Source organism: Actinomadura barringtoniae, assembly GCF_017573505.1.
GTDB lineage: Bacteria > Actinomycetota > Actinomycetes > Streptosporangiales > Streptosporangiaceae > Spirillospora > Spirillospora barringtoniae.
Window position 1 is genome coordinate 57,672 of record NZ_JAGEOJ010000012.1, and the last position, 57,269, is coordinate 114,940.

A 57,269-nucleotide genomic window follows, 5' to 3' on the forward strand; every position below is an offset into this window, starting at 1 on the left:
TGACGAGGGAAGGCCAGGAGTCGGCGCCCCATGACCCGGAGCGGCGGAGCCGCGACCATGAGCACGTCATGTCCTTCAGGCCGCCTTTCCGTTGCCGGTCCGGCCGGTCGCGGCGGCCATCACGCTCTCCTCGGTCGCGTCCGCGCGCGGGATCTCGGCGGTGAGCCGGCCCTCGTGCATGACCAGCACGCGGTCGGCCATGCCGATCACCTCGGGCAGGTCGGAGGAGATCATGAGGACGGCCAGGTCCTCGGCGGCCAGTTCCGACAGCAGCCGGTGGACCTCGGCCTTGGTGCCGACGTCGATGCCGCGGGTCGGCTCGTCCACGATGAGGACGGTCGGCTCGGTGGCCAGCCACTTGGCGAGCACGACCTTCTGCTGGTTGCCGCCCGACAGCACGCCGACGGTGTCGGTCAGCCGGGCGTACTTCAGCTGGAGGCGCAGCGCCCAGTCCTTGGCGCGGTCGCGTTCGACCGACTGCGAGATCAGCGGGCCGCGCCCGGTGGCGCGGCGCAGCGAGCGCAGCTGGGTGAGGCCGATGTTGCGTTCGATGGACATCTCCATCACCAGGCCCTGCTGGCGGCGGTCCTCGGGAACGAGCGCGAGCCCGGCCGCCATCGCGGCGGTGGGGCTGGCGGCGGGCAGGCGCCGTCCGGCGACCTCGACGTTCCCGGCGTCCCAGCGGTCCACGCCGAAGATCGCGCGGGCGACCTCGCTGCGGCCCGCGCCGACCAGCCCGGCCAGCGCGACGATCTCGCCGCGCCGGACCTCGAAGGAGATGTCGGTGAAGACGCCCTCGCGGGTGAGGCGGGAGACCTTGAGCGCGACCTCGCCTGGCGTGACGTCCTGCTTGGGGTAGAGCGCGTCCAGGTCGCGGCCGACCATGCGGCGGACCAGGTCGTCGGGGGTGAGCCCGTCGACGGGCTCGGTGGCGATGTGGGAGCCGTCGCGCAGGGTGGTGACCCGCTGGCAGAGCTCGAAGATCTCGTCCAGCCGGTGCGAGATGAACAGGATCGCGCAGCCCTGCTCCTGCAGCGTGCGCGTGACCGCGAAGAGGCGCGCGACCTCCTGGCCGGTCAGGGCGGCGGTCGGCTCGTCCATGATGAGCACCCGCGCGTCCCGGGAGATGGCCTTGGCGATCTCGACGACCTGCTGGTCGGCGATCGACAGGCCGCGTGCGGGCTGGCGCGGGTCGAGGGCGACGCCGAGCCGTTCGAACAGCTTGGCGGTCTCGGCGTGCACGGCCTTGCGGTCGATGCGGCCCAGCCCGGTGCGCGGCTGGCGGCCCATGAAGATGTTCTCGGCGACCGACAGGTCGGGGAAGAGCGTCGGCTCCTGGTAGATGACCGCGACGCCCGCGGCCTGGGCGTCGGCGGGCCCGTGGAAGTCGACCGGCTCGCCGTCCACGCGGACCTGACCGAGGTCGGGGCGGTGGACGCCTGCGAACGTTTTTACGACGGTGGACTTGCCGGCGCCGTTCTCTCCCGCCAGCGCGTGCACCTCGCCCGCGTGGAGCTCCAGCGTGACGTCCCGCAGGGCCTGCACGGCACCGAACGACTTGCTCACATTGACCAGTGCCAATGTCGGCGGCGCCGACGGGGCGGAGGCACTCATGGCGACCCTCCTCGCGGGGGGTGTCGAGGACACTTGGATGAAAAACGTTTTAACTCTGACGTTGCGATGGACGCTAGATGTGGGCCACGCCACTCGTCAAGACCCCCCTGATCGCAGGGTTTCTGTCTCTGGAGATCATCAAGTTGGGGTTGACACGTTTTAACCGGATGACTCAGAGTGAGCCGCGGAACCAGCGCATCGACCAGCGCATCGACCGGGGGCACAGAGTGAGCACAGACGACACCGGCCACCGCGGCGCGGTGGGCATCAAGCAGGTGGCGCGGCACGCCGGCGTCTCCCCCGGCACCGTCTCCAACGTGCTGAACCGCCCCGAGCGGGTGGCCGCCGCGACCCGGGAACGGGTGGAGGCCGCCATCCGCGAGCTCGGCTTCGTCCGCAACGGCTCGGCGTCCACGCTGCGCGCCGGGCACAGCAGCACGATCGGCCTGATGGTCCTGGACCTGGCCAACCCGTTCTTCACCGACCTGGCCCGCGGCGTCGAGGACGTCGCCAGCGAGCGCGGCTACGCGGTGATCCTGTCGTCCTCGGGCGAGTCCGACGAGCGCGAGCGCCGCAACATCCGCGTCTTCGCCGAGCAGCGCGTGCGCGGCGTCCTGGTCACGCCGGTCGGCGACGACGGCGAGAAGGCCGACCTGCTGCGCGAACGCAACGTCCCGGTCGTGCTGCTCGACCACCCGACGCCGCGCGCGAACCAGTGCTCGGTCGCCGTGGACGACGTGGCGGGCGGCGAGCTCGCCGTCGGCCACCTGCTCGCCTCCGGGGCCCGCACGCTGGCGTTCGTCACCGGGCCCGCCGCGCTGCGGCAGTGCGTCGACCGGCGCAAGGGCGCGCTCCGGGCGCTGCGCGCGGCGGGGCTGAACCGCGAGGCGATGCGCGAGCTGACCGTTCCGGCGATGAACGCGCGGGCCGGTCAGGAGGCCGCACGGCGGCTGCTGGACGACGACGGGCCGCTGCCCGACGCGATCTTCTGCGCGAACGACCTGCTGGCGCTCGGCGTGCTGCGGGTGCTGCTCCAGGCGGGCCTGAAGGTGCCGTCGGACGTCGCGCTGATCGGCTACGACGACATCGAGTTCTCGGCGGCGGCCGCGGTCCCGCTGAGCTCGGTGCGCCAGCCGACCTACCAGCTCGGCCGGATCGCCACCGAGCTGCTGCTGGAGGAGTGCGACGACGCCGAGGGCCACGCGCACCAGCAGGTCATGTTCCAGCCCGAGCTGGTCGTGCGCGAATCGAGCCGGGAGCTCGACGGAGCCCTCGGATGAAGATCGGGCTCTTCGTCACGTGCGTGAACGACACGATGTTCCCGCGTACGGGGATGGCGGTCGTCGCGCTGCTGCGGCGGCTCGGGCACGAGGTGGAGTTCCCGGTGGCACAGACGTGCTGCGGGCAGATGCACCTCAACACCGGCTACCGCGCCCAGGCCGTCCCGCTCGTCGAGGGCTTCGCGTCGGCGTTCGCCGGCTACGACGCGGTGGTGACCCCGTCGGCGTCGTGCGCGGCGATGGTGCGCGACTGGCATCCCCGGCTGGTCCCGGGTTCGGCGGAGGTCGCGTCGCGGGTGTACGAGTTGTCGGAGCTCCTCGTCGACGTGCTCGGGGTCACCGATGTCGGCGCGTACTTCCCGCACCGCGTGACCTACCACCCGACCTGCCACTCGCTGCGGATGCTGCGCATCGGCGACCGGCCGCTGAGGCTCCTGCGCGAGGTGCGCGGCATCGACCTGGTCGAGCTGCCCGACGCCGAGGAGTGCTGCGGGTTCGGCGGCACGTTCGCGCTCAAGAACTCCGACGTGTCCGCCGCGATGGCCGCGGACAAGGTCGCCGACGTCCGCGGCACCGGGGCGGACACGCTGTGCGCCGCCGACAACTCCTGCCTGATGCACATCGGCGGCACGCTGAGCCGCACCGGCGCGGGCGTACGGCCCGTTCATCTCGCCGAGATCCTCGCCGCCACCGAGGAGGACACGTCATGACCATGCCGACCTACCTCGGGATGCCCGCGTTCCCGCAGGCGGCGCGGGAGGCCGTGAACGACTCGCGGCTGCGCGCCAACCTCGCCCACGCCACGACCACCATCCGCGGCCGCCGCGCCGGGGCCGTCGCCGAGCTGGACGACTGGGCGGCGCTGCGCGAGTCCGGCAAGCAGATCAAGGACCACGTTCTGGCGAACCTCGGCCACTACCTGCGGCTGCTGGAGGAACGGGTCACCGAGGCGGGCGGCACCGTTCACTGGGCGCGCGACGCCGACGAGGCCAACCGCATCGTGACGGGCCTGGTGAAGGCCACCGGCGAGACCGAGGTCGTCAAGGTCAAGTCGATGGCCACCCAGGAGATCGGCCTGAACGAGGCGCTCGCCGAGGCGGGCATCTCCGCCTACGAGACCGACCTCGCCGAGCTGATCGTGCAGCTCGGCGACGACCGGCCGTCGCACATCCTGGTCCCCGCCATCCACCGCAACCGGTCGGAGATCCGCGACATCTTCCTGGAGAAGATGCCGGACGTCCCCGAAGGCCTGACCGACTCCCCCGCCGAGCTGGCCGAGGCCGCCCGCCTCCACCTGCGGGCCCGGTTCCTGTCGGCCAAGGTCGGGATCTCCGGCGTCAACTTCGCCGTGGCCGACACCGGGACCCTCGTGGTGCTGGAGTCGGAGGGCAACGGCCGCATGTGCCTGACGCTCCCCGAGACGCTGATCTCGGTGATGGGCATCGAGAAGATCGTGCCGAGCTGGCGGGATCTCGAGGTCTTCCTCCAGCTGCTTCCCCGGTCGTCCACGGCCGAGCGGATGAACCCGTACACCTCGTCCTGGACGGGCCCGGCGGAGGGCGACGGGCCGCGCGACTTCCATCTGGTCCTGCTGGACAACGGCCGTACGGCGACGCTGGCCGACGAGGTGGGGCGGCAGGCGCTGCGCTGCATCCGCTGCTCGGCCTGCCTGAACGTGTGCCCGGTCTACCAGCGTGCGGGCGGCCACGCCTACGGGTCGCCCTACCCGGGACCGATCGGCGCGATCCTCTCACCGCAGATCCGGGGCATCGGATCGGAGGTGGACGCCTCGCTGCCGTACGCGTCGTCGCTGTGCGGCGCGTGCTTCGACGCCTGCCCGGTCGCCATCGACATCCCCGAGGTGCTGGTGCATCTGCGCGCCCGTGCCGTCGAGCAGGGGCCGCGACATCCGCTGGAGCGGACGGCGATGAAGGCGGCGGGCTGGACCCTGCGTTCGCCACGCCGGCTCGCGCTGGCGCAACGGGCGGCGTCGCTCGGCCGCCTGGTCGTCGGGCGCGGGCCGAACGGCCGGATCCGACGGCTGCCCGGGCCGCTGAAGGCCTGGACCAAGACCCGTGACGTGCCCGTTCCCCCGGCCGAGTCGTTCCGCGCCTGGTGGGCCAGGACGGACGGAGGCCGCAAGTGAGCGCCCGCGAAGAGATCCTGGCCCGGATCGAGCGAGTGGTCCCGACCCGGGACGCCGCCGAGATCTCCGCCTCCTACGACCGGATCGAACGCGCCTACCTGCGGCACCACCACGAGGACGGCATCGTCGACCTGTTCGTGGAACGCGCCGCCGACTACCGCGCGACCGTACGCCAGGTGAACGAAGCCGACCTCCCGCAAGCGATCGCCGAGGTGCTGGCGGGCTGGCCCGAGGGCCGCCTGTCCGTTCCCGACGATCTCCCGGCCGCCTGGCTCGGCCCCACCCCGCCGACCGTGGACGGAGCAGTCAGCGGCTGCGCCGTCGCGATCGCCGAGACCGGCACGATCGTGCTCGACCACGGCGCGGCCCAAGGTCGCCGGGCGCTCTCCCTCATCCCCGACCGCCACCTCGTGATCGTTTCCGCGGAGCAGATCGCGCCCGACGTCCCCGAGGCGCTGGAACGCCTGGACCCGCGCCGCCCGCTCACCTTCGTCTCCGGCCCGTCCGCCACCAGCGACATCGAGCTGTCGCGGGTCGAGGGCGTGCACGGCCCCCGCGTCCTGGAAGTCCTGGTCGTCCTCTCATGAGCATCGCCACGTTCGCCGCCGTCGACCTGGGCGCCTCCAGCGGGCGCGTCATGAGCGCGCGCGTCGGTCCCGGAACGCTCGACCTGACCGAGGTGCGGCGCTTCCCGAACCGCCCGGTCCGAGTCGCCGGAACGCTCCACTGGGACATCCTCGGCCTGTACGGCAACATCCTGGACGGCCTCCGCGCCGCCCCCCGCGACCTGGTCTCGGTGGGGATCGACTCGTGGGCCGTCGACTACGGCCTGCTGGACGAGACCGGCGCGCTGCTCGGCAACCCGGTCCACTACCGCGACTCCCGTACCGACGGCGTGATGGACCGCGTCCGGGCCGAGCTGGGCGACGAGATCCTCTACCAGACGTCCGGCCTGCAGTTCCTGCCGTTCAACACCGTCTACCAGCTGCTGGCCGCCGACCTGGACCAGGCCCGCACGCTCCTGCTCGTCCCCGACCTGCTGGCCTACTGGCTGACCGGCGAGATCGGCGCCGAGCGCACCAACGCCTCGACGACCGGCCTGCTGGACGTCCGCGAAGGCAACTGGTCCCGCACGCTCCTCGACCGCCTGGGCCTCCCCCGGGATCTCCTCCCCGACCTCCGCGAGCCCGGCGACGTCATCGGCACGCTGCGCCCCGACGTCGCGACCGAGACGGGCCTTTCGCTGCCCGTCACGGCCGTCGGCTCGCACGACACCGCCTCCGCCGTGGCCGCCGTCCCGGCCGCAGGCGACCGCTTCGGCTACATCTCGTGCGGAACGTGGTCGCTGGTCGGCGTCGAGCTGCCGCTTCCCGTTCTGACCGCCCAGAGCCGCGAGGCCAACTTCACCAACGAGCGCGGCATCGACGGAACGGTCCGCTACCTGCGCAACGTGATGGGGCTCTGGCTGCTCCAGGAGTGCTTGCGCGCCTGGGACTCCCCCGACCTGGGCGACCTGCTCGCTGCCGCCGCCGATGTTCCGCCCCTGCGTTCGGTCATCGACGCCGACGACCCCGCGTTCCTCCCGCCGGGCGACATGCCCGCCCGCATCGCCGAACACTGCAGACTTCGCGGAACCCCCATCCCCGAGACCCGCGCCGAGATCGTCCGCTGCGTCCTGGACAGCCTCGCGCTCGCCCACCGCGCCGCCCTGCGCCAGGCCGCCGAACTGTCCGGCCGCCCCGTCGAGGTGGTGCACCTGGTCGGCGGCGGCAGCCGCAACGAACTGCTCTGCCGCCTCACCGCCGACGCCTGCGGCCTCCCGGTCGTCGCCGGTCCCGTCGAGGCCACCGCCCTGGGCAACGTGCTGGTCCAGGCCCGTTCACACGGGTCCATCGGCTCGCTCGCCGACATGCGCTCCCTGATCGCCCGCACCCAGGAGCTCCGCCGCTACGAGCCGAGCGGCGACGAACGAGCCTGGTCAGAAGCGGCCGCTCGGGTCGGCCTGAGCTGACCGGCGCCGGGGTTAGTCTCGGACCGTGCATCTCCCACGCCCACGCTTGCGCGTTCTCGGCTGGATCATCCTGGCCGGTCTGACCGGCTACGCGCTCTCCTGGGCCGGAGTGAGCCTGAGCGTGCTGGCGATGACCACGTCGGCGCGGGCCTCCGAGCAGGGCCCCCGCCCCGCTCCCGTCCCCGGCATCCGCAACTTCGCCCAGGTAGACGCACACCTGTGGCGGGGCGGCGCGCCCACCGCCGAGGGCTACCGCGAACTGGCCGCACGCGGCGTTCGCACCGTCGTCGACCTACGCGCCGAGGATCTCCCTCCCGCCGTCCGCGAAATGCCGATCCGGGCAGGCCTGACCGTGGTCCACCTGCCGATCCGCGACGGCCAGGTCCCCACGTCCGCCCAGGTCAACGAATTCCTGGCGACCGTAGGAGACGCCCAGGGCCCGGTCTTCGTGCATTGCGGCGCCGGCGTAGGCCGTACAGGCTCAATGTCGGCCGCCTATCTAGTAGCGACCGGCCAGACCGACGCCGCCGAGGCCACACTGCGCAGCCTCGCCATCGGACCTCCCACCATGGAGCAGATCGCGTTCATGCGCGGCCTCAAGGGACACCAGATCCACCGCCCACCCTTGGCCGTGGTCGCGTTCAGCCGGATCGCCGACTCCCCCCGCCGCTCCTGGTCCCGCCTGGGGTTGTGACCAAAACCCGGGATTGAGCACTCCCAAAATCCCCCGCACGGAACCCTTACCTCCTCGCCAGCCGTCAGCACACCTCCCGACCTGCACCAACGCACACGTACACCCCCGAGACGCGCATATACGTGTCGCCCACGATGTCGCCGCATCGTCCTCACAGACATCGTTGTTTCTCCCAGGCCGCGTCAGGCGGGAGACCTCGATGTACGAACACGCGCCCCACGGACAGTCCGTGGTCGTCATCGACCTCCTGCCCGACTTCGAGTGCTCGGTGAACGAGCGCGCCATCCCGCTCTCCAGTACGCAGGAACTCCTCCTGATCAAACTGGCGATCGACGGCGAGCAGTCGCGCACCGAACTCGCGGCGAGCCTGTGGCCGGGCGCGGATCCGTTCCACGCGAGCAGGCAGCTGAGCAGGACCGTGTGCCGGATCCTGACCAAGACAGGGGCCTGCCTGCTCCGTTCCGACCTGGACCGGATCGCCCTGGCCGACGACGTGTCGGTCGACTATCAGGCCGCCACCACGGTCGCGCGCACCATCCTCGCCGCGGCCCGCCCGCCCGTCGACACCGATCCCTTGGTGGTGAAGCTCTTGGCGAAGGACCTGCTGCGAGGCGTCGGCCAAACCGACGTCGTGCGCGAACGCAAGCGTTGGGACCGCCTCCGCATGCTCACCCTGGAGAAGATGGCGCTCGCCCACCTGGACTCGGGCGACCTCGACAGGGCCGTCGAGATCTCCACGACGGCCGCGCGGATCACCCCCGAAGCCGAATGGCCGCACCTCGTCATCGCCGCCGCCAGCATCACCCGCGGCGACCTCGACCGCGCGCGCAGCGTCCACCGCCGCTTCGCCGACCAGTCCCACCACCCCAGCGACGCCTTCGACGACCTGATCTCGTTCGCCGGGCAGCTCAGGGCCTTCGCCCGCATGCCCTAGAGGAGGGCATGCCGCACTGACTCCCAAATCACGCTATCTCACTACCCTTGTCAGGAAAACGGTAGAACGTCCGCCCAGGCCGTGGCACGATGCCTGTCTGATCTTGCGCGCCTCAGGATGGAAGGGCATGTCTTCACCGAACGCATCGCACCGGCCCGCACGGCTGGTCGGCCGCCGCGATGTGCTGGACCTGCTGGACCGCGCGCTGAACGCCACCCGCACCGGCGGTTTCCTGCAGCTGTCGCTCATCGGTGAGCCGGGCGTCGGCAAGACCCGGCTCCTGCGCGAGCTGGCCACCCGGGCGGCCCCGGACCTGGCGGTGTTCGAGGGCCGCGCGACCGAGTTCGAGCAGGAGACCCCGTTCGGCCTGATCCTCGACGCCCTTGAGGATCACGTCGAGCGAGCCGACCTGGCCCTCACCACGGACGAGAAGTGCCTGCTCGCGCATCTGTTCCCCACGCTGTCCGAGGGAAGCGGCCTCACCGGCGATCTCTCCGGCCTCGCCCGCCACCACCTCCACCGGGCCACCCGCCGCCTCCTCGAACTGATCGCGGAAGAACGCGGCCTCGTTCTCATCCTCGACGACCTCCACTGGGCCGACACCCCGTCGCTCGACCTCCTGGACTACCTGGTCCGGCACCCGCCCCGGGCGAGGATCCTCGTCGCGATGGGTTACCGCCCGCAGCAGGCCTCGGCCCAGCTGGTCACCCTCAGCGAAGAAGAGGGCGGGCGAGCGATCCCGGTCCGGCCGTTCACCGAGGGCGAAGCCGACGAGTTCCTGACCCCGCGGATCAGCCGTTCGCGGCGCCGGGAACTGTTCCAGGAGAGCGGCGGCAACCCGTTCTATCTGGAGGCCCTCACCCAGATGGATCCGGGCGGGACCGCCGCCAAGCAGGCGGTCGATGCCGAGTTCTCCCCCGAGCTTCCGCTCGCCGTCCGCGCAGCCCTGCAGGCCGAGTTCGCCAACCTCGATCCGGCCGTCCGCACCGTCGCCCAGGGCGCCGCGGTGATCTCAGATGAATTCAACGCGACACTCACCGCCGCCGCCTCCGGGATGTCCGAGTCCATGGCGCTGTCCGGCCTGGACACGCTGGTCGCCCGCGACATCGTCCGCCCGGCCGCACCGGCCCACTTCCGCTTCCGGCATCCCCTCCTGCGGCAGGCCGCCTACGAGTCCGCCGGCGCGGGATGGCGGCTGGCGGCCCACGCCCGCCTCGCCGCCCACCTGGAGAGGCTGGGCGCACCGGCGGTCGTGCGCGCGCGGCACGTCGAGCACTCGGCCCAGTTCGGCGACGGCGCGGCGATCGCGACGTTGACCGAGGCCGCCCGCGCGGTCGCCGCCCACGCGCCGACCACCACCGCGCACTGGCTGCGGGCCGCGCTCGACCTGATGCCCGAGGACGCGGGGCATCCCGGGCTGCCCGACCGCGTCGACCTGCTCTTCGAGCTCTTCCACGTGCAGGCCGTGAGCGGGCGGGCGGACATGGCGCGCGGCACCGGCACCGAGCTGCTGCGCATCCTGCCCGCCGAGGACTACGCGCGGCGCGCCAAGGCCGTCCAGCTGTGCGGCGTCATCTACCGGCAGCTCGGCAGGCACGAGCTGGCGCGCGCGTTCGTACGCGACGAGCTGGCGAAGATCGCCGACCCCGAGTCGCCCGCCGCGGCGATCCTGCACGCACGGACCGCCGCCGACCGGTTGCTGGTCCTGGACATCGACGGCGCCCAGGCCGCGCTCGACCACATTCCCGAGCGCGCTCCGGAGTGGCCCCCGGGCCTGGAGGTCGCCGTCGAGGCCATGCGGGCGCTGCCCGCTTACGGGCACGGACGCGTCGCCGACGCGCTGCGGTATCTCGACGAGACGGGCTCGCTCATCGACGGGACCCCCGACGAGCATCTCCATCAGTTCATGGACAGCCTCGGCTGGTTCTGCTGGTCGACGGTCCTGCTCGGCCGGTACGAGCTCGCGCTGCACCACTTCGAACAGACGCGCGCGCTCGCCCTCAGGACGGGGCAGAACTACATGCTCGGCTACATCCTCGCCGGCCTCGCACGGCTCCACGTCCTCACCGGCCGCCTGCCGGAAGCCGCCAAGGCCGCGGACGAGGCGCTGGAGGAGGGGCGGCTGCTCCGCTCCGACGAGCTGCGCGTGTACGCGATCACGCAGCAGTGTCTGTGCGCCAGCGAGTTCGGCGAGCACGACCGCGCGCTGCGGCTGGGCGAGGAGGCGATGGCCGTCGATCCGCACGCGCGGGAGTGGTGGAGCGCCATGGCCCGCTACACCCATGCCGCCGCGCTGCTGGAGGCCGAGCGGATGGAGGAGGGCACGGCGGCGATGCTCGACCTGTGGAACGCGGGCCCGGCCGAGCACCTGGATCCGGGAACGCTCGTCTCGTCGGCCGAACGCATGAGTCATGCCGAGGCGACGGCCGGCCGGGCCGAGGACGCGCACCGCTGGGCCGGCCTCGCCGAATCGATGGCGAGCCCGGAGCTCGCGGGTGAGGTCGGGCTCGCCCGGCTCGCCCGCGCGCACGCGCTGCGGCTGAACGACCCGGGCGCCGCCGCGGCGCTCGCGGCGGAGGCCGCGGAACTGCTCGGCGCGGCGGGCCGCAGACCCGACTCCGGAAAGGCGGAGCTGGCCGCCGCCAAGGCCCACGGCGAGGCCGGCGAACGGACGCTCGCCAAGGCGCGGCTGCGGAACGCGCGGCAGATATTCGAGGATTGTTCGATGCGCGGGCTCAATGCCAAGGTCGTGCGCGAACAACGCCGCCTCGGCGTCTACGTCCCCACCTCGGCCGGCGGCCGGACGGGAAACGACCACGGCCTCTCCCGCCGCGAACTCGACGTCGTCGCGCTCATCATCGAGGGCGACTCCAACCAGCAGATCGCGGAGAGGCTCTTCATCAGCGTGCGCACGGTGGAGACGCACATCTCGCACATCTTCGCCAAGCTCGGCGTCTCATCACGCCTGGGAGTGGCGAGGGCGATGGCCGACCGGTCCGCGACCTGAGAACAGTTGCGCGCGGGGGATGGTGTCGGGTTCGGCACGGTTACATCCCAACGGTTGACATCGGCGTCGCCGCAACGCTTGATAGCACTGTCGGAGAATCCAATAACGGGCAGTCACCCCTGCGGGAGGTGGCGAGGGCTACAGCACATCGGCGCGACGGGTCGGTAGAGTGACCCACAATTCGTACGGATCGCCACTTGATGGACGCATTCGCACGGATCGTCATCAACGAGTCGGCTTGGTGTACCGACCGGCGCCTGGCACTTGGGGAGTGGACATGGAAGGTCGTGCGGACGAGCGCCGCGGGACCGGTCCTGGCAAGGTCCCGCTGATCGGGCGGCAAGACGTGCTCCAGGTCCTCACGGAGTCGCTCGAGGCGACCGCGACGGGCGCCTTCCAGCTCCTGGCCTTCGCCGGCGACCCGGGCGCGGGCAAGACCCGGCTGCTGACCGAGCTCGCCGCCGTCGCGAGCGCCGGCGAGATGCTCGTGCTGTCGGGACGCGCCGCCGAGTTCGAGCAGCAGATGCCGTTCGCCGCGCTGGTCGACGCCATCGACGACCACCTGGAGGGACACCGTCCCTCGCTCGCGCCCGAGGCGGTCCCGCTCCTCGCCGCGGTCTTCCCCGCGCTGACCCCCGCCGCCGCCGCGACCGGCGCCGCCGGGTTCGCGCCCCATGACGACGGCGCACCCGGCAGGGTCGCCCGCTACCAGCTTCACCGAGCGGTCCGTCATCTGCTCGAAGTACTCGCCTCCGACACGGGCCTCGTCCTGCTCCTGGACGACCTGCACTGGGCCGACGAGGCCTCCGTCGAACTGCTCGACTACCTCATGCGTCACCCTCCGCGCGCCCGCGTCCTGGTGGCCATGTCGTACCGGCCCGCCCAGGTGTCCCCCCGGCTGGCCACGCTGGTCAACTCCGCCAACGAGCACGGCAGCACCATCCCGGTGAACCCGCTCAGCGCGGCCGAGGTGGAGGAGTTCCTCGGCCCGCAGATCAGCCGGTCCCGGCGCCGGGCGCTGTACAAGGCGAGCGGCGGCAACCCGTTCTACCTCGAGGCACTCGCCCGCATGGAGCAGACCGGGACGCCCGGCGGCGAGGAGACCCCGGAGCTATGGGGCGCCGTCCCCGAGATGCGCGACCTCATGGAGCTGCCGCCCGCGGTCCGTTCGGCCCTGCAGATGGAACTCGGCTCCCTCGGGCAGACCGCTCTGCTGGTCGCACAGGCGGCGGCCGTCGCCGCGGACGAGTTCGAGCCGGGGATCGCCGCGGTCGGTGCCGAACTGCCCGAACAGGAAGCGCTTGCCGGTCTGGACGAGCTGGTCGCCCGTGACATCGTCCGGCCCGCGGCGGCCGGGCGGTTCCGCTTCCGGCATCCGCTCGTGCGGCATGTCGCGTACGGCTCGGCGGCCGCGGGCTGGCGGCTCGGCGCGCACACGAGAATCGCGCACCACCTGACGGCGCTCGGTGCTCCCGCGACCCTGCGGGCACACCATGTCGAACGGTCCGCCGGGTACGGCGACCAGGCGGCGGTCGCCACCCTGGTGGAGGCGGCCCGTGAGGTCGGTCCCCAGGCCCCCGGCACCGCGGCGCACTGGCTCGAGTCGGCTCTGCGGCTGCTACCCGAAGTCCCCGCCGCGGGCACCGCCGCCGACGGCGACGGTGCCTCTGACGACGGCGAGCAGATCTCGCGGCTCGGCCTCCTCATGGAACTGGTGCACGTGCAGACCGTGAGCGGCCGGCTGTCGGAGGGCCGCGAGACCGCCCGTGAGCTGGTCCGGCTGCTGCCCGCCGACGACCACGCGCGGCGGGCCCGCGCCGTCCAGCTGTGCGCCGTCATCGAACGCCAGCTGCACCGCCACCAGGAGGCGCGCGCCCTCGTCCTCGACGAGCTGCATCGCATGCCCGACCCGCAGGCCGCACCCGCCGTCCTGCTGCGGGTCCGCCTGGTCGCCGACCGCCTCATGCGCGTCGACATCCGCGGCGCTCAGGCCGTGCTCGACCACATCCCGGACGAGGGCGGCGACTGGCAACCGGGGCTGAAGGAGGCCGTGGCCTCGTTGCGCGTCCTCCCCGCCTACGCGGGCCTGCGCATCCCCGAGGCGATCCAGCACGCCGAGGCCGCGGACCGCGTGCTGACGGCCGCTCCGGACGGCAGCCTCGCCGAATGCCTGGACACCCTCCCCTGGCTGTGCTGGACCGAGGTGATGATGGGGCGCTACGACGACGCGCTCCGCCACCTGGACCGCATCATCGACATCGCGCGCGCCACCGGCCAGGCCTCGTTCATCACCTACATGCTGACCGCGCGGGCCCGTGCCTGCCGGGAGCTCGGCCGGCTGCCCGAGGCCGCCAGGGCGGCCGAAGAGGCCACCGAGGTGTCCCGCATGATGCGTTCCAGCGAGGGCCTGGTCTTCGGGCTGACCCAGCAGTCCCTCGCCGCCGGCCAAGCCGGTGACCTCGACCAGGCTCTGCTCTTCGGCGAGGAGGCGGTACGGGCCGACCCGGGGTCGGGAGAGTCCTGGGGAGCGAGCGCCCGGTACGCGCTCGGCGTCGCCATGGTCGCCTCCGGCCAGGTGGACGCGGGCGTCGACACCCTCATGGAGGCGTGCGGAGACCCCGCCGCCCCGATGCTGGACCCGGCCGTGCTGCTGGACTGTGCCGAGCTGATGGCCAAGATCAGCGCCGACCGCGGCCGGCAGAAGGAGGCCCACACCTGGGCCGAGATCGCCGACGGCATCGCCCACCCCATGCTTCAGTCCGCGACGGGCATCGCGCGGCTCGCCGGGGCGCACGCGGCCCGCGAGGAGGACTCCGAGCTGGCCGCCCGGCTGGCCGTCGAGGCCGCCGAGGCCCTGCGTTCGGTGGGGCGCCGGATCGACGCGGGCCGTGCCGACATGCTCGCCGGGATCACCCACCACGCCGCGGGCCGGTCGGAACAGGCGCGCGAGGCGCTCCGAGCGGCGGCCGCCACGTTCGAGGACTGCGGGGCCACCTCCCTCCACGCGCAGGCGCTCCGCGAGCAGCGCCGGGCCGGCATCCGGGTCAGCACCAGGCCGGGAACGGGATCGCGCGGCGAGACCCCCTTCGGCCTGTCGCCGCGCGAGTACGAGGTCGCCGTTCTCGTCGCCGACGGCTGCACCAACCAGCAGATCGCCGGGAAGCTGTTCCTCAGCGTCCGCACGGTCGAGACCCATCTGTCGCGGGTCTTCAGCAAGCTCGGTGTGGGCTCCCGGGTCGGGGTCGCCACGGTCATGAACCGCAACTCCGGCGACCAGGGTCCCTGACCCTCGCGAGCGACCGCGAAACGTCCGAGTCCGGACGGAACCGAACCTGAACGCCCTAACGGGACTCTCACCCCCATAAAGGCCCCCTGGCCTGCGGACCGGTCTACGTGGTCACCATGTACGGGTTTTCCACGATGCCGCGACAAGGCCCGGGAGTGACATCTTGTTGCCACATCGATCAGGAGGACAGAGACATGGTCGGCCGCATCCCGCGGTTCTCACTCGACGGAGTCACGGACGCGAAGGTGAGCACGCACCCCTTCGTCACCGATGACGACGTCCGCCTGTCGCTGACCCGCTACCACCGCGAGGACAGCGACGACGTCGTCCTGCTGATCCACGGCTTGACGTCCTCGAGCAACCTGTTCATCATGCCGGAGATCCGCAACATGGTGAGCTACCTGCACGACAACGGCTTCGGCGACGTGTGGGCGCTCGACTTCCGGATGAGCAACATCTTCCCCTACAACACCACCGGGCGTCAGTACTCCCTCGACGACATCGCCCTCTTCGACCACCCGGCGATGATCAAGGAACTGCGCCGGCACATCGGGGACCGCCGCGTCCACGTCTTCGCGCACTGCCTCGGCGCCCTGTCGTTCAGCATGAGCCTGTTCGGCGGTACGGTCAGGGACACCGACTTCGCCAGCGTCGTCGTCAACAGCGTCTCGCTGACCCCCCGGGTGCCCAAGTGGTCCAAGGTGAAGATGAACCTCGGACCGGTCTTCGCCGACTACGTGCTCGGCGTCCCCTACATCGACCCCAGGTTCGAACAGGCCCCGCGCTTCAGCGCCCGCTGGATGTTCGCCAAGGGCGTCTCGCTGTTCCATCCCGAGTGCAACGTGTCCTCGTGCCACATGCAGAGCTTCATGTGGGCCAGCGGGCGGCCGGGGTTCTTCATGCACGAGAACCTGGCGCCCGAGACCCATACCCACGACCGGCTGGCGGACCTCAACGGCGCCTCGACCTGCCACTACTACCGGCACATCCGCAAGATGGTGCGGGCCGGCAAGGCGGTGCGGTTCGACCCGCGTGACGAGCACCTGTCCGCGCTGCCGACCGACTTCTTCGCCCGCGCGGCGGAGATCCAGACGCCGATCCTGTTCACCACCGGCGACCACAACAGGATCTTCACCGACTCGAACGTCGTGTGCCACGAGCGACTGGAGAAGATCGCGCCAGGCCGGCACGAGCTGAAGATGCTTCCCGGCTACGGGCACATCGACCCGATCCTCGGAAAGGACGCGCACGTCGACGTGTACCCGGCGATCGCCGACTTCTTCAAGCGGCACAGCGCTTGAGCACAGCAGGACCAGGAACTTTGACGGAGCAGGAGCACACCATGGAGAAGGTCGACGCGGTCGTCGTCGGCTCGGGGTTCGGCGGTTCGGTCTCGGCGTACCGGCTCGCCGAGGCCGGGCAGCGCGTCGTGCTGATGGAGCGCGGCCAGCCGTACCCTCCGGGCAGCTTCCCCCGCTCCCCTGCCGAGATGAACAAGGCGTTCTGGGACCCGGCCGAGGGTCTGTACGGGATGTATGACGTCTGGGGATTCCACGGCTTCGACTCAGTGGTGTCCAGTGGGCTGGGCGGCGGCTCGCTGCTCTACGCCAACGTGATGCTGCGCAAGGACGAGCACTGGTTCGTCAAGGACGAGGAGATGCCGGGCGGCGGCTACGAGTCGTGGCCGGTGACCCGCGCGGACCTGGACCCGCACTACGACGTCGTCGAGAAGATGCTGGACGTCACGCCCTATCCGCTGGACCGGGCGCCCTTCGACGACACCCCCAAGACCCACGCGATGCAGGACGCGGCCGCGGAGCTCGGTCTCGCCTGGAGCCTCCCGCCACTCGCGGTGAGCTTCGCGCCCGAGCGCGGCGCCGAGCCCGGCGTCGGGCTGCCGATCGTGGACGCCGGGTACGGCAACGTACACGGGGTTCCGCGGCGGACGTGCCGGTTGTGCGGTGAGTGCGACATCGGCTGCAACGACGGGGCCAAGAACAGTCTCGACCACAACTACCTGTCGGCGGCCAAGCATCACGGCGCGGACATCCGGACCTCGCACGAGGTCAAGGCGATCCGGCCGCGGGACGGTGGCGGGTACGAGGTCGACTACGTCCACCACCTGGACCTGGAGAGCAAGGCGCGCAAGTCCAAGGTCCAGACGATCGCCTGCGACCGGCTGATCCTGGCCGCCGGCACGTACGGGACGACGTACCTACTGCTGAAGTCGCGGAAGAACCTGCCGGGGCTGAGCAAGGCGCTGGGCACGCGGTTCAGCGGCAACGGGGACCTGCTGACGTTCCTGCTCAAGGCCAAGGACCGCAACCGGGTGCGTCCGCTGGACGCCAGCCGGGGGCCGGTCATCACCAGCACGATCCGGCTTCCGGACGAGCTGGACGGGTTTCCTGGGGCGGGCCGTGGCGCCTACATCCAGGACGGCGGCTACCCGGGCTTCGTGGACTGGATGGTGCAGCCGCTGGAGTTCAACAAGCAGATCGAGCGGGCCGTCGAGTATCTGTGGCGGCGGTTCAAGGAGACGTTCAAGTACGCGCCGGACACCAACATCTCCAAGGAGCTGTCGGACCTGATCGGGGACGGGGCCCTGACGGTCAGCTCGCTCCCGCTGCTCGGGATGGGGCGCGACACCGCCGACGGCGTGCTGGAGCTGAAGGACGGCCGGCTGAACGCGGAGTGGACGACCAAGACCAGCGAGGAGCACTTCGAGCGGCTCCGCAAGACCATGCAGGGCATCGCCGACGTCCTTGGCGCCGACTATGCCGACAATCCGATGTGGTTCCGCAAGAGGATCATCACCGCGCATCCGCTCGGTGGCGCACCGATGGGCGACCACGTGGACGAAGGCGTCTGCGACGCCTTCGGTGAGGTGTTCGGGTTCCCGGGCCTCTACATCGCCGACGGGGCGGCGATGCCCGGTCCGGTGGGCCCGAACCCCTCGCTGACCATCGCCGCGCTCGCCGACCGGATGAGCACGCGGTTGTTGGAGGGCTCGCCTGTTACAGGGGCCGGGCCGGTTCGCGAGACCGGCCCGTTGGGCGAGCCGGAGGGCGAGACGACGTCTCTGTCCTTCACGGAGGAAATGAAGGGGTTCGTCACCTACGGGGTCACCGATCCGCGCGCCGGCGCGCTGAGTGAGAGCAAGGAGCGCATGTCGTTCCGCCTCACCATCACCGCCGACGACGTGGCGCGTTTCCTTGACGAGCCCGAGCACACCGCCCGGGCCGAAGGGTGGATCGACAACGCCGGCTGCGGGGGCAGGCGGGACGTCGAGCGGGGCTGGTTCAACCTCTTCGCGCCGGGGGGCGCGGAGGAACGGCGGCTGATGAAGTACAGGCTTCACTTCACCGACGCCGAGGGCCGGCTCCGCACCCTTGCCGGAGAGAAGAACGTCCTGCACGGTCCGCCGACGCGGATCTGGCCGGACACCTCCACCCTCTACTTCCACCTCTACGAGGGGCATGTCGAAGAGGGCGAGGAGGCTCCGGTGGCCGGGGCGGGTGTGCTCCACATCCAGCTGACCGACTTCGCGCGGCAGCTGACCACCTTCCGCACGCACGGGCCGGGGGGCCCGGGTGCGCTGATCAGGTTCGGCCGGTTCTTCGCGGGCGAGCTCTGGGAGGTCTACGGTCCCGACCTCACCTAACGGGACCCTCACGAACGCGTGGAGCGAGAGAACTGCGGGGTGCTCTCGCTCCACGCCTCATTTTCTGCGGGAGTGGTAGACGGCGCGGGCCTGGTCGAGAAGGGCCAGGTGGTCGGCGAGCTGGTCGGCGCCGGCCAGCCGGCCGTGGGTACGGATCTTGCTCTCCAGGCCGTCGAGGTAGTCCAGGCACCAGCGCAGGTCCTGGTCGCGGGCGACGGGGCGGCCGCCGAGGTTCAGGTAGACGGGGCTGGTGTGGGCGTACGAGCCGAAGTAGTGGTACGAGCGGGGGTTGCGGGGGCCGCGCGCGATGGCGAGCACGTAGGTGGCGTCGGTGACGGTCAGCTCGGTCGTGAGCTCGGGTGGCGGGCCCTCGGCGATGACTCCGTCGGCGGTGCGCAGTTGGAGGGTGACGACCTCGGGGCCGATCGAACGGGCGGTGACGGTGACGCGGTCGCCCGGGGCCAGGTCGAGGGTGTCGCCCGGGCCGCGGTCGCCGACCTCCAGTTCCAGCCACGGGCCGGTGGTGCCGAACGTGCGGCCGCGGCGGATCGCCTCGGCGAACGAGCCGGCCGTGAGGGGGCCCTCGACGCGCGCGTAGACGCGCTCCCAGCCGGGCGGGCTGGACTGGGTGCTGCGGCGGTTGAACGAGAACATCGTGTCGGTGCCGGCGGTGACCGCCAGCCTGTTCCCGGCGCCCAGGAGACGGTGGTACATGATCGCCGTGGTCTGGATCGATGAGTGGCTGAGCACGTCCAGGCTGTCGATCAGGCCGAGGGCGGCGTCGGCGACGAGCTCGCGGGCCGAGCAGTTGCGGCCGGCCGACAGGGCCTTGACGGGCGGGTCGTCCTCTTCGATCGGGAAGTGGAACGGGTGGCTGTAGCCCATGACGGCGCCGAGGCCGCGCAGCTCGACGCAGGCCGCGCTGTTGGGCGGCCAGTCCACGGTGCCCTCGAAGCCGGTGTGGTAGCGGTCGGGCGGGTCGTCGAGGCCGAACGCGTAGAAATGGCCTAGCAGGTCGTTGCGGTACTCCACGCCGAGGCGGGCGATGTGGGTGGCGTCCGACCAGGGCAGGTCCTGGCCCGCCCAGTGCTCCAGCGCCTCGCGGTCGTAGACGCGGGCCGAGGCGACGTTCCCGGCGACCAGGTTGAGGACGTGCAGGTCCTCGCCGTGCTGGAGCGCGGCGGCCTGGGCGGGGGTGCCGACGGTGTCGCCCGCCCAGTTCATGTGAACGTGCATGTCGCCGCCGTACCAGCCGCGCGCCGCCGCGTCGTAGATGCGGGTGGGCGTCAGCTCGACGAGGGTCTCGGCGCCGGGCTCGGGTGTGACGACGCGTTCGAGCGTCTCGTACTCCATGCCGCGGGTGACGCGGATCGTGAGCGGCTCGGCGGGGACGTCGAGGGTGAGGTCGTCGCCGTGGAAGTAGGGCATGTGGTCGGCGTCGCGGTTGAGCGAGGCGCCCTCGGGATACCAGCCCTGCTCGTTCTCCCCCACGACGGTCCAGCGGCACGGGAGGCCGGCGCGCAGGCGGAGCACGGCGGGCGCGGCGGAGCGGGTGAGCGGGGCCAGCGACACCGGTTCGCCGTCGACGCTGACCTCGTCGGTGGAGGCGATCGGGATGAGGTGCGCGCCGCCGGGTTCGATCTCGTGCGCGGTCCCGGCGGCTTGGACGACGGCCGGGCGGTCGAGCGTGGAGTCGACGAGGAGGTGGGTGCGCAGCGGGACGCCGTCCAGGACCGCCTGCGGGTTCGCCTCCACGGACGCGCCGCCGGGGGTCAGCCGGAGCGCCGCGAGGTTGTCGGAGACCTTGCCGCCGAGGGTGTCGCGGGCGAGGCGGACGAAGTCCTGCTCGACCATGCGCGCGGCGAGCTCCTCGTCACCGGCGCCGGGGTACCGGGCGGCCGCCTGCGCGATGAGGTTCAGGTAGAAGAGCGTCGTGTCCGGCACGAACGCGTTGATCCCCATCTCCTTGACGTACATGATCGGGTCCTCGCCCCAGCCGGGACCGTGCTCGGTGAGCAGGGCGCGGTACTCCTCGAGGGCCCGCCGGACGGTGGGCGGCAGCATCGGGTCGTCGCACATGCGGTGTCTCCCCGCGGTCGAGATCGCCGTCAGCGTGACACGAATGTGCGCGAAGGGAAACAGCCGGGAGACGGAACGTCACACCGGGGCGAATGATCCTCAGCCCGGAGATCAGGAATGCGGGCCGGTGGACCTCAGGACTGGCTGCGGGCGCGGAACGCCGCGGTCTTCACGCGGTTCTGGCAGGCGGTGGAGCAGAATCTGCGGGTGCCGTTGCGCGAGGAGTCGACGTAGACGCGGTCGCAGTGCGGCGCGGTGCACACGCCGAGCCGGTCGTACAGCTCGCTGCCCAGCACGACCGCCAGCCCGGTGGCCGACGGTCCGCCGCGGTCGGCCGCGACGCCGCCGGCCTCGCCGTGAAAGTGCACGTGCCAGGGCTCGCCGTCGTGGCGGGACAGGTGCGGCCTGGGCCGGGTCTCCTCGAGGATCGTGTTGACCTGCTCGGCGGCGGTGTCCACGTCGCCCGCGGCGATCGCCTCGAACACCACCCGCAGCTCGCGGGCGACACCGGCGAGGTCGTCGAGCTCGGACTCCTCGAACCGCTGCCCGTCGGAGATCTCCTTGGCCAGGGCGTCGATCAGCTCGGCGGGCGAGGGCAGCGGATAGCGCTTGCCGCGCCGCTCCCCCGGCGTGAGGACGTTGACCATGGCGACGGCGTTGGCCACCACGGTGTCCGCGTGACTGTTGAAGTTCACTTGACCAGTTACTACCTTCCGGGCTAGCGTGCTCTTGTCACTGCCAAGAGGCTACATGACAGTTACAGGAGGGTCCATGACCACGCTCACCCGCGACGTCGCCGACCGCTGGATCACGCGCTGGGACCGCCAGCAGGAGGGCTACCTGCCCGACCGCGAGGAGCGCTTCACCGCGATCATCGACGCCGTCGAGGCCGGCGCGGGCCGTCCCGACCCGCTCGTGCTGGACCTCGGCTGCGGCCCCGGCTCGCTGTCGGACCGCCTGCTGGAGCGGCTCCCCCAGGCCACCGTCATCGCGATCGACGCCGACCCCCTGCTGCTGTCGCTGGGCAAGGCGCTGCACGAGGGCCGCGGCAACCTCAGCTTCGTCGACCTGGACCTGCGGGTCCCCGGCTGGGCCGCGCGGCTCCGCCTGGACCGCCAGGTGGACGTGGCCGTCAGCACGACCGCGCTGCACTGGATCTCCGGGTCCGAGCTGCGCGTCACCTATGGCGAGCTCGCGACCGTGATGCGTTCGGGCGGCGTCTTCCTGAACGGCGACAACTTCTACGTCGAGGACGCCGCCCCGTCCATCCACGCGCTCGACCGGGCGCTCGGCGCGCGCGCCAAGGAGCGCCGCTTCGGCGGCAACCCGCCGGAGGAGTGGGGGCAGTGGTGGGACGCGGTCGCCGCCGACCCGGTGCTCGGCGAGCTCAAGGACGAGCGCGACGACTCGGCCGTCGCCCACCACGGCTCGGAGTCCGGGCTGCTCTCGACCCACATCGAGGTGCTGCGCGAGGCCGGGTTCGCCGAGGTCGGCACGCTCTGGCAGCGCGGCGACAACCGGCTGCTCTGTGGCGTGCGCTGAAGCGTCCGCTGATCCCGACGAAGTCGGCCGGGGGTGTGGGGGGTCGTCCCCCCTCGGGAGGAACTGACCTATGGCAGGTATCGGCGTCCCGATTGGCAGCCGCCCCTGGGCCGGGCATAGCGTCGATCACCTGAAGTGGTTCCTGGCGTAACTGAGGAGTTCGATGAGCACGGAACGTTCCGATGGGCCGGTCACGCTGATCACCGGGGGCGGCACCGGCATCGGCGCGGCGGCGACCCGGCGCCTGCTGGCCCGGGGGCACCGGGTCGCGGTCACCGGCCGCCGCAAGGAGCGGCTGGAGGAGTTCGCCACCGAGGCGGGCGCCGGGCCGGACCTGCTGACGCTGCCGGGCGACTCGGCCGATCCCGGCGCGGTGCGGGCGGCGGTCGAGGCGGCGGTACGGGAGTTCGGGCGGCTGGACGCGGTCGTGGCGAACGCCGGGCTGTCCACCCACGACACGTTGGAGAGCGGCGATCCCGAGCAGTGGCGGGACATGCTGAACGTCAACGTCCTGGGCCCGGCCGTCCTGATCAAGGAGGCGCTGCCCGCACTGAAGGAGAGCAAGGGCCGCATCGTGCTGGTGGGCAGCACGGCCGGGGTGAAGAACACGCCGGGCAACATGTACTCGGTGACCAAGTGGGCGGTGTCGGCGCTGGCCGAGAACGCGCGCGTGCTGGTCACCGGCTCGGGCGTCGGCGTCACGATGGTCGCGCCCGGACGGGTCGAGACGCCGTTCTGGGACAGCCGCGAGGGCGGCATCCCCGACGGGCCGTTCATGACGGCCGACACCGTCGCCGCGGCGATCGAGTACGCGCTGTCCCAGCCCGCCGGGGTCGAGATCAACTCGGTGGTCGTACGGCCGACCGGCCAGGTCCACTGACCGCTCACCGCTCACCGCTCACCGCCTGCCGGGCCGGGCCCATGGGGTCCGGCCCCACGGCTTGTAGATCGACAGCAGCGTCATCGTCACGTACATCGTCAGCGAGACGATCGGCGGGACGAGGTGCTGGGCGGTGCCGTGGTCGGCCGGGGTGGCCAGCGCCGCCCGGGCCGCCTCGTGCAGGCCCGGCCGCAACGAGAAGATCGTGAGGGTGCCGGCCGTGAGGGTCAGCCCCAGCTTGGCGAGCACCCACCAGTGGCGGGTGACGCCCCAGTGCGTACCCAGGCACAGCACGACGCCGGTCGCCAGGGTGAGCAGCGCGACCGGGATCAGCAGGATGTCGCCGAACAGGCGCATCGCCACGTAGGCCGCCCGCAGCGTCATCGTGTCGTCGGTGGTCAGGGCGACGATCGTCAGCGTCAGCAGGCCGATGTCCAGGCCCAGCCATGACACCGAGACGATCACGTGCAGGACCAGGTTCGCCTTGCGCACGCGCGGCGACATGCGCCCGCGTGCGGTCCGGGGCGCGGTGGCGGGGCTGCTCACTGTCGACGTCATGCAGCAGACGGTGACAGGGCTCAGCCGGCCGCCACATCGCATCGGCGGCGGCTTCGCCGCTACTCCGAGCGGGGTAGCTCGCGGCGGCCGTCTTCTCCGGCGGAGGTAGCCGCCCCCGAACCGCAGACCGGCCGAACCGCCGACCAGGCAAACCGCCGACCCGGCCGACGTCGGATCGGCTGAAGCCGGATCGGCCGACGTCGGATCAGCCGACGTCGGATCAGCCGAAGCCGGGGAAGCCGTAGAGGCGCTCGACGTGCAGCCGGACGACCACGCGGCGGTCGGCGACCATGGCGAGCCGGTAGTCGTCCCAGTCGGGGTGCTCGCCGCGGATGTCGCGGAAGACCTCGATCAGCTCCTCGACGGCGGCGTCGTGCGGATCGGCCGCGACGTCCGACAGTTCGGCCGTGCCCTCGGCGACCACGTACGCCTTGCCGTCGGGCCTGGTCACGTGCAGGCTGGCGCGCGAGTCACGGCGCAGGTTGCGCGCCTTGGCGCGGTCGTCGGTGATGGAGATCCGGATCAGCCGCCGGTCCTCGTCCCAGTGATAGTTGATGTTGGACAGCTGGGGCCGCCCGTCCTTCTTGATCGTGACCAGCACGCCGAGGTTGTGCTCCAGGAGTAGCTTGGCCAGACCAGCCTCGTCCACCGGTTCGTCCGCCATGCGCCCGCCTCTCTCCAGAGTTAACGAAGTCCTCCGCGACAACCGCGGAGGACTCCCCAACCTTCCCGGATCAGTCGGTCGCCGCGTCGAACGCCTCGCCGACCCAGCCGAGCAGTTCGTCGTCCACCTGCTCGACGCCCCGCAGCCGGATGCTGTGCCAGGTGCGCCCGCGGCCGATCGGAACGGCGCGCATGACCCGCTCGTTCACCAGCGGGTGCGGCAGGAACAGCTCGATCGACAGCGCGCGGGCCATGGGGCGGATCTCGGCGAACTTGCGGTCGCTCAGCAGGAAGACGCCGACCCGCACCGAGTCGGCGTGCACCGGCCCGAGGCCCCGCGCGTACGCGAGGAGGGCGTCGTAGATCTCGCGCTGGTACGGCGGGCGCCCGGCGAAGGTCTCCTCCACCGTGCAGCCCGGCGCACAGACGTGCGACTGCCGTACCAGCCCGAACTCCCGTTCACACTCAGGACACGTCCAGCGGCTCATCACCCCATCGTGCCTCGCGCCGCGGACTACCGGACGGCCAGGGCCGGAAAGTCGTACAGCGTCGCCTCGTCGCGGCGCCCTCCGTGCCGGCCGCCCGGACCGTCCCGCTCGCCGTCCTTAAAATCCCCGTGTGCCGCCTTCCCCGTGAAGATGTGGCCCCGGAACGCGGTGCCCTTCGCCATGACCTTGATCGGCTGGAACTGCTGCGGCGGCAGCGCGCAGAAGCCTGTCGCCACGACGTCCTCGAAGAGGGTGTCTGACACGACGTAGGCGACGTCGCGGTCCGGGTCGTCCACCAGGAGCCGGCGCAGCGGGCCGGCGTCCAGCAGGCGCTGGACCACGATCGGCGCGTCGCCCGCGGGGCCGAACGGTCCCTCGGTGAGCGTGCCGTGGTGCAGGGCGAGGCGCACGCGGAGCGGCAGCCGCGCCGCGCCGCTCCGGTTGACCTCGTCCAGCGCGGCGGCGAGCAGGATGACGAAGTCGCCCGCGACGGTCGCCGCGTCCACGCTTTCGGGCAGGGTGGCGAGCTCACCGTCGCCGCCGACCTGCTTGGCCCATGCCGTGCGGTCCAGGCCGACCCCCTTGGCGGCGCTGTCGAGTGCGTCGGACAGGTGCTGCTGCGCGAGCAGCTGCTCGCGGGTGTCCCGCTTGCTGTAGGCCTGGATGTCGACCGCCAGCAGCAGACGGTAGACCAGGTGTCCGTAGCTGTTCACTCCATCGCCTTCCGGTCCTCCGAGCAAATCGGGCCCGCTGCCCTCATTCGCTCCAACTGCGGAGTGAGCGTTGCGTGGCGGAGGACCACCGATGGTGTGGGAGGCACCTCCTCCGTTCTCGTGTGATGCGCTCATACATGAACTTGGACGTTCGCTAGAGGCCTTTGGCACCGTTAGGTAAGCCTTTCGTTCCAAACTCGCCACAGTCCCTCTGGCGAATGACAGGTGACCGGGTCCGGTGTCACTCCACAGAGCGACAGACCGTCATCCCGTTGAACCTCGGCCGCCGCCGCCTCCGTACTTCCTCGCGACATGACACTCAGGGCCACCACGGCTCACAGCGGAGGAAGCACACCATGAGGCTCCAGCGATCGGCCGCCGGGACGGGCGCCGCCGTGGCCGCGTGCGTGGCGCTGACTTCCTGTGCCGGCTACACCGGGCACTCCTCGCACGCCATCACCGGCGCCGGCGGCAAGTCGCCCGAGCCGGGCGCCGACGTCGTCATCACCGACGCACCGTCCAGCGCGCAGAGCATCCGCATCTCGGCCAACCCCCGGCTCGGCGGGATCCTCGCCGACGGCGGCGGCCGGACGCTCTACCGCTACGACAGGGACACCGCGCGTCCCTCGCGTTCCAACTGCGCGGGCGAGTGCACGCGGCTGTGGCCGCCGGAGCCCTGGTCCCCCGGCATGAAGCTCACCGGCATCAACCGTGCCGTGATCGGAAGGGTCGCGCGGCCCGGCGGGAGCTGGCAGCTCACCGTCGGCGGCTGGCCCATGTACCGCTACATCGGCGACGAGGGACCCGGCGACGCCCACGGTCAGGGCATCGCGGGCGCCTGGTTCGCCAGCACCCCCATCGGCACCCGGGCGCGGCTGCTGAACGGCGCGGGGATCGACCCCGGTGCCGCCGTCAAGCCCGGACCAGGCGCCGGCAGCGACACCGGCGGAACGAACGGAACCACGAACGGAACCAACGGCAACAGCGACGGAACCGGCAACGGTGCCACCGGCGGAGCCACCTCCGGCGGCGGCAGCGCCCCCAACGCCCCCAACACCGGCGGCACCACCGGTTACTGACCCCCGACCCCTCGGTCCTCACCCCGCCCGGAGAACCCCGATGGCCCACAGATCCCCCACCGCGGCGCCGCCCGACCGCGCCGGCACCGGCCCCTGGAGCTGGTTCCGCGGGTCCCGCGCGGACGCCGTGGACGACCAGGTGATCGTCACCGAGCTCTACCGCGTGTACGGCCGGCCGCTGCTGTCGTTCGTGCTGCGGCTCACCGGCGGCGACCGCCACTGGGCCGAGGACGTCGTCCAGGAGACGATGATCCGCGCCTGGCGCAGCGCGCACCAGCTCGACGCCAACGCGACCTCGCTGCTGCCCTGGCTCGCCACCGTGGCGCGGCGGATCGTCATCGACGACCAGCGCCGCAAGAACGCCCGGCCGCAGGAGGCCGGCGAGGGGCCGCTGGAGAACATGCGGGCCCCCGACGGGTTGGAGGACCTCCTGAGATCGGTCGTCGTCTCCGAGGCTCTCCTCGCGCTGTCCCCGGCGCACCGGGAGATCCTCAACGAGACCTTCTTCCGGGACCGCACCGTGAACGAGGCCGCCAAGCATCTGGGGATTCCGGTCGGAACGGTGAAGTCCCGTGTCTACTACGCGCTGAGAGCACTGCGCGTCGCCCTGGAGGAGAGGGGGGTCACGCCGTGAACGCGAGCATCCAGCACATCGACGTCGGAGCCTACGTCCTCGGTCTGCTCGAGGAGCCCGACCGGCGGGCCTTCGAGGCGCATCTGTCCACCTGCATGCAGTGCCACGAGGAGCTGGCGGTGCTGCGCGGGGTGGCGGCCACGCTGGACGGGCTGTCGCCCATCGAGGAGCCCGCGCCCGCGCCGCCCACGCCCGACCCGGCCGTGGTGACCGACATGCTGCGCTACCGGGAGCGGGCCGACAGGCGCCGCCGCAGGTCCGGCGCGCTGGTCGGCGCGGCGGCGGGCATCGTGCTCCTCGCCGGGGCCTTCGGCGCCGGGCTGACCATGACCGGCGACGACAAGAGCCCGAGCCCGGCGCCGCCGGCCGCCGCGCCTCCCGCGGCCCCGGCCGCCAGCGTCGAGGCCTTGCTGCAGAACGGCCACCACGTCTCGGCCACCGACGCCGCGACGGGCGTGTCCGGAACGGTGGCGATGGAGGGCAAGGGCTGGGGCAGCCGCGTCGGCCTCAAGCTGGGCAAGGTCAAGGGCCCGCTGGAGTGCACCCTGGTCGCGATCGACCGTGCGGGCAACGACCGGACGGTGTCGGGCTGGTCGGTGCCGCCCAAGGGCTACGGCTTCGCCGACTCGCCCGCTCCGGCGCTCACGCTGGAGGGCGGGACGGCACTCAAGCCGAACGAGATCACCAGGTTCGAAGTCCGCGATTCGGCCAGTGGCCGGATCCTGCTCAAGATACCGACAGTCTGACCCACGGGACCCCGGGTGTGTTTCACGACGACCCCGGCCACCGCGCAAACGCGTTACCTGAGTCGGGGAGTGACGCCGGAGGCGAGCTCCCCGGCTCAGATCGCGAAGCGATGTCGCGTTTGCCTGAGCCCGGTTAGGCCGAGCCGCCAGGCGAGGCCGTAGGCCGGGGTTGTGAAACACCGCCCGGCAGGAGAGAGGCGCGGTGGCGGGCGAGGGCGAGCGCCGGGTAACAGTCCTCCGGAAGGTCTCCGCCGTCCTGGAGCGCGCTCCGCAGCCGCGTCCCCACGAGCTCTGCGTCGTACGGCTGAACGACGCAGAGCTCGGCCTGCATCGCCTGCCGCGCGGCGGTCATCAGGGCCGGGACGTCGCCGACGATGACGATCTCGCTCGGCACCTCCCCGTGCGTCAGCCGTACGGCCAGCGCGTGCAGGCCGCCGTCCTCGTAGCGGAACTCGCAGACCAGGCGGTCGCCGTCCAGCGGGCCCTCCTGGATCAGCCAGACCTGGCTCGGCGTGACCCTGCCGAGGGCGCTCAGCCAGGACGGCTCGGCCGCGAGGTTGCGCACCCCGTCGGCTGCGCGGCCCGCGGTGCGGCGGGCCTCATCCGGGCCGATCGCCTCCAGCGCGCGCAGGAACGCGTACGCCCCGGGCGTCCCGGCAGCGCTCATGCTGGTGATCAGGTCGCCCAGCGCGGCGCGCCGCCCCTCGGCGTGGGGGGCGGCGGCCTCGAGAGCGCCGAGCTGGGAGGAGGTCCACACCTCCGCCTGGAGCGCGCCGGGCAGCGCGGGGAGCTCGCCCGCGGCCCGGACGAACGCCTCGTACACCTCGCGCAGTCCGGGAAGCATCAGCCGGGGGCTCTTGGCAGTCACGCGCTCCAGGTTATGGGATCGGATCAGTACTTCCCCGAGGGGGGCCGACCCCCCACACCCCCCGGCCGACTTCGTCGGGCTCAGGCGCCCAGACGCCGGTAGCGGCGTACCGCCAGCGGCAGGAACACCAGCATGATCACCAGCGGCCACGCCACCGCCAGCAGCACGCTGTGCTGGGCGGCCCAGGAGTCCCCCGCGACGTCGGGGTTGCCGAACAGGTCGCGGGCGGCGGTCGCGGTGGCCGACATCGGGTTCCACTCGGCGACCGCGCCCAGCCAGTCCGGCATGGTGGCGGGGGCGACCAGCGCGCTGGACAGGAAACTGATCGGCCAGACCAGGATCTGGACCGCCATCACCGACTCCGGTCCCCTGGCGATCAGGCCGAGGTAGGCGCCCATCCACAGCAGCGAGAAGCGGAACGCCAGCAGCAGCCCGAACGCCGCCAGCGCCTTGCCGATCCCCTCGTTCCACTGCCACCCGACCAGCAGCCCGCAGACGATCATGACCGCGAGGGAGACGACCGAGTTCAGCATGTCGGCGACGCAGCGCCCCGCGACCACGGCCGACGGCGACATCGGCAGCGAACGGAAGCGGTCGGTGACGCCCTTGGAGGCATCGGTCGCCACGGCGCTGAACGTCGCCTCGGTCCCGAAGACCATGGTCATGGCGAACATGCCCGGCATGATGAACTCCCGGTAGTCCCCGCCGCCGGGCACCTCCATCTGGCCGCCGAACAGGTAGCCCATCATCAGCACGACCATCACCGGGAACAGCAGCCCGATGATGATCTGGTCGGGGCGGCGCGCCCAGTGGGCCAGGGTCCGCAGCGTGATGGTCCAGGTGTCGGCGACCGCCCACCGCGCCGTCGTCACGTACCGGCTCGAGCGCCGGCTCGCGTACTGGCTCGCGTACTGGCTCATACGGTGACCTCCTGGTCGTCGGTGAGGCGCAGGAAGACCTCGTCGAGGGTGGGGCGGCGCAGGCCGATGTCCTCGACCGCGATCCCGGCCGAGTCCAGTGCCCGTACGGCCTCGGTCAGGGCGGCGACGCGGTCGGTGACGGCGGCGCCGACATGGCCGGTGTCGGCGTGCACGTCGGCTCCCCGGCCACCGATCCGCCCGATGATCTCGGCGGTGGCGGCGAGGTCGGCGGCGTCGCGGACGACGACGTCGATCCGGTCGCCGCCGATGCGGGCCTTCAGGCCGTCCGGGGTGTCCCCGGCGATGACCCGGCCGTGGTCGATCACCGAGATCCGGTCGGCGAGCTGGTCGGCCTCCTCCAGGTACTGGGTGGTGAGCAGCACGGTGGTCCCGCCGCCGACCAGCGTCCGCACCGACTCCCACACCTCGTTGCGTCCGCGCGGGTCCAGGCCGGTGGTCGGCTCGTCCAGGAACAGCACGGGCGGCGCGAGGATCATGCTGGCGGCCAGGTCGAGGCGCCGCCGCATACCGCCCGAGTACGCCCCGGCGGGCCGGTCCGCCGCGTCGGTCAGCCGGAACCGTTCGAGCAGCTCTTCGGCCCGGGTCCGCGCCGCGCGCACGCCGAGGTGGTGGAGCCGTCCGAACATCACCAGGTTCTGCCGCCCGCCGAGGATCTCGTCGACCGCCGCGTGCTGCCCGACGAGCCCGATCGCGGCCCGGACCCGCGCGGGCTCGCGCACCACGTCGAACCCGGCGACCCGGGCGGTGCCGCCGCCGGGCCGGGTGAGCGTGGTGAGGATGCGGACGGCGGTGGTCTTGCCCGCGCCGTTCGGGCCGAGAACGCCGTGCACCGTGCCCGGCTCGACGGTCAGGTCGAGCCCGGCCAGCGCGACCGTGTCGCCGTATCTCTTGGTCAGGCCCTCGGCGAGCACCGCGGGTGAGGGGGAATCCATGACGCCTCCAACTCTGTACGACGTACGGAATAAATATAACGTACACCATACAGAGTTTTATCCCGCGCGGCCTACGATGGTGATCGTGACGACGGAGTACACCGGGAGCGGCGACCCGCGGCGCAGCCTGGAGCTGCTGTGGGGCGTCGAGCCGCCGCCACGGCGCGGCCCGAAGCCCAAGCTGACCGCCGAACGGATCGCCACCACCGCGATCGAGCTCGCCGACGCGGTCGGCCTGGCCGCGCTGTCCATGCGGCGCATCGCCGAGGAGCTCGCGGTCTCGACGATGTCGATCTACACCTATGTGCCGGGCAAGGCCGAGCTGGTCGACCTCATGCTCGACCGCGTCATCGGCGAGCTGGTCCCGCCGCCGCAGGACGCGCCCTGGCGGGCGGCGCTGGAGCACATCGCCCACCAGAACTGGGACCTCTACCACCGCCACCCGTGGCTGCTGGAGATCTCGACCGGCCGCCCGCCGCTCGGCCCCAACCTGCTGGACAAGTACGAGTACGAACTGCGCGCGGTCGAGGGCCTGGGCCTCACCGACGTGGAGATGGACTCGGTCGTCGCCCTGGTCGACGGCCACGCCGAGAGCACCGCGCGGACCTCGGTCCACGTCGCCCAGGCGCCGCAGCGCACGGGCATGACCGAGCAGGAGTGGTGGGACAAGACCGGCCCGGTGCTGGCCGAGCTCATCGAACCCGGCGCCTACCCGCTGGGCAGCCGGGTCGGCACCGCGTCCTCGATCGAATACCAGGGGGCCGTCGGGCCGCGGCACGCCTTCGAGTTCGGCCTCGCCCGCATCCTGGACGGCATCGAGGCCCTGATCAGCTCCCGCCACTCCTGACTCCACGCCGATCTTGCTCTCAGCGCCCTTTCATCCCGGAATTGAGGGCGCTGAGAGCAAGATCGGCGCATTGGTCAGGGCCGCTTGGTGCGCTTGGTCGCGACCGCCTGCGCCGGGTCCTCCGGCCAGGGGTGCTTGGGATACCTGCCGCGCAGCTCGGCGCGTACGGCCTTGTAGCCCTCGCGCCAGAACGAGGCGAGATCGGCGGTCACCGCCGCGGGCCGCCCGGCGGGCGACAGCATGTGCACGACCAGTGGGACACCCGCGAGCCTGGGCGTGGCCTCCCAACCGAACAGCTCCTGCAGCTTCGCCGCCAGCACGGGCTGCTCGCCCGAGTAGTCGACGCGGATCTTCGAGCCCGAGGGCACCTCGATCCGTTCCGGCGCCACCTCGTCCAGCCGCGCGGCGCACTCCCAGGGCAGCAGCCCGCGCAGCGCGCCCGCGACGTCGATCTTCTTGAAGTCGCGCTGGATCCAGTCCTCGGCGTGCTCCAGCAGCGACGCGTCGTCCATCGCGGGCCATGGCTCCCCCAGCGCGCGGTGGGCGAACGCGAGGCGCTCCCGAAGCGCGACCGCGCCCGGCGTCCAGTTGAGCAGGGAGAGCCCCTGCGCCCGCAGCCCGTCGGCCTGTGCCTTGCGCACCAGCGCCGGATCCGGGTTCTTCAGCGGCCGGACGTTCAGCTCGATCGCGCCGAGCCGTTCCACCCGCCGTGCGCGGACGTCGCCGTCCCGCCAGACGACCTCGTCCTCCCACCCGGCCTCACCGGCCAGCCGCGCGATCTCCTCATCGATGACGACGCCGGCCCGGATCCTCGCCGACGCGGCCCCGGCGGGCCGGTCGGCCACGGCGATCGCCAGCCACTCCGCCTTCGCCGCCGCGAGCGCCGACCCCTCCCCCAGGAGTTCCGCGCCCGTCCCGGACGCCATCAGGTAGCCGCCGCCCCGGCGCCGGGCCACCCGTTCCGGAAACGCCAGCGCCACGATCCGCCCCGCCGTCGCGTCATCGCCGCGCCCGTGGTGGACGGCGAGGCCCCCGGCATCGCGGGCACCGTGGGCCTCGGCGGCGCCGTGGGCATCGGCGGCGCCGTGGGCATCGCGGGCACCGGGACCGGCGGCGGCCACACGACCGCGGGCAGCGCGATCGGCGGCGGCCGCGCGATCGCGGTCGGCGCGATCGGCGGCGGGCGTTCGGTCGCGGGAGTCTCGAGAGGCGGGCGTAATCGACGCGAGGGCGGTTTCGAGCCGGCGGGCCTCGTCGCGCCAGCGGGCGGCGTGCGCGTCGGTGGGCGGGCCGCCCCGGCGCAGCGAACGCCACGCGGCGGTCAGGTCGTCGCCGGCGGCGCGCGGCGGGGGCTCGGACAGCAGCGCCACGACCTGGGCGGCGGTACGGGCGCCGACGTCGGCCGAGCCGTCCACCAGGGCGCGCGCCAGGCGTGGGTGAACGCCGACGCGGGCGAGCAGGCGGCCACGATCGGTGGCGCGGCCGTCGTCGTCCACCGCCCCGATGGCCTGGAGCCCGGCGCGGGCGGCGCGCAGGGCCGCCTCGGGCGGCGGGTCGGGCAGGGCGAGACCGCTCGCGTCCGGCTCGCCCCAGCAGGCGATCTGCAACGCGAACGTCGTGAGGTCGGCCAGCTCGATCTCGGGGCGGGGACGGGCGGGCAGGCGGTCGTGTTCGGCCTCGCTCCAGCAGCGGTAGACCGTGCCCGGGGCCTCGCGCCCGGCGCGACCGGCGCGCTGGTCGGCGGCGGCGCGGGACGCCCGGACCGTGGTGAGCGCGCCGAGGCCGCGGGCGTGGTCGGTGCGCGGCTCGCGGGCGAGACCGGAATCGATCACGATCCGTACACCGGGGACGGTCAGGCTGGACTCGGCGACCGAGGTGGCCAGGATGACGCGGCGGCGGTCGCCGGGCGACAGCGCCGCGTCCTGGACGGACTGCGGGGCCTGGCCGTGGACCTGGAGCACCTCCACGCCGGCGCCGGACAGCTGCCCGGCGACGCGGGCGATCTCCCCCACACCCGGCAGGAAACAGAGGACATCGCCGTCCCGTTCGGCCAGCGCGCGGCGGACGGTGGCGGCGACGTGCGCCAGCAGCGCGGGGTCCACGCGCATGCCGTGCGGCGGCGGCAGGGGACGCTCGGGCGGCGCCCAGACGACCTCCACCGGATGCAGGGCGGCCTCGGTCTCGATGACCGGGGCACCGTCGCCGGTGCCATCGCCGGTGCCGTCGCCGAGCAGGCGCGCCCACGGGCCTGTGTCGGCGGTCGCCGACGCCGCGAGCAGGCGCAGGTCGGGGCGGAGCGTGGCGCGCACGTCCAGCAGGAACGCCAGCGCGGTGTCGGCGTCCAAATGCCGCTCGTGGCATTCGTCGAGCATGACCGTGCCGACGTCGGAGAGCTCGGGATCGTCCTGGAGCCGCTGGAGAACGACACCCGTTGTGACCACTTGAACGCGCGATCCGGGCCGATGCTCACCGCGAATGGTGAGCCCGACGCTCTGCCCGACCTTCTCGTTCAGCATCCACGCCATCCGGCGGGCCGCGGCGCGGGCGGCCAATCTCCGGGGCTCCAGAACGAGAATCCTCCCGCCTCTCCCTTCGGAGTCGGCGAGGGCGAGCGGGATAAGGGTCGTCTTGCCGGTTCCGGGCGGAGCCGCGAGCACGGCCGCACCGCGTTCGGCCAGGGCCGCCCGTAGTTCGGGGACGACGTGCCTGACCGGCAGATCCTCCTGTCGGGCGATGCGCATCGGACCAGTCTCCCATGGCCGTAATTACAGGAATCCGAAAGCGACGGCCGCGCTTGCAGTGAAACTTTCACCGCTCATTTCCCGCTTCAGCGTAGAACGTTCTAGGGAATCCCAAGGAACGTTCTAGCACTCACCCAGCAAAGGAGGTCGAAGGCAAGCCCTATCTCACTTCCTGTTGCTTTCCAGGTCGTCTTATCCCACCTTAGGATGGCTACGGGCAATGACCCGGGTATCCCGTTAATCGGGACGTATCCGCAGGTGCAGGAGGCAGGCGATGATCGGCAGCTCCATCTACCTCAGGGACAGGGCGGCATTCACCGGCGGCTCGCCACAGGCGGTCTACGAAGAACTGTGGCAGCGTGGCCAAAAGGGGAGATTGCGGACCCGCGCAATTATGGCCGGGGCGATGGGCATCATGTGCTCGTTGCTGGTCAACGCCGTTTTCGGGCTGGTCATGATGGCCTTGGTCGCGATCGCCGATACCTACTTTCATTGGCGCGGTCACAACCTCTCGAGCGTCTGGCGGCGAGGTTTGCGCGGCGATGAGCGGATGAACCGCATCCTGCGCTACACGCTGGAACGGCGCGGTCACCGCGTGGTCTACGCGCGCACCGTGCCGGGCCACGGCACCATCGACCAGCTGGTGGTGGGACCGGGCGGGGCGTTCCTGGTGCAGAACGACGCGTGGCACCCCGAGGCCGAGCTGTCGGTGCACGGCGGCAAGCTGTTCATCGACGGCCGCACCCAGACCGCCATGGTGAAGGCGGTCACCGGGGCCGCCGCGACGGCGGGCGCGCTGATCTCGCAGCAGACGGGGATGGACGTCAAGGTGACGCCGATCATGGCCGTGCACGGCGGCCGGCTCACCAAGGCGCCGTTCACCGCCGACGGGATCGTGTTCGCGACGCCGTTCAAGGCGCTGCGCTGGCTCCGCAAGCACCCGCACGCCGACTACTCGCCGGCGGAGGTCGAGATGATCGCGCAGGCTGCCATCCACCGGCTGCCGATCGGCGGCCGCACGATGACCTCCGCCCCGCCGACCGCCGCCTAGCGGCCGGTGGCCTCCGCGCGGGCGGCCCGTCCCGTGCGGCGCAGCCACCACAGCCCGATGATCGGCAGCACGAGCGGAACGAACCCGTACCCACGGCCGTACCCCGACCAGACCGTCGCATCGGGGAAGGCCTCGGAGTCGGCGAGGCTGAGCGTCCCGACGATCAGCACGCCGGCCAGCTCGACCGACAGCGCGGCGAACGCGATCCGCCGCGAGGTGCGCCCGCCCATGGCCAGCGCGACGGTGGCGAGGATGTAGATCACGGCGGCGACCGCCGACAGCACGTACGCGAGCGGCGCTTCGTCGAACTTGGTCGCGATCTGGACGGCGGCTCGGGCCCCTGCCGCCAGCGCGAAAATCGCGTAGACCGCGACCAGGAGCCTCCCCGGCCCGCTCCGCGTAGCGGCCGGGTCGGGGACGGTCTCAGTACCCGTGGTCTCGCCGCCTTCGGCGCTCTCGGTACCCGTGGTCTCGGTGTCGCGCTCAGCCATTGCCCGTCCAGATCTGGTTCATTCGCACGATCATCACGGCCACCGCCAGGCAGGCGACGACGATCACGCCGGGGCCCCAGCGGGTGCGCTCCAGCATCCCCCAGCCCGCACCCGCCGCCGGGATCAGCAGGATCGCCAGCAGGTAGCCGATGAACGTCGCGGGCTGCTTGGGGCCCTCGTCGCCCGCGAGCTTCACGAAGCCGAGCACCGCCTGGACGATCAGCAGCACCTCGACCACGCCGAGCGCGATCAGGTGGCCCCAGCCCATCGCGCGGTTGCGGAGGGCGGTCACCAGGGCGTAGGCGGCGGCCGCCAACGACACCACGATGATCACGGTGGCCAGCGCATTCGTCACGGCATCAGAGAGTACTACGCCGTGTAGAGCAAGCGGCGCGCAGGTGCGGCGTGACGCGGCGGGCGCGGCGAGCGGCACGCGCGAAGCCGTGACAGCGTGGAATCATGGGGGTTGTGGACGCGCTCGAATGGCTGAATCTGACCAGGCACGGTGAGAGCACCGGCAACGTCGCCTACGGGGCCGCCGTGGGCACCGAGGCCGAGGAATACGACATCCCCGAGCGCGACGCCGACGTCCCCCTCACCCCCACCGGACGCGAGCAGGCCAAGCGGCTGGGCCGCTGGCTGGCCGAGCTGCCGCCCGAGGAGCGCCCGACGCTCGCGGTGGCCTCCCCGTACCAGCGCACGCTCGACACGGCGCGGATCGCGCTCGCCGAGGCGCCGTACGAGGTGGAGCTGGAGGTGGACGAGCGCCTGCGCGACCGGGAGCAGGGCATCCTGCAGGGCCTCACCTGGCGGGGCGTGCTGCGCCGCCACCCCGAGGAGGCCGCCCGGATGAGGCATCTCGGGAAGTTCTACTACCGGCCGCCCGGCGGCGAGTCGTGGGCGGACCTGGCGCTGCGGCTGCGCAGCTTCTACCGCGACCTGGACATGAACGCGCCCGGTGGCCGCGCGCTCGTGGTGACCCACGACGCGATCATCGTGATGACGCGCTACCTGGTGGAACGGCTCTCCGAGAAGGAGATCATGGCGATCGAGAAGGAGCCGGTCGCCAACGCCTCGCTCACCCGCTGGAGTAACGACGGATCCCGTCTGCGACCAGTGACCTACAACGACAGGGCGCACCTGCTGGACTAGCGACCCGGCTGCCGTTGCCGAACCGGACGGTCGTCGCGGCGGCGTACAGGACGCTCTCGGGCGGGCCGTCCAGGGGCGGGAGCCCGCAGGCGGCCGCGAGCCCGGCGTCCTGCCAGTGCGTCAGCTCGGCCCGCCGCAGCGGCCAGGGCAGGTGGTTGACCGGCATCCGCAGGGTCTCGCCGTACCAGCGCTGGTGCAGGGCCCAGCGGGCGGTGAGGGCCGTCTCCAGCGCGGTCGGCTCCACGGTCTCGGCTGGGCGGACCTTCAGCCGTACGCCGACGCCGGACGGCGCGGGGACCCTCCGCCGCGTCGAGTAGCCGACCTCGCCCTCGCCGCCGCGGGTGAAGCGCATGTCCGACCAGGTGTACGGGAGGCGCAGCGCGGACCGGGACGCCGCCGCGAAGACCGGGTCGGTGGCCTCCATGGCGCGGAACACCACGCCGCGCCGCCCGTCCTCGTCCACGCTGTAGAGCCGCACGTTCAGCTCCAGGAACGAGGGGTAGGGCAGCGTGCCGAGCCGCAGGCCGGTCATTCGCAGGCCGATCACGCCGACCCAGGCCGAGCCGTCCTGGATCTCGGGTTCGGTGCCGCGCGGCAGCAGCGGGCGGACCGCGCCAGGGTCGACCCGCCAGTGCAGGAAGACCACGTCCCGCCACGACTGGAGGGTGAACGACCGGCGGATGACGTACGGCGACGTCGCCGAGATCGCCTCGATGGTCATGCCCGGATCCTAGGCGGCCCGGCGGGCGGCGCGGCGCCTGGCCAGCACCCAGCCCACCACCAGCCCGAAGGCGACGTGGTCGGCCACCTGCGGTACCTGCGGCAACGCCCTGATCCGCGGAACGCGCCGCCCGACGACGCCGAGGTCCAGCGCCGCGATCACCAGCCCCGCAGCAGCACCCGCCCCGGCAGCCCGGCGTGCGGGCAGGACCGCGCCGAGTACGCCCGCCCAGCCCAATGATAGCGCCGCGTGAACGGGAACGGCCGCCAGCGCCAGCGGCACCGACCGGCTCTCGCGGGGAAGCAGCATCGTCCCGGCCGCCAGCGTCGCCTCGATCGGCCTGCGCCGCGTCAGCAGGGCGTGCAGCGTCGAGGGCGCGCCCGACACCACTCCCGCCACGGCCGCCGCGACGACGACGTCTCGCGCTCGATCCCTGTCCACGCTCGCATCCTAAGGACCCGGGACCACCACTTGAGCCCTCAGAACTCGCGGATGCGCAGCCGCGAGGTGACGGTGGCGCGGCGCGGGTCGCCGGGCGGGAGCACGACGTCCAGGCGTTCCAGGGCCTCGTGGTCGGCCCGGCCCGGCTCGGTCTGCACGTAGTCCCACAGCACGCCGACGCCGCCCCGGTCGAGGATGAGGCTGCGCATGCGGACGGCGAGCTCGTCGCGTTCGGCGCGGACGCCCGGCGCGTCCGAGCGGGGCAGCAGCTCGCCGCGGCACAGCCGCACCGCGGTGAGGGCGTCGCCGTCGTCCAGCAGCCGCCGCACCGCCAGCAGGTCCGCGTCGACCTCGCACTCCAGCCGGTACGGCTTGGCCCGCAGGACGTCGCCGAGCTGGGAGCGCAGCCGGTGGATCTCGGCGCGGATGGTGACCGGGTTGCCCTCGTCGCCGTACAGGTGCAGGGCCAGCCGGTCGCCGGTGAGGCCGCGCGGGTTCACCGCGAGCAGGGCCAGGATCTCGGCGTGGCGGAGCGTCAGCGGGATGCGGCGGCCGTCCAGCAGCGCGTACGGCTGATCGGTGCCGAGCAGCGCGAGCGTGAGCAGCGGCCGCCGTTGACGCGCGGGCGGCGGCCCGTCCGCTCCGCCCTCGGGACCGGGAAGGCCGCTCGGCCGGACCAGGAACGCCTCGCCCGCGGGCTCGGCGATGGCGAGGCGGCCGTCGGGCAGCTCGATCTCGCCGCCGGGCACCGGGGCGGGCAGCCGGTGGCCGTGCCAGTCGGCCGGGTCCCCCGCGACGATCCGGCCGGTCGCGGTGACCAGCACGCCCGGCGCACCGTGCAGGGCTCTCAGGTGCCGCTGCGAACGCTCGCGCAGCTGGTCGTCGCGGCGGTGCATGTCGTTCTCCAGGCGCGCCTCGGCGAGCCGGGCCGCGACCGCGACCAGCGCGACGGTCGCCGGGTGCAGTGCGTCGACGGTGGCGCTGACGTCGATGCAGCCGATGATCTGGCCGCTGTCGGGGTCGATGATCGGGGCTCCGGCGCACGACCAGTTGTGCAGGACGCGGGCGACGTGCTCGGCGGAGTAGACGTACTCGGGGCGGCCCGAGGCGAGCGCGGTGCCGATCCCGTTGGTGCCGATCGACCCCTCCGACCAGCAGAAGCCGTCGGTCAGCCCGACCCGGTCGGCGAGCCGCCGCACCTTGGCTGGCCCCTCGGTCCACAGCGCGTGCCCGGCCGCGTCGGTGATCACCATCAGGTGCTCGGTCTCGTCGGCGGCGTTGCGCAGCAGCCCGCGCAGCATCGGCAGGTGCGGGGCGAGGGGGTGCGCCGAGCGGGCGTCGCCCAGCACGTCGCGGTCGTAGACCAGCGGCGCCGCCTCGACCGCGGTGTCGACGCCGGCCTCCCAGGACCGGCGCCACGACTCGGAGATCGGCGGCCGGACGCGCGGCGCGGCGGCGCGCGCGACCGCGGCGCCGCCGAACGTGGCGAGCGTGGCGCCGCCGGACGTGCCGCAGATCATGGTGTCGCCCGCGTCGTGGGCGAGCTCGTGCGCGGCGGCGAGGCGCCGGGCCGCGGCGGAGGGTTCGCGGCACGCGTGCGGCGCAGTGACGGCGGAGACCCGTCCCATCGGAACTCCCGCGATTGACAGAATCTCGGATCGGTTCCTGAGCATCGACCCATCCGTCAGGGCGCGCAACCGGTTCCGGTAAACACCGAGACCTCGGCGTTGCCACCCTTGGTGACGGTGCGACTGCAACGTGCGTGCAACGTTCCGATGGTTACCGTACGCCTCGCCGGTTGGGAGGCCGGCCTTCGTGTCGCGGCCCGTCGCTTCACGAGCCTCCGGGGAGGGAGGCCTGCGGGGCGGCGGGTCGTGGCCGTTGGTGGCCGGTGTGACCGAAGTGGCCGGAAGAGGCACTCATTCACTTAAAGAACACGCAGATGATCTGCCCCGTTTTCCTCCAGTTCGCCTAGAGTTTAGGGGGCGTCCACCGTCAAGATCCCCCAACTCCAGAGGAGCATCATGGCCGTGTTCTCGGTTATCGTCCGCCGCGTCGCCGTCGAGGCGGAGCGTCAGCTGCGCGAGGGTGTCAAGACCCTCGCCAAGCTCGTGGACGACCGGGAACGATCAGCCGAGCGCGAGCGCCTCCAAGCGTACGGCGAACGGCTGGCCCTCATGGAGGAAACCCTGAAAGGCCAGGACGCCGGCATGCGCGAGCTGCGCACCGAGCTCGACTCCCTGGTCACGCAGCTGAACGAGCGGCTGCTCCCCCGCCTGGACGAGCGGATGGACGACACCGAGCGCGACCTCACGGTGGTCGCGACCACTCTCGTGCGCACCGGCAAGGACACCGCCGGCAACAGCACCCGCCTGGAGACCGTCGAGCAGCGCCTGTCGGACCTGCGCGGCAAGCTGTCGCAGATGGAGCAGCGCTCCGGGCTGTGGCGCGAGCTGCAGGGCAACATGGCCCGGCTCGGCGACGACATCGACGCGCTGCGGGGCCGTCTGGACGTTCCCGAGGCCGAGCCGCTGAGCAGCCACGAGGCCCGTCACTGACCTCTGCCGCTCGTTCGGCGGTTCTCTGCCACCCGTTCGGCGGTTCTCTGCCACCCGTTCGGTGACCTCTCCTGCCCGTTCAACCGCCTCCGAGTCCGATTCGGGTCGCCACCTGTCAGAGGATGGTGGCATGACATCGAGTGCGGAGAGTTCCCATAACGCCGGCCGCGTCGTCGTGGTGGCCGGATCCGGCGGCGCGACCGGGCACGCCGTGGTGCGCCGGCTCGCCGCCGGCGGCGCCCGGGTCGTCGCGGCCGGCCGCAGCCCGCAGCAGTGGGACGACGAGCGGATCACCGGCGCGGTCGTCGACCTGCTGGACTCCGGCGCCACCCGCGCCTTCGCGGACGGCGTCATCGCCGAGCACGGGCGGGTGGACGGGCTGATCCAGCTCGTCGGCGGCTGGCGCGGCGGCAAGACCTTCGGCGACACCGACCTGGCCGACTGGGACTTCCTGCACGGCCAGATCGTCCGCACGCTGCAGCACACCACGCTGGCCTTCCACGAGGAGCTGCGGCGCAGCCCGGACGGCCGGTTCACGATCGTGTCGCAGCACGCGGCGCAGCACCCGGCGCAGGGCGTGGCGGCGTACGCGACCGCCAAGGCCGCGGCGGAGGCGTGGACGCTCGCGCTCGCCGACTCGTTCGCCGGCACGGACGCGGCCGCCGCCATCCTGGTGGTGAAGGCGCTGCTCACCGACGCCATGCGCGCCGAGCACCCGGACAAGGCCTACCCCGGCTTCACGCACGTCGACGATCTCGCCGAGGCCATCGCCGACCTCTGGAACCGACCCGCGCAAGAACTGAACGGAACCCGTCTTGACCTCTCCCAGCACTGAACCCGCCTCCCGCACGTTCGCCAGCGACAACCGTTCGGGCATCCACCCGGAGATCCTCGCCGCCATCGCCGCCGCCAACGAGGGCCACGCCACCGGCTACGGCGACGACGCCTGGACCGCGCGCCTGACCGAGGTCATGAGGCGGCACTTCGGCGAGCAGGCCGAGACGTTCCCGGTCTTCAACGGGTCGGGCGCGAACGTGGTGTCCCTGCAGGCGATGGCCGACCGCTGGAGCGCGGTCGTGTGCGCCGAGTCCGCGCACATCAACATGGACGAGGGCGGCGCGCCGGAGAAGGTCGCCGGCCTGAAGCTGATCACGGCGCCGGTGCCGGACGGCAAGCTGACGCCCGAGCTCGTGGACCGGCTCGCGTGGGGCATCGGCGACCAGCAGCACGCCCAGCCCAAGATCGTGTCGATCACGCAGAGCACCGAGATGGGGACCGTCTACACCGCCGCCGAGATCGCGGCGATCGCGGCGGCGGCGCATGAACGCGACCTCTACCTGCACGTGGACGGCGCTCGCCTGGCCAACGCCGCCGCCTCGCTCGGCGCGCCGCTGCGCGAGTTCACCACCGACGCGGGCGTGGACGTCCTGTCGTTCGGCGGCACCAAGAACGGGCTCATGCTCGGCGAGGCGGTCGTCGTGCTGAACCCCGACGCCGTCCGCGGCGTTCTCTACCTGCGCAAGGGAGCGATGCAGCTGGCGTCCAAGATGCGCTTCCTGTCGGCGCAGCTGATCGCGCTGCTCGAGGGCGACCTGTGGCTGCGGAACGCCACGCACTCCAACGCGATGGCGCGGCGGCTGGCGGACGCGGTGCGCGACCTGCCCGGCGTCCGGATCACCCAGCCGGTGGAGGCGAACGCGATCTTCGCGATCATCCCGAAGGACGTGGCCGAGCGGGTGCGCAAGCGCTACCCGTTCTACACCTGGGACGCGGGCGCGGGCGAAGTACGTTGGGTCTGCTCGTTCGACACCACCGAGGACGACGTCGCCGCCTTCGCCGCCACCCTGGCCGACGAGCTGACCGCCTGAGCCTCGGATGAAGGTTCGACACTCACCTAGATGCACACCCAAGCGATCGCTTGTTCAAACGGTGCGGCTATGGTGGGTGTCGAACTGGATTCGGTACTGGAGGCGAGCCTGATGGCCAACCGCACCTTCGTCGTCGGCGTGGGCATGACCAAGTTCGAGAAGCCGGGCTCCCGCGAGTGGGACTACCCCGACATGGCCAAGGAGGCCGTCGGCAAGGCCCTGGAGGACGCGGGCGTCGCCTACGACAAGGTCGAACAGGCCTACGCGGGCTCGATGTACGGGGCGATGGGCCAGCGCGCCCTCTACGAGACCGGGATGACCGGCATCCCGGTGATGACGGTCGCCAACGCGTGCGCCACCGGGTCGAGCGCGCTGTTCATGGCGCGGCAGTCGGTGAAGGGCGGCCTGGCCGACTGCGTGCTCGCGCTCGGCATGGAGAAGATGCAGAAGGGCTCGCTCGGCGCGGGCGTCGGCAAGTCGAAGGTCACCATCATCGACCACCACCTGAACTCGATGGTCGCCGGGCGCGAGTGGGAGATGGACAAGGCCCCGATGCCGCAGATGTTCGGCAACGCCGGCCGCGAGCACATGGAGAAGTACGGCTCGACGCCCGAGCACTACGCGTGGATCGGCTGGAAGAACCACAAGCACTCGGTGAACAACCCGTACGCGCAGTTCCAGCAGGAGTACTCGCTGGACGACGTCAAGAACGCCACGATGATCTTCGACCCGCTGACCAAGCTGCAGTGCTCCCCCACCTCCGACGGCGCCGCCGCGGCGCTGGTCGTGAGCGAGCGGTTCGTGGACGAGAACGACCTGTGGGGCCAGGCCATCGAGATCGCCGGTCACCACATCGCGACCGACACCCCCGACAGCTTCGAGGACCACTCCTCGATCCAGGTCGTCGGCTTCGGCGTCTCGCAGCGCGCCGCCAAGAAGGCGATGGACGAGGCGCAGATCTCGATCGACGACGTGGACGTGATCGAGCTGCACGACTGCTTCAGCGCGAACGAGCTCATCACCTACGAGGCGCTCGGGCTGGCCGAGGTCGGCGAGGGCCACAAGCTGGTCGACGAGCAGGCCACCACGTACGGCGGCAAGGTCGTGGTCAACCCGTCCGGCGGGCTCATCTCCAAGGGCCACCCGCTCGGCGCCACCGGCATCGCGCAGTGCGCGGAGCTGACCTGGCAGCTGCGCGGCAAGGCCGATGCCCGCCAGGTCGAGGGCGCGCGCGTAGCGCTCCAGCACAACATCGGCCTCGGCAGCGCGTGCGCGGTGGCCGTCTACAAGCCCGCGTCGTAGCCGGGTAGACCGTAAACCCATAGGTCGTAACCCCATAGGTCGTAACCCCATAGGCCGTAACCCCATAGGTCGTAGCCGCGTAGAAGGCTCCGGATCGCCGCGGCACGGCGGTGTCCGGGACGGACGGAGCGGGCATCACTGAGGACATGAGACAAAGATTGACTTTCGTCTCATGATCCCTACTCTGGTAAGCGACGGTTTACCTGGAGGTGCGATGTCCGCTCCGTCCGCACGCGCGGCCGCCACGGCGACGATCGAGCCCGGCTCCCTGCTCTGGCGCTACGCCAGTGACCTGCGCTCGCTGATGCCGGGCGCGGCCGCCGGGCTGATGCAGTTGCTGCACCCCGGCATCGGCGCGGGCGTGGCCGAGCACTCGGCGTTCTTCGACGCGCCGTTCGACCGCATCTACCGTTCGGTGCCGCAGATCTGGGCGACGATCCTGACGCCGGAGGCCGCCGCGGGCGACCGCGGTCGCGGCATCCGCGACCTGCACCGCGGCATCGGCGGCGTGGACGAGCACGACCGCCGCTACCACGCACTGGAGCCCGAGACGTTCTGGTGGGCGCACGCGACGTTCACCTGGGAGATCTTCAGGGCGGCCGAGCTGTTCCATCCGCGCCGCCTCACCGCCGAGGACCACGAGCTGCTGTACGCCGAGACCGTCACCTGGTACTCGCGCTACGGCGTCAGCATGCGCCCGGTCCCGGCCGACTACGCCGCGTTCCAGAGCAAGTTCTGGCACATCTGCACCAAGGAGCTGGAGCTGACCCCGGCGGCGGCGCGCGCCCTGGACATCGCCAAGAGCGGGTCGGACACGATCTCGATGATCCCGTTCCGCAGCGCCATGCTCGACAAGGCGAGCAAGTTCGTCGCCGAGAAGCCGATGCGCTTCATCACCTTCGGCTGCATGCCCGCGATCGTCCGCGAGCGGTTCGACATCCCCTGGTCGCCCGCCGACCAGGTGCGCTTCTCGGCGATGGCCATGGCGTACCGGCAGGGCTACCGCATGATGCCGACGCGCATCAACCACTGGACGCTGCGCAGCACGCTCCGCTACATCGGCTCGCAGACCCGCGACCAGCGTTTCCAGCCCGCCGCCTGAGCGGTCTCCTGTTCGACTGACGGGCCGGCCACAAGACCGTGACCCCGCCCTGAATCTGCTATGACCTGCATTGACTACGGAGAGTCACTCTCTGAAAATGGGTCGTAACAGCATCGAAGGAGGCTCCGATGACCATCTCCGTCGCGGCCTCTTCCATCTTCCTGGCTGGGCGCGATGCCGAGCCGGGGGCCCCGCCGCCGGCACCGGCACCGGCGTCCAGACCGGAGCCGGCGGCGGGCTCATGCCTCATCAGCGACCGGCTCCTGCTCTTTACTGGCCGGCTTGTCGGCAACCCCCTCGAACCGGCGACGGCGGCGTCGGCCCGCAATGGTGTGCTCGGGCACGACGCCGCCGTCGTCTCGGTGACGGCCGCCCCATGAAGCTCCACGTACGGGCATGGGGCGAGGGCGAGCGCGTGGTGGTCCTCATCCATGGAACGGCCACCGACTCGCGTACCTGGCACCGCGTCGCACCGCGCATCGCGTCATCGGGGCATCGCGTCGTAGCCGTGGACCTGCGCGGCCACGGCCTCAGCCCGCGCGGCGACTACAGCCTGCGCGCGCTGGCCGACGACCTCGTCGAGGCGCTGCCTTCGCGGCCGGAGGTCGTGCTCGGGCATTCGATGGGCGGCGCTCTGCTTGCCCTGGCGGTCGAGGCCCTGCGCCCGCAGCGCGCCGTCTACGCCGAGCCGTACTGGAACGTCAGAGCCGTCACGGCCCCACCGGCGATGGACGGCTTCCAGCGCTTCAAGCGGATGACCGCCGAGCAGATCGCCTCGCACAATCCGCGCTGGTCCGCCGACGACGTTCAGGCGGAACTGGCCGCGCGCGCCTGCTGGGACCCGCGCAGCCTCGCGGACCTACTGAAGTACGACATGCCCGCGCCGCCCACCCGGCGGGACGGCTCAGACGTCGTTCTCCTCGCAGAACGCCCGATGGTGCCGCTCGATGTCGATGCCCTGCGCGAGAACGGTTATGAGGTCACGACCATCCCTAACGCGGGGCACAACCTCTACCACGACAACCTGCCCTGCTTCCTGGACGCGCTCACCCCCGTACTGCGCGCCCTCTGAGCTGTACTGCCTGAGCTCTGAGATTTTCCGCCACTAGGGCCGGGCCCAGCTGTTGTGCCATCCCGTGTAGAGGTCGTGCAGCATGCCGTTCCAGTCGCGGCGCGTGCGGGAGGGCGGGTACGGCACGGGATGCAGAACGGTCTCGGACTCCCAGATGATGTCGACCTGCCCGTCCGCGCGGATCTGGCCGATGCGGGCGCGCTTCCAGGCGTGCAGGTTCTCCTCGTCCACCCAGATCCGCCCCTCGGGCGCGTCGAAACTCTGGCCGCGGATGGCTTTCAGCACTTCCGAAGGCTCGACGTTGTGCGCCCGCCTTACCGCCTGCGCCCACAGCTGCACGCTCTCGTACGCCGACTGCATCGGGTCGGAGATGACGCTGCCCGCCCCGAAGCGACGCTTGAACCGGCGTACGAAGTCTTCGTTGGAGGCGCCGCCGACGCTCTGGAAGTAGCTCATCGCGATGTAGTTGCCCGCCATCTCGGCGGGCCGCAGGAACTGCATCTCCGCCTCGGCCATGACGATCGACAGCACCGGCAGGCGCTGTGGCGTCGCCCCGGCCTCCCGCAGCGCCCGGTAGAAGGGAAGGTTCGTGTCGCCGACGATGGAGCTGATGATGACCTGCGGCCGCGCCTTGACGATTTTCCGGACCAGGCCGCGCACGTCGCTCGCGCCCAGGGGGACATAGGCCTCCCCCACGACCTGCCCGCCCAGCCGTGCCAACTGGTCCTTGATGATGGCGTTCGAGGAACGCGGATAGACGTAGTCCGAGCCGACCAGGTAGAAGCGCTTGCCGCGGTTGTCCAGGAACCACTTCACCGCCGGCGTGATGAACTGGTTCGGCGCCGATCCCGTGTAGACGACGTTGGGCGAGGACTCCATGCCCTCGTAGAACGTCGGGTAGAACAGCGCCCCGTGCAGCCTCTCAATGATCGGCTCGACGGTCCTGCGGCTGGCCGAGGTGTAGCAGCCGAAGATCGCCGCGGCCCGGTCGTGGGAGAGCAGCCGCCGGGCGAGCGCGGCGAACGTCGGCCAGTCCGATCTTCCGTCGACGACCACGGGCTGGATCTTGCGGCCGAGGAGCCCGCCGTGCGCGTTGATCTCCTCGATGGCCAGCAGGGTGGCGTCGTTGATGGGGCGTTCGGCGATCGCGACGCTGCCGGTCAGCGAGTGCAGCACGCCCACCTTGATCGGCGGGAGCGTCACCCGCTGCGCCCCCGCGTACCCGGCCTCCAGCAGCCCGGCGGCAAGAACGGCGGCGAGCGCGCAGGCGATGACCAGGACCGCCGCGCGCGGCACGTTCAGCACGCCCATCCGGCGGTACGCCCGATGGGCCCGCCGCATCATTTCTCCAGGTTCTGCATGTGGTCCATGACGAACTGGAAGGCGTCCGGTCTGACGTGGATGTCGCCGCCGCCGAACGGCGCCTCCAACGCGACCACCAGGAAGATGGAGAACATCAGGGTGCTGGAGAGCATGGCGATGACCAGCCGGTGGAACCAGTCGGTCGGCGACTCGAAGAAGTAGGCCAGCGCGACGGCGGCGAACGCGCCCGCGTACAGCATCATCCACATCAGCGACGGCAGCCCCTGCTTGCTCTGCGCGAGCCTGATGCGCCGCTGGTCGTCGACCTCGCCGAGCCGGTCGATCGAGTGGTCGTACAGCGGATCGCCGCGCTTGGCCTTGCCCACCTCGGTGTAGAGGCTCCACAGCTTGCTCAGCGCGGCATGGGCGCGTTCACTGGACCCGCCGGTGCGCATCGCCGGCCACTCCTCGTGGATCACCTGGTAGGCGTAGGTGTGCGCCGCCTCCTGGACCTGCCTGCGGAACTGCACGTCGAAGCCGCGCGACATGCCCTCCAGGTCGCCGAGCGCGTTCGCCTCGCGCGAGACGGTCGTGTCGGCGGTCGAGTAGTTCTCCCAGACCACGACGATGACGAACGCGGCGATCATCCCGTACACCGTGCCGACCACCGCGAAGATGGCCAGCTGCGCGGCGCTGTGCCGCTTGAGGACGCCGTACGGGATCAGGCGGCGCGCGACCTTCATGCCGAGGTCGCCGATCAGGACCGCGCAGACCAGCATCAGCGCGCCCTGCAGCTTGGTCGGCATCGACGCGGTGCGCAGCTCCCAGGTCGCGATCGTCAGCACGACGATGAGCACGGACCGGACGAGCGCCTTGACGCTGTTGCGAGTCACCGCGGACCACCTCGCGGACCGTACGCCCTGCCACTCGCGGCACGGCCCTTACCTGCGCGGACGCCGGACCTATACCGCAAACGAAAAGCAAGGAAACGTACAGTAGTCGATCAACTACTCAGAGCAAGTATGGTGACCCGGTGCGGCCGGACGCGCACCGGTCATGGTCAGTCCAATTCCGTGCAGCGTTCTCCTCTGATGAATCACGAGGTTGCATAACCTTCAGACGAAAAGCCGACAAATAAGGTGTGGAGACAATCGCCGCCGGCGCTGAATGCGCGGCGCCCGTCAGCCTCACGGCCCCTGACGCCGGCGCCGCACCCCGTACCACCGCTCCCCTGGCCCGACGGATCACCCCGCTGACCCACCGGCTCACACCCCTGGCCCACCGGCTCACGCCCCTGGCCCACCGCCTGGCTCCCCTGACCCGCCTCGCCACCGGCCCGTTCACCGCGTTCACCGCACTCGCCTCACTGGTGCGCGCGCGATCGCGATGGGCGCTCACCGCACTCATGCTCGTCATCGCCGTCGCGGTGACACTGGCGCTCACCGGTTCGGCGTCCCTGCGCGCCGCGACCGCCGCGTTCGGCACCATGCACTGGGAGTTCGTGCCGCTCCTGATGCTGCTCTCGGTGCTGCACTACGTCTTCGCCGCCATCACACTGCGCGGCGCCGCCGGGCGACGCCTTCCGCTGTACGAGGCGACGCTCACCCAGTTCACCGCCGCCGCAGCCAACCGCGTCACGCCGAGCGGCCTCGGCGCCGTCGCGGTCAACACCCGCTACCTGGTCTGCCAGGGCGTCCCGCTGTCCCGCGCGGCGATCGCCGTGACGGCCATGCAGGTCGCGGGCTTTCCCGCCGACCTCATGCTGATGGGAACGGTCCTGGGCATCGACGGCGGCAACAGCCGCATGCTCGACGCGCTCGGCGCCCACGCCGCGCAGGCCGCCGACCTCATGCCGCCCTGGCCGGTGTTCGCGATCGCGGGCGTCCTGCTGCCTTTGGCGTTGCTCTGGGGACGGCGCGCCATGCGTTCACCCGCGGTGGGACGCACCGTGTACGGGCTGACCGAGCTGTGCCGCAGGCCCCGAGACCTGGCCATCACCCTGGGCGCGTCCGCCGCCACCACGTTCATCATGGGCCTGGCGTTCGCGCTGAGCGTCCTGGCCGTCCCCGGCGCGGCAGGGCCCGGCGACATGGTCCCCCTGATCGGCGCCTACCTGGTAGGGGCCGCAGCCGGAGCGGCCATCCCCGCCCCGGGTGGGCTCGGCTCCACCGAAGCCGCATTGGTCGCCGCGTTGGCCGCCTTGGGCATCGGCGCAGGTCCTGCCGTTCAAGCGGTCATCATCTTCCGCGCGGTCACCTTCTGGGCCCCGGTCCCCGTAGGCCTCCTGGCCTGCCAAACCCTCAAGAAGCGCCCAGCCCTCAGCTTGGACCCCACCTCAACTACCCCAGCCGCCGCTACTGCCGCTACTGCCGCTCCGGAAGCCACCACTGCCGCCCCAGCTGTCCCGGTGGCCCCTGCTGCCGCTCCGGAAGCCGCCCCCGCCTAGGCGGGGAGGGCCGGGGTTCTAGAAGGAGTTGAGGAACTCCTTGAAGGCGGGCGTGATGACGACGGCGAGGGCCCAGCCGTCCCCGTCCTTGTCGGGCTCGACCGTGGCCGCCACTTCCAGGCGGCCGTGGTGCCACCAGAAGACGTTGGGCGTGATCGAACGCGGGCCCTCGCTGAACCCGACCCAGCCGATCCGGACCATGGCGTTCATGACGTCGGGCAGCGGGTCGCCGTCGAGCCGCGCCGTGTACACCTGGCCCTGCGCCGGGATGACGACGAGCGCACCGTGCAGGCCCGTGACCGGGTAGTCATCGGTCCACAGTGCGTGGGCGGTCACGTACGCGGTCTCCCCGTACAGCTGCGCCGTGGGGACACCGTCCACGTCGTCGTGGACAACCTCGAGCGGGCCGTCGCCACGCACGTTGTTGTGCGCGACCTCGAACAGTTCACCCCAGGTGGCCGGCCACTCCCGTGCCGTCTCAGCCGGAACGATCATCAGTGACGAGATCCGGTCGATCACCAGGACCTCGATCAGGCCGGGCGCGACGGGCCGGGAGACGACCTCGTCGGTGCCGGTCTGGTAATCCTCGGCGTACACCCGCGACCGCAGCAGCGTCCGCACGAGCATGAAGTCGGTGACGTCGAGCGCGTCGCTCTCGTTCATCTCGGCGGTGGACACCAGGGTCCCCACGAAGTCGGCGACGAGGGCGGGCCACTGGTCCTCGGGCTCCTGAACGGCGAGTTGCCGCAGGTTGGTCAGCCAGACCGTGAACCTGCCCTCCTCCCCTGGCCGGCCCACTTCCAGCTGATCATCGTCGACCAGCGTGGCCGTGTAGCCCTGGTCCTCGGCCTCCAGGCGGAAGAGCGTGACCAGCGGGTCGTGGATGTCCAGCGACACATCGGGCCACCCGGCCACCAGCTCCTGCCCGCCCGTCGCTCGCGCGGCGCCGGACGGGCCGCGGCCACTGTCGCGGTCGCGGTCGCGGCCACTGTCGCGGTCGCGGTCGCGGCCACTGTCGCGGTCGCGGTCGCGGCCAAAGTCGCGGTCGCGGTCAGAGTCGCGGGAGCCTCCCGGCGCACGAGGGCCTTCGGGCGCGCGAGAGGCGGCTCGGCGGGAGGCCGCCTGGCGGCGGGACGCTTGCCGGGACGCCGATTCGGCCGCACGAAGCCGCTTGAGCCACTTCATGGCCGAACCCGGGGGGATTCGTTCGTCACGAAGGCCGAGGTTACGCGTTTCGGGCGTTCGTGCCGAACCGATCAACCCGATACCTTTACATTGTAGATCATTTACAGGCGGAAGACCCGGCGGGCGTTCCCTTCGAGGAAGGCCTCCCGCGCCTCGTCGCCGAGCCCCAGCTCATCGAGCCCCACGAGGGCCCGGTCCGCTGTGATCATCGGGTGGTTGGTCCCGAACATGACCTTGTGGTGCCGGTCCTGGGTCATGTAGCGGACCAGCTCGGGCGGGTACCGGCGAACGGTGTAGGCGGAGGTGTCGATGTAGACGTTGGGGTGCTTGCGGCAGACCGCGACCATCTCCTCCGTCCACGGGTAGCCGATGTGGCCGCCGACGATGACCAGCTCTGGAAAGTCCAGCGCTACCTGGTCGATGTAGGGGATGGGCCTGCCCGTCTCGCTCGGCCTCAGCGGACCCGTGTGTCCTACCTGCGTGCAGAACGGAATGCCCAGCTCGACGCACTCCGCGTACAGCGGGTAGTAGAGCCGGTCGGTGGGCGGGCGTTCCCACAGCCACGGAACGATCCGCAGCCCCTTGAAGCCGAGTTCGTTCACGCAGCGGCGCAGTTCCCGAACGGCCTCCATCGGCTTGCGCAGGTCGACCGAAGCGATGCCCTTCAGACGATCCGGGGCCGCGGCGACGAACGAGGCCACCTCGTCGTTACTGACCAGGGCGCCCTCCGGCCCGTACCAGGCGCTGATGAGGCCGACGTCCACTCCCCCGCCGTCCATGGCCTTCACGGTCTCCTGAACCGGGATCTCCTGCTCCGGGGGCTTCTTTCCGGTCCACCGCCACAGCGAGTCGAGCATCTCGTGCTGCAGGAACCGCACGGTCCCGTGCTGCATCCACGCGTCAACGACCACCGTTCACTCTCCTCCTTCAAGCGCCCGCCACGCAGCCCTGCCGAGGAGGGCGACCTGCTCGTCGGCAGGGGCGGGGATCTCGCCGTTCAGCCACAACCGGCACAGCTCCTGCGCCGGGCCCAGCCACAGAACGAACGCGGTGACCAGGTCCAGCTGAGGCAGCGCTCCGTGATGAACGTGGGTACGCCACCAGGCGAGCACCTCGCCGAAGAACGCCTTGTTGCGTTCGCCAAGGCCGGCCCCGCCCGGCGGCCGTTCGGTGAACAGGAAGCGTGCGCGGTCCGGATGCGCCAGGCACCAGCGCACGTGGAAAGCGACGACGGCCGAGACCCCTAGGGCGGGGTCCTCATGCGCGCGCAACTCCCGGACGAACTCGTCCTGGTAGAGCGCGATGCACTCGACGAAGAGCCCCGCCGCCACCTCCTCCTTGCCGGAGAAGTGGTGGTAGAAGCTCCCGACGCTCACCCCGGCCGCCTGCCGCAGCCGGCTGAGCGTCGTGCCCGCGACCCCGTCCCGCCCGAACAACTCCAACGCCGCCCGGAGGATCTTGTCCCGCCCCGCCTCGCTCACAGAACATTATTCTGGCCCTCTAGAACAATATTCTGCAAGCCCGAGGGGCGTCAGTTGCCCAGGAGGTGCCCCGCCGTACTGACGACGTGGTCCACGAAGCCGTAGTCCCTGGCCTGCTCGGCCGTGAAGTACCGGTCGCGGTCGGCGTCGGCCTCGATCCGTTCCACCGGCTGGCCGGTGTGGAAGGCGATCCGCTCGGTCATCAGGCGCTTGACGGCCCGCATCTGCTCGGCCTGGATCCTGATGTCGGACGCGGTGCCCGCGATGCCTCCGCTCGGCTGGTGCATGAGGATGCTCGCGTGCGGCAGGGCATAGCGCTTGCCGGGCGTTCCCGCGCACAGGAGGAACTGCCCCATGGACGCGGTGAAGCCCATCGACAGCGTGGCCACGTCGTTCGGGATGAACTGCATGATGTCGTAGATGGCGAGCCCCGCCGTCACCGATCCGCCGGGCGAGTTGATGTAGAGGTGGATGTCGCGCTGCCGGTCCTCGGCCGACAGGAGCAGCATCTCGGCGCAGATCCGGTTCGAGATCTCGTCGTCGACCTCCTGCCCGAGCACGATGATGCGCTCCCGCAGCAACCGCTGGAACACATGCTCGCCCTGGACCGGCGCAGGCGCTTCGGCCGTACGAGAGGTCGGCGTGAAAGGGTTCTTTGGCGCCAGCATCGTGAATGAGGTCATGCTTGTAAGGAAATCCGCAGGCCACCGCCCAAGTCCAACAACTTCCGCGGCACCCTTTGACAACCTCGGGTTGTTAATCTGGTTCCGTGGAACCCGACCTCCAGGGCATGCTCGCCTTCACGGTCGCCGCCGACGAACTGCACTTCGGCCGTGCCGCAGCGAAGCTGTTCCTGACCCAGCAGGCGCTCTCCAAGCGAATCCGCCGCCTGGAACAGGCCCTGGGCGTTCCCCTGTTCAAGCGCACTACGCGCAGGGTAGAGCTCACCCCTGACGGGCAGCGGTTTCTCCCCTTGGCCAAGCAGGCCCTGGCCGCGTACGACAAGGCGATCGCCTCCGTACAGACCCCAGAGCCACTGCGCATCGACGTCTACGCCGAACGCTTCACGCCCCTGAAGGTCCTGCGCGAAACGGCCCAGCGCATACCCGGCCTACGCATCGAGCCGAGCATGCGGCAGAGTCTGGCGAACTCCCTCCCCGCCATCCAGAACGGAGAGCTGGACGCCGCGTTCGGCCGCGTCCACGACCTGGGCCGGCCCTGGCCCGCCGAACTAACGCACCGCCCAGTCCTCCTCGTAGAACTCCACGCCTTCGTCCTGACAGGCCACCAATTCGCCGGCCGCACAACGCTCCCCCTGGCCGATCTACGCGAAGCAGGCATCTCGATGCCCGACCCCGCCGGCTCACACGAATGGCGCGCCTACCTGGAGCACCTGAGCCGCGACTTCGACATCCCGGTCCGTTTCACCGAGCCGGCCGTAGGCGTGCGTCACTACGGCGAGCAGATGGCCCGGGAGAACCACGCCATCGCGGTCGGCGAGGAGGGCACGGACCTGCCCCACGACATGCGCATCCACCGGATCCCCCTCGTGGACCCCACTCCCCTCCACGTCTGGTCCATCGTCTGGCACCGCGAGAACCGCAACCCCCACCTGGCCAGACTCCTCAAAGCACTCCCGACCCCAGCCCCACCCGCCCCGAACACCTGGCTCCCAGCCCCCGAGCGCTGATCAAGATCACCAGAGTTATCCACAATCTCCGGCACCTCTTTCCGAACCCCTTGCGCCTCGACGAGCATCGTCGACATGAGCCTCAACACCCGCGCCGCTCACCTGATCGAGCGCCACCCCCAAGCCGTGATCGGTCACCGATCCGCCGCATGGCTCTGGGGTCTGGACGTCCTGCCACCCGGATCACTCCAATCCGACTGGCGCATCGAGTTACTGGTCCCGCCCGGAACGGCCCTCTACGACCCCACCTGCGACGTCGTAGAGACCGACCTCCCCGAGCACCACACAACACAACGAGCCGGCATCCCCGTAACGTCGCTCTCCCGCACCGCACTCGACTGCGCCCGCTGGCTCCCCCGCCGAGAAGCCATCGCCGCCCTGGACCAGTTCGTCCGCCAAGGCGTGAACCCCGCCGACCTGGCCGCGATGGCAGCACCCTTAGCCCGCTACAAACGCTCCAAACGCCTGCACCAAGCATTGGACCTCACCGATCCAGGCGCGGAGTCCCCCAACGAAAGCCGAGCTCGCGTCACCATCATCGACGCCGGTTTCCCGCGCCCCCGCACCCAAATCCCCGTGATGGGCCCGCACGGCGACTGGGTCTACATCGACATGGGCTACGAAGACCTGCGCGTCGGCCTCGAATACGACGGCGAGAAACACCACTCGAGCACAGCCGCAAGAGCCCACGACGAACACCGCCGCCGCTGGCTGGCCTCCCACATGAACTGGCAGGTCATCCCCGTGGCCCGCGACTTCCTGACCTACCCGACCCCCTACCTGGAGGCCCTGCTCGCCGCCATGCTCGAGCACGGCTGGGACCCGCCCTCGGAAACCATCGACGACATAGCCACCCGCCTCTTCCGCCTGCAGAACCCCATCCGAGTGGCCTAAAGGAGCCGCAGAAACCGAGCAGACTCCCCGCACCGATCCCGGTACCCCATGCGCCCATAAAACCCATGCGCTTCAACCCGTTCACGCGCGCTGGTCAACTCAACCTCAACGCACCCGAGCCGTTCCGCATCCCCCTCAGCGGCCCGAAGCAACCGGCCGCCCAACCCACTCCCCCGCACGCGCTCATCAACCACCAGGCAGACAACCCGCCCACGCCTGCCGGCCCGCTCAAAGAAGGGAACCGCATGCAGCGCAACCACCCCGGCAACACCCTCATCAACCGCCACCAGAACACAACTCAACGCACAATCGCGCCACTCACCAATCCGTTCAGCAACCTCTCGCTCCTCAGCCGGATAACCAAGCTGCCCCAGCAGCAAAGCCACCCCAGCCGCATCCCCAGACTCAGCCCCACGTATCTCCATGACCGAAACCATGACACCCACCTGGAACGCCGCCCACCATGAACCAAGATCAGTTCTGGCTCCTCATAGCCGGCGCAAGAGCAGCCACCCCAGACATCGCCGAACCCGCCACAGCCCAACTACCGGCCGACGAGCCCACCAGAACCGCTACCTGCCCCTAACCCGCCGGCCAGCCCACCTCCTGGCAACCCGAGTCACGGCACACCGTCTCTCACGCCCATGCATGTAAGCTAGACGCAACGTTGCGTCTAGCTTCAAGGAAGTAGCCATGCCTGAACGCCAAGCCCTGATCATCGGTGCCTCTCGCGGACTCGGCCTGGTCCTCGCCACCGAGCTCGTTCAACGAGGCTGGCAAGTGATCGCCACAACCCGCCAGAACGCCGACGGGCTCCAGGCGATCGCGGAGACGTCACCCGGCCACCTGAAGATCGAATCATTGGAGATGACAAGCACCGAAGAGCTGACAGCCCTACGCGAGCGCCTGACCGGACACCAACTCGACCTGCTCTTCGTCAACGCCGCGATCGATCGGGGCAACCTGCCCATCGACAAGGTCCCGACGGACATGTTCACCGAGGTAATGATCACCAACGCGCTGAGCCCCCTGCGCGCCCTGGAAGCTCTCCGCGGCCTCGTCACACCCGGCGGAACCGTTGCCGTCATGTCCTCAGAGCAGGGCAGCATCTCCCTCAACACCGAGGACGGCTATGAGCTCTACAAGGCCAGCAAGGCCGCGCTCAACCAGTTGATGCGCAGCTACGCCACCCGCCACGCCAACGACGGCCACACCAAGCTGCTCATCGACCCCGGCCACAACCAAACTCAGCTCGGCGGCCCCAACGCGCCCCTCACCCCCAAGGAGAGCATCCCCGCAGTAGTCGACGTCCTCGAAGCACAAGCCGGCGCCCCCGGCCTCCAGTTCCTAGACCGCCACGCCAACCCCGTCCCCTGGTAACCGCTAGGTGGCTGAGTTCTGCGGGTCGCCGGCGATCACGCCAGCCCGGAACCTTCAGGCTCGCCACCACAATGCCCACCGGCACCGCAAGAAAGGCCAGCGGAACTCCAGCCCACCGCGCCGCAATGTAGGCGCCCACTCCGCCGCATAGCCGAGCGCCGTACCCGCTGCGAGGTCCTCAGCCAACACTCCCGATCGCCCCCCGCAGCAGCCGCCACAACAACACCCCGGGAAGGACGACCCCGACCCCCAAATAGGCGATGAACCCAGCCGTCTCCACCACCGGCACGCCGTACAAGCGCAGCACACCAATGGCTGGTCACCATCAGCAGCCCCGTCGGCACCCACCCCGACCGCCACCAGGTCCCAGACCCTGACCTCCTCACCCCTGAGGCGTCAGCCACCCGGTCGCTCGCAATAACCACAGACGCTGTCAACTCATGCCCAGCCCCAGCCAGGCAAGTGTGACAGAGAACCACGGACAACTACCGTGAGTGAACGAGACGAACTTGCCCGCCACACCATCTGGGCTCGCGTTCAGACAGCAAGCGCAGTCATGGCCAACAACCCTGAACGCAACGCTCCGCCCACCAGCACAGCCCCAGTAACGAACAGCCTCTCCCGGGGGCGGACACCGCGCCACTACACCCGCGCACCACTTCACGTTCAGGCGCAGCATCACGCGCAGACGCAATGCTGTGCGGGTGCGGCACGATTCAAGCGGTCGCAACGCCTCCCGAGCACGCCGTCGCGCTGTGAGAACGTCGCAGCACTATGCGGGTAGCCCCC

Annotated in this window: 53 protein-coding genes; 30 read left to right on the plus strand and 23 right to left on the minus strand. The window is 71.1% G+C overall.

The annotated features are described in order from the left end of the window. Positions 1–75 precede the first annotated feature (75 nt). Positions 76–1,614, minus strand: coding sequence for a sugar ABC transporter ATP-binding protein (locus J4573_RS28230; protein ID WP_208258928.1), 1,539 nt, complete (start codon positions 1,612–1,614; stop codon positions 76–78). 167 nt (positions 1,615–1,781) lie between these two features. On the opposite strand from J4573_RS28230, the gene J4573_RS28235 reads away from it, so the two are divergent. The 11 genes from J4573_RS28235 (at position 1,782) to J4573_RS28285 (ending at position 18,633) form a co-directional block, all read left to right on the plus strand. After that, positions 1,782–2,894 carry a LacI family DNA-binding transcriptional regulator gene (locus J4573_RS28235; RefSeq protein ID WP_208258929.1) on the plus strand — a complete coding sequence of 371 codons (1,113 nt, stop codon included), beginning with the start codon at positions 1,782–1,784 and terminating at the stop codon, positions 2,892–2,894. Beyond that, complete coding sequence (locus tag J4573_RS28240; protein ID WP_208258930.1) at positions 2,891–3,604, plus strand: (Fe-S)-binding protein; 714 nt, start codon at positions 2,891–2,893, stop codon at positions 3,602–3,604. Before J4573_RS28235 ends, J4573_RS28240 begins: the two co-directional genes overlap by 4 nt. Continuing rightward, positions 3,601–5,040 carry a LutB/LldF family L-lactate oxidation iron-sulfur protein gene (locus J4573_RS28245; RefSeq protein WP_208258931.1) on the plus strand — a complete coding sequence of 480 codons (1,440 nt, stop codon included), beginning with the start codon at positions 3,601–3,603 and terminating at the stop codon, positions 5,038–5,040. Before J4573_RS28240 ends, J4573_RS28245 begins: the two co-directional genes overlap by 4 nt. After that, on the plus strand, positions 5,037–5,627 hold the full coding sequence (locus tag J4573_RS28250; protein WP_208258932.1) for a LutC/YkgG family protein: 591 nt from the start codon (positions 5,037–5,039) through the stop codon (positions 5,625–5,627). The genes J4573_RS28245 and J4573_RS28250 overlap by 4 nt, the downstream gene beginning before the upstream one ends. Beyond that, positions 5,624–7,051, plus strand: coding sequence for a rhamnulokinase (locus J4573_RS28255; RefSeq protein WP_208258933.1), 1,428 nt, complete (start codon positions 5,624–5,626; stop codon positions 7,049–7,051). Before J4573_RS28250 ends, J4573_RS28255 begins: the two co-directional genes overlap by 4 nt. Positions 7,052–7,076: 25 nt before the next feature. Continuing rightward, entirely contained in the window at positions 7,077–7,745 is a 669-nt protein-coding gene (locus J4573_RS28260; protein ID WP_307796956.1) for a fused DSP-PTPase phosphatase/NAD kinase-like protein, read from the plus strand. A gap of 199 nt (positions 7,746–7,944) precedes the next feature. Further along, the gene (locus J4573_RS28265) at positions 7,945–8,679 is read left to right on the plus strand and encodes a bacterial transcriptional activator domain-containing protein (protein ID WP_208258934.1); all 735 of its coding nucleotides are present in this window, start codon (positions 7,945–7,947) and stop codon (positions 8,677–8,679) included. A 127-nt stretch (positions 8,680–8,806) separates the two neighbouring features. After that, complete coding sequence (locus J4573_RS28270; protein ID WP_208258935.1) at positions 8,807–11,686, plus strand: helix-turn-helix transcriptional regulator; 2,880 nt, start codon at positions 8,807–8,809, stop codon at positions 11,684–11,686. A gap of 277 nt (positions 11,687–11,963) precedes the next feature. After that, positions 11,964–14,972: a helix-turn-helix transcriptional regulator gene (locus J4573_RS28275; protein WP_208258936.1), complete on the plus strand. Its 3,009-nt coding sequence runs from the start codon at positions 11,964–11,966 to the stop codon at positions 14,970–14,972. A 245-nt stretch (positions 14,973–15,217) separates the two neighbouring features. Then, positions 15,218–16,273, plus strand: coding sequence for an alpha/beta hydrolase (locus J4573_RS28280; RefSeq protein WP_307796958.1), 1,056 nt, complete (start codon positions 15,218–15,220; stop codon positions 16,271–16,273). Positions 16,274–16,314: 41 nt separating this feature from the next. Next, complete coding sequence (locus tag J4573_RS28285; RefSeq protein ID WP_208258938.1) at positions 16,315–18,633, plus strand: GMC oxidoreductase; 2,319 nt, start codon at positions 16,315–16,317, stop codon at positions 18,631–18,633. Positions 18,634–18,690: 57 nt separating this feature from the next. Here the strand turns inward: J4573_RS28285 and J4573_RS28290 are convergent, their stop codons facing one another. Beyond that, a complete protein-coding gene (locus tag J4573_RS28290) occupies positions 18,691–20,712 on the minus strand; it encodes a CehA/McbA family metallohydrolase (protein WP_208258939.1) in 2,022 nt (673 codons plus the stop codon). A 134-nt stretch (positions 20,713–20,846) separates the two neighbouring features. After that, complete coding sequence (locus tag J4573_RS28295) at positions 20,847–21,407, minus strand: CGNR zinc finger domain-containing protein (RefSeq protein ID WP_208258940.1); 561 nt, start codon at positions 21,405–21,407, stop codon at positions 20,847–20,849. 76 nt (positions 21,408–21,483) lie between these two features. Between J4573_RS28295 and J4573_RS28300 the strand changes: the two genes are divergently transcribed. Then, the gene (locus J4573_RS28300) at positions 21,484–22,254 is read left to right on the plus strand and encodes a class I SAM-dependent methyltransferase (protein WP_208258941.1); all 771 of its coding nucleotides are present in this window, start codon (positions 21,484–21,486) and stop codon (positions 22,252–22,254) included. 163 nt (positions 22,255–22,417) lie between these two features. After that, complete coding sequence (locus tag J4573_RS28305) at positions 22,418–23,134, plus strand: SDR family oxidoreductase (protein WP_208258942.1); 717 nt, start codon at positions 22,418–22,420, stop codon at positions 23,132–23,134. An 18-nt stretch (positions 23,135–23,152) separates the two neighbouring features. On the opposite strand, the gene J4573_RS28310 is transcribed toward J4573_RS28305, so the two are convergent. The 4 genes from J4573_RS28310 to J4573_RS28325 all read right to left on the minus strand — a co-directional run bounded on the left by J4573_RS28310 (position 23,153) and on the right by J4573_RS28325 (position 25,556). Then, positions 23,153–23,692: a hypothetical protein gene (locus tag J4573_RS28310; protein ID WP_208258943.1), complete on the minus strand. Its 540-nt coding sequence runs from the start codon at positions 23,690–23,692 to the stop codon at positions 23,153–23,155. Between the two features lie 220 nt (positions 23,693–23,912). Continuing rightward, the gene (locus J4573_RS28315) at positions 23,913–24,356 is read right to left on the minus strand and encodes a PPOX class F420-dependent oxidoreductase (RefSeq protein WP_208258944.1); all 444 of its coding nucleotides are present in this window, start codon (positions 24,354–24,356) and stop codon (positions 23,913–23,915) included. 70 nt (positions 24,357–24,426) lie between these two features. After that, on the minus strand, positions 24,427–24,843 hold the full coding sequence (locus J4573_RS28320) for a DUF5655 domain-containing protein (RefSeq protein WP_208258945.1): 417 nt from the start codon (positions 24,841–24,843) through the stop codon (positions 24,427–24,429). A gap of 26 nt (positions 24,844–24,869) precedes the next feature. Next, positions 24,870–25,556 (minus strand): nucleotidyl cyclase domain-containing protein, encoded by a 687-nt coding sequence (locus J4573_RS28325; protein WP_208258946.1) that lies wholly within the window; start codon positions 25,554–25,556, stop codon positions 24,870–24,872. 356 nt (positions 25,557–25,912) lie between these two features. Between J4573_RS28325 and J4573_RS28330 the strand changes: the two genes are divergently transcribed. Genes J4573_RS28330 through J4573_RS28340 form a run of 3 tightly spaced genes read left to right on the plus strand, consistent with a single transcriptional unit; the run spans position 25,913 to position 28,015 of the window. Then, positions 25,913–26,635: a hypothetical protein gene (locus tag J4573_RS28330; protein WP_208258947.1), complete on the plus strand. Its 723-nt coding sequence runs from the start codon at positions 25,913–25,915 to the stop codon at positions 26,633–26,635. Between the two features lie 40 nt (positions 26,636–26,675). Beyond that, positions 26,676–27,269 carry a sigma-70 family RNA polymerase sigma factor gene (locus tag J4573_RS28335; RefSeq protein WP_243773697.1) on the plus strand — a complete coding sequence of 198 codons (594 nt, stop codon included), beginning with the start codon at positions 26,676–26,678 and terminating at the stop codon, positions 27,267–27,269. Beyond that, positions 27,266–28,015, plus strand: a complete 750-nt coding sequence (locus tag J4573_RS28340; protein WP_208258948.1) for an anti-sigma factor family protein — start codon at positions 27,266–27,268, stop codon at positions 28,013–28,015. The genes J4573_RS28335 and J4573_RS28340 overlap by 4 nt, the downstream gene beginning before the upstream one ends. Positions 28,016–28,148: 133 nt before the next feature. Here J4573_RS28340 and J4573_RS28345 read toward each other — a convergent pair whose 3' ends face one another. From J4573_RS28345 to J4573_RS28355, 3 genes are all read right to left on the minus strand, one after another. After that, on the minus strand, positions 28,149–28,883 hold the full coding sequence (locus J4573_RS28345) for a hypothetical protein (protein ID WP_307796959.1): 735 nt from the start codon (positions 28,881–28,883) through the stop codon (positions 28,149–28,151). 80 nt (positions 28,884–28,963) lie between these two features. After that, positions 28,964–29,803 (minus strand): ABC transporter permease, encoded by an 840-nt coding sequence (locus J4573_RS28350; protein WP_208258949.1) that lies wholly within the window; start codon positions 29,801–29,803, stop codon positions 28,964–28,966. Further along, positions 29,800–30,756: an ATP-binding cassette domain-containing protein gene (locus J4573_RS28355; protein ID WP_208258950.1), complete on the minus strand. Its 957-nt coding sequence runs from the start codon at positions 30,754–30,756 to the stop codon at positions 29,800–29,802. Before J4573_RS28355 ends, J4573_RS28350 begins: the two co-directional genes overlap by 4 nt. An 85-nt stretch (positions 30,757–30,841) precedes the next feature. On the opposite strand from J4573_RS28355, the gene J4573_RS28360 reads away from it, so the two are divergent. Continuing rightward, positions 30,842–31,603, plus strand: a complete 762-nt coding sequence (locus tag J4573_RS28360) for a TetR/AcrR family transcriptional regulator (protein WP_208258951.1) — start codon at positions 30,842–30,844, stop codon at positions 31,601–31,603. Between the two features lie 74 nt (positions 31,604–31,677). On the opposite strand, the gene J4573_RS28365 is transcribed toward J4573_RS28360, so the two are convergent. Continuing rightward, positions 31,678–34,344, minus strand: a complete 2,667-nt coding sequence (locus tag J4573_RS28365) for an ATP-dependent RNA helicase (RefSeq protein ID WP_208258952.1) — start codon at positions 34,342–34,344, stop codon at positions 31,678–31,680. 274 nt (positions 34,345–34,618) lie between these two features. Between J4573_RS28365 and J4573_RS28370 the strand changes: the two genes are divergently transcribed. Continuing rightward, positions 34,619–35,395 carry an NERD domain-containing protein gene (locus J4573_RS28370; protein ID WP_243773699.1) on the plus strand — a complete coding sequence of 259 codons (777 nt, stop codon included), beginning with the start codon at positions 34,619–34,621 and terminating at the stop codon, positions 35,393–35,395. On the opposite strand, the gene J4573_RS28375 is transcribed toward J4573_RS28370, so the two are convergent. Both J4573_RS28375 and J4573_RS28380 read right to left on the minus strand, forming a co-directional pair. After that, the gene (locus tag J4573_RS28375; RefSeq protein ID WP_243773700.1) at positions 35,392–35,886 is read right to left on the minus strand and encodes a hypothetical protein; all 495 of its coding nucleotides are present in this window, start codon (positions 35,884–35,886) and stop codon (positions 35,392–35,394) included. The genes J4573_RS28370 and J4573_RS28375 overlap by 4 nt on opposite strands. Beyond that, positions 35,879–36,241, minus strand: a complete 363-nt coding sequence (locus tag J4573_RS28380) for a hypothetical protein (RefSeq protein WP_208258953.1) — start codon at positions 36,239–36,241, stop codon at positions 35,879–35,881. The genes J4573_RS28375 and J4573_RS28380 overlap by 8 nt, the downstream gene beginning before the upstream one ends. Positions 36,242–36,345: 104 nt before the next feature. Between J4573_RS28380 and J4573_RS28385 the strand changes: the two genes are divergently transcribed. Next, the gene (locus J4573_RS28385; RefSeq protein WP_208258954.1) at positions 36,346–37,038 is read left to right on the plus strand and encodes a histidine phosphatase family protein; all 693 of its coding nucleotides are present in this window, start codon (positions 36,346–36,348) and stop codon (positions 37,036–37,038) included. On the opposite strand, the gene J4573_RS28390 is transcribed toward J4573_RS28385, so the two are convergent. From J4573_RS28390 to J4573_RS28400, 3 genes are read right to left on the minus strand one after another with little or no spacing between them, the layout of a single operon-like run. Next, a complete protein-coding gene (locus J4573_RS28390) occupies positions 36,965–37,759 on the minus strand; it encodes a YqjF family protein (RefSeq protein ID WP_208258955.1) in 795 nt (264 codons plus the stop codon). The two genes, J4573_RS28385 and J4573_RS28390, sit on opposite strands and share 74 nt — an antisense overlap. Positions 37,760–37,768: 9 nt before the next feature. Further along, positions 37,769–38,200 carry a hypothetical protein gene (locus J4573_RS28395; RefSeq protein WP_208258956.1) on the minus strand — a complete coding sequence of 144 codons (432 nt, stop codon included), beginning with the start codon at positions 38,198–38,200 and terminating at the stop codon, positions 37,769–37,771. A 38-nt stretch (positions 38,201–38,238) separates the two neighbouring features. After that, entirely contained in the window at positions 38,239–39,828 is a 1,590-nt protein-coding gene (locus J4573_RS28400) for a helix-turn-helix domain-containing protein (protein WP_243773701.1), read from the minus strand. Between the two features lie 402 nt (positions 39,829–40,230). Between J4573_RS28400 and J4573_RS28405 the strand changes: the two genes are divergently transcribed. From J4573_RS28405 to J4573_RS28435, 7 genes are all read left to right on the plus strand, one after another. Further along, entirely contained in the window at positions 40,231–40,758 is a 528-nt protein-coding gene (locus J4573_RS28405; RefSeq protein ID WP_208258957.1) for a hypothetical protein, read from the plus strand. A gap of 130 nt (positions 40,759–40,888) precedes the next feature. Continuing rightward, positions 40,889–41,593 carry an SDR family NAD(P)-dependent oxidoreductase gene (locus tag J4573_RS28410; RefSeq protein ID WP_208258958.1) on the plus strand — a complete coding sequence of 235 codons (705 nt, stop codon included), beginning with the start codon at positions 40,889–40,891 and terminating at the stop codon, positions 41,591–41,593. After that, positions 41,574–42,626 (plus strand): threonine aldolase family protein, encoded by a 1,053-nt coding sequence (locus tag J4573_RS28415; RefSeq protein ID WP_208258959.1) that lies wholly within the window; start codon positions 41,574–41,576, stop codon positions 42,624–42,626. Before J4573_RS28410 ends, J4573_RS28415 begins: the two co-directional genes overlap by 20 nt. A 69-nt stretch (positions 42,627–42,695) precedes the next feature. Then, positions 42,696–43,928, plus strand: coding sequence for a thiolase C-terminal domain-containing protein (locus tag J4573_RS28420; protein WP_243773702.1), 1,233 nt, complete (start codon positions 42,696–42,698; stop codon positions 43,926–43,928). 214 nt (positions 43,929–44,142) lie between these two features. Beyond that, entirely contained in the window at positions 44,143–45,030 is an 888-nt protein-coding gene (locus tag J4573_RS28425) for an oxygenase MpaB family protein (protein ID WP_208258960.1), read from the plus strand. A gap of 128 nt (positions 45,031–45,158) precedes the next feature. Beyond that, on the plus strand, positions 45,159–45,410 hold the full coding sequence (locus J4573_RS28430) for a hypothetical protein (protein ID WP_208258961.1): 252 nt from the start codon (positions 45,159–45,161) through the stop codon (positions 45,408–45,410). Further along, positions 45,407–46,102, plus strand: coding sequence for an alpha/beta fold hydrolase (locus J4573_RS28435; protein WP_208258962.1), 696 nt, complete (start codon positions 45,407–45,409; stop codon positions 46,100–46,102). The genes J4573_RS28430 and J4573_RS28435 overlap by 4 nt, the downstream gene beginning before the upstream one ends. Before the next feature lie 33 nt (positions 46,103–46,135). Here J4573_RS28435 and J4573_RS28440 read toward each other — a convergent pair whose 3' ends face one another. After that, positions 46,136–47,446, minus strand: coding sequence for an urea ABC transporter substrate-binding protein (locus J4573_RS28440; protein WP_208258963.1), 1,311 nt, complete (start codon positions 47,444–47,446; stop codon positions 46,136–46,138). After that, a complete protein-coding gene (locus J4573_RS28445; RefSeq protein ID WP_208258964.1) occupies positions 47,443–48,297 on the minus strand; it encodes a bestrophin-like domain in 855 nt (284 codons plus the stop codon). The genes J4573_RS28440 and J4573_RS28445 overlap by 4 nt, the downstream gene beginning before the upstream one ends. Positions 48,298–48,545: 248 nt before the next feature. Between J4573_RS28445 and J4573_RS28450 the strand changes: the two genes are divergently transcribed. Next, positions 48,546–49,850, plus strand: a complete 1,305-nt coding sequence (locus tag J4573_RS28450) for a lysylphosphatidylglycerol synthase transmembrane domain-containing protein (RefSeq protein ID WP_208258965.1) — start codon at positions 48,546–48,548, stop codon at positions 49,848–49,850. Between the two features lie 18 nt (positions 49,851–49,868). On the opposite strand, the gene J4573_RS28455 is transcribed toward J4573_RS28450, so the two are convergent. The 4 genes from J4573_RS28455 to J4573_RS28470 all read right to left on the minus strand — a co-directional run bounded on the left by J4573_RS28455 (position 49,869) and on the right by J4573_RS28470 (position 53,199). Then, complete coding sequence (locus J4573_RS28455) at positions 49,869–51,035, minus strand: DUF1444 domain-containing protein (protein WP_208258966.1); 1,167 nt, start codon at positions 51,033–51,035, stop codon at positions 49,869–49,871. A gap of 101 nt (positions 51,036–51,136) precedes the next feature. After that, entirely contained in the window at positions 51,137–51,946 is an 810-nt protein-coding gene (locus tag J4573_RS28460; protein WP_208258967.1) for an amidohydrolase family protein, read from the minus strand. 3 nt (positions 51,947–51,949) lie between these two features. Further along, positions 51,950–52,516 (minus strand): TetR/AcrR family transcriptional regulator, encoded by a 567-nt coding sequence (locus J4573_RS28465; protein WP_208258968.1) that lies wholly within the window; start codon positions 52,514–52,516, stop codon positions 51,950–51,952. A 50-nt stretch (positions 52,517–52,566) separates the two neighbouring features. Continuing rightward, complete coding sequence (locus J4573_RS28470; RefSeq protein WP_243773703.1) at positions 52,567–53,199, minus strand: ATP-dependent Clp protease proteolytic subunit; 633 nt, start codon at positions 53,197–53,199, stop codon at positions 52,567–52,569. 86 nt (positions 53,200–53,285) lie between these two features. On the opposite strand from J4573_RS28470, the gene J4573_RS28475 reads away from it, so the two are divergent. Together J4573_RS28475 and J4573_RS28480 are read left to right on the plus strand one after the other, a co-directional pair. Further along, positions 53,286–54,206 carry a LysR family transcriptional regulator gene (locus tag J4573_RS28475; RefSeq protein ID WP_208258969.1) on the plus strand — a complete coding sequence of 307 codons (921 nt, stop codon included), beginning with the start codon at positions 53,286–53,288 and terminating at the stop codon, positions 54,204–54,206. Positions 54,207–54,281: 75 nt separating this feature from the next. Next, positions 54,282–55,100 carry a type IV toxin-antitoxin system AbiEi family antitoxin gene (locus J4573_RS28480; protein WP_208258970.1) on the plus strand — a complete coding sequence of 273 codons (819 nt, stop codon included), beginning with the start codon at positions 54,282–54,284 and terminating at the stop codon, positions 55,098–55,100. On the opposite strand, the gene J4573_RS56720 is transcribed toward J4573_RS28480, so the two are convergent. Next, a complete protein-coding gene (locus J4573_RS56720; protein WP_372442906.1) occupies positions 55,097–55,537 on the minus strand; it encodes a GNAT family N-acetyltransferase in 441 nt (146 codons plus the stop codon). The genes J4573_RS28480 and J4573_RS56720 overlap by 4 nt on opposite strands. A 256-nt stretch (positions 55,538–55,793) precedes the next feature. Between J4573_RS56720 and J4573_RS28490 the strand changes: the two genes are divergently transcribed. Beyond that, positions 55,794–56,480, plus strand: coding sequence for an SDR family NAD(P)-dependent oxidoreductase (locus J4573_RS28490; protein WP_208258972.1), 687 nt, complete (start codon positions 55,794–55,796; stop codon positions 56,478–56,480). Positions 56,481–57,269 lie beyond the last annotated feature (789 nt).

Bases quoted from the DNA above. Each gene is read 5' to 3' on its own strand.
- J4573_RS28315 (WP_208258944.1), bottom strand. From the start codon at position 24,356: ATGGCGGACGAACCGGTGGACGAGGCTGGTCTGGCCAAGCTACTCCTG.
- J4573_RS28310 (WP_208258943.1), bottom strand. From the start codon at position 23,692: ATGACGTCGACAGTGAGCAGCCCCGCCACCGCGCCCCGGACCGCACGC.
- J4573_RS56720 (WP_372442906.1), bottom strand. From the start codon at position 55,537: ATGGTTTCGGTCATGGAGATACGTGGGGCTGAGTCTGGGGATGCGGCT.
- J4573_RS28490 (WP_208258972.1), top strand. From the start codon at position 55,794: ATGCCTGAACGCCAAGCCCTGATCATCGGTGCCTCTCGCGGACTCGGC.
- J4573_RS28385 (WP_208258954.1), top strand. From the start codon at position 36,346: ATGGGGGTTGTGGACGCGCTCGAATGGCTGAATCTGACCAGGCACGGT.
- J4573_RS28375 (WP_243773700.1), bottom strand. From the start codon at position 35,886: ATGGCTGAGCGCGACACCGAGACCACGGGTACCGAGAGCGCCGAAGGC.
- J4573_RS28330 (WP_208258947.1), top strand. From the start codon at position 25,913: ATGAGGCTCCAGCGATCGGCCGCCGGGACGGGCGCCGCCGTGGCCGCG.
- J4573_RS28350 (WP_208258949.1), bottom strand. From the start codon at position 29,803: ATGAGCCAGTACGCGAGCCAGTACGCGAGCCGGCGCTCGAGCCGGTAC.
- J4573_RS28235 (WP_208258929.1), top strand. From the start codon at position 1,782: ATGACTCAGAGTGAGCCGCGGAACCAGCGCATCGACCAGCGCATCGAC.
- J4573_RS28265 (WP_208258934.1), top strand. From the start codon at position 7,945: ATGTACGAACACGCGCCCCACGGACAGTCCGTGGTCGTCATCGACCTC.
- J4573_RS28430 (WP_208258961.1), top strand. From the start codon at position 45,159: ATGACCATCTCCGTCGCGGCCTCTTCCATCTTCCTGGCTGGGCGCGAT.
- J4573_RS28240 (WP_208258930.1), top strand. From the start codon at position 2,891: ATGAAGATCGGGCTCTTCGTCACGTGCGTGAACGACACGATGTTCCCG.
- J4573_RS28300 (WP_208258941.1), top strand. From the start codon at position 21,484: ATGACCACGCTCACCCGCGACGTCGCCGACCGCTGGATCACGCGCTGG.
- J4573_RS28270 (WP_208258935.1), top strand. From the start codon at position 8,807: ATGTCTTCACCGAACGCATCGCACCGGCCCGCACGGCTGGTCGGCCGC.
- J4573_RS28400 (WP_243773701.1), bottom strand. From the start codon at position 39,828: ATGGGACGGGTCTCCGCCGTCACTGCGCCGCACGCGTGCCGCGAACCC.
- J4573_RS28370 (WP_243773699.1), top strand. From the start codon at position 34,619: ATGATCGGCAGCTCCATCTACCTCAGGGACAGGGCGGCATTCACCGGC.
- J4573_RS28255 (WP_208258933.1), top strand. From the start codon at position 5,624: ATGAGCATCGCCACGTTCGCCGCCGTCGACCTGGGCGCCTCCAGCGGG.
- J4573_RS28480 (WP_208258970.1), top strand. From the start codon at position 54,282: ATGAGCCTCAACACCCGCGCCGCTCACCTGATCGAGCGCCACCCCCAA.
- J4573_RS28335 (WP_243773697.1), top strand. From the start codon at position 26,676: ATGGCCCACAGATCCCCCACCGCGGCGCCGCCCGACCGCGCCGGCACC.
- J4573_RS28290 (WP_208258939.1), bottom strand. From the start codon at position 20,712: ATGTGCGACGACCCGATGCTGCCGCCCACCGTCCGGCGGGCCCTCGAG.
- J4573_RS28355 (WP_208258950.1), bottom strand. From the start codon at position 30,756: ATGGATTCCCCCTCACCCGCGGTGCTCGCCGAGGGCCTGACCAAGAGA.
- J4573_RS28435 (WP_208258962.1), top strand. From the start codon at position 45,407: ATGAAGCTCCACGTACGGGCATGGGGCGAGGGCGAGCGCGTGGTGGTC.
- J4573_RS28390 (WP_208258955.1), bottom strand. From the start codon at position 37,759: ATGACCATCGAGGCGATCTCGGCGACGTCGCCGTACGTCATCCGCCGG.
- J4573_RS28305 (WP_208258942.1), top strand. From the start codon at position 22,418: ATGAGCACGGAACGTTCCGATGGGCCGGTCACGCTGATCACCGGGGGC.
- J4573_RS28425 (WP_208258960.1), top strand. From the start codon at position 44,143: ATGTCCGCTCCGTCCGCACGCGCGGCCGCCACGGCGACGATCGAGCCC.
- J4573_RS28285 (WP_208258938.1), top strand. From the start codon at position 16,315: ATGGAGAAGGTCGACGCGGTCGTCGTCGGCTCGGGGTTCGGCGGTTCG.
- J4573_RS28420 (WP_243773702.1), top strand. From the start codon at position 42,696: ATGGTGGGTGTCGAACTGGATTCGGTACTGGAGGCGAGCCTGATGGCC.
- J4573_RS28455 (WP_208258966.1), bottom strand. From the start codon at position 51,035: ATGAAGTGGCTCAAGCGGCTTCGTGCGGCCGAATCGGCGTCCCGGCAA.
- J4573_RS28470 (WP_243773703.1), bottom strand. From the start codon at position 53,199: ATGACCTCATTCACGATGCTGGCGCCAAAGAACCCTTTCACGCCGACC.
- J4573_RS28365 (WP_208258952.1), bottom strand. From the start codon at position 34,344: ATGCGCATCGCCCGACAGGAGGATCTGCCGGTCAGGCACGTCGTCCCC.
- J4573_RS28230 (WP_208258928.1), bottom strand. From the start codon at position 1,614: ATGAGTGCCTCCGCCCCGTCGGCGCCGCCGACATTGGCACTGGTCAAT.
- J4573_RS28245 (WP_208258931.1), top strand. From the start codon at position 3,601: ATGACCATGCCGACCTACCTCGGGATGCCCGCGTTCCCGCAGGCGGCG.
- J4573_RS28440 (WP_208258963.1), bottom strand. From the start codon at position 47,446: ATGATGCGGCGGGCCCATCGGGCGTACCGCCGGATGGGCGTGCTGAAC.
- J4573_RS28410 (WP_208258958.1), top strand. From the start codon at position 40,889: ATGACATCGAGTGCGGAGAGTTCCCATAACGCCGGCCGCGTCGTCGTG.
- J4573_RS28275 (WP_208258936.1), top strand. From the start codon at position 11,964: ATGGAAGGTCGTGCGGACGAGCGCCGCGGGACCGGTCCTGGCAAGGTC.
- J4573_RS28320 (WP_208258945.1), bottom strand. From the start codon at position 24,843: ATGAGCCGCTGGACGTGTCCTGAGTGTGAACGGGAGTTCGGGCTGGTA.